Source organism: Novosphingobium sp. GW821-FHT09E05 (genome assembly GCF_059416165.1).
This window is the reverse complement of record NZ_JBWKOQ010000002.1, coordinates 1-54,518: the sequence shown is the minus strand read 5'-3', so window position 1 is coordinate 54,518 and position 54,518 is coordinate 1. Positions and strand designations below refer to the sequence as shown.

Below are 54,518 nucleotides of genomic sequence, written 5' to 3'. Positions count from 1 at the left end.
CGCGTTGGCGAGGTTGGAGGCCGCCGCGTTCATCCGCACCAGCTGGGCGGACATGCCGCGCTGGGCGACATTGAAGAGGTTGAGCGGGCCGCTGGAGTTGCTGCTCAAGGTCAGTCTCCCCGCAGCGCGCGCTTCACGGTGTCGACCCGTGAGCGGATGAATTCGAGCGTGGTCGAATAGCCGACCGCGTTCTCGGAGAAGGCGACCTGCTCGTTCTGCAGTTCCACCGTGTTGCCGTCGAGCGAGGGCATCACCGGCACGCGGTAGAGCGTGGCGGCGTGCGCGGCCTTGTCGGTGCTGGCGCCGGCATCGGCGGCCTTGATCGCGGCACCGAAGTCGATGTCTCGCGCCTTGTATCCGGGGGTCGCGGCATTGGCGATGTTGGAGGCCAGCACGCCCATGCGCTGCGAGCGCAGTTCCAGCGCCTTGCCATGTATTCCGAACAGGTCCTGCGTCATCGAAGTGGGGTGTCCCGAACTGTGTGCCGGGTGTTTCGCAAGAGGCGTGCCAATCGGTTGCAGCCGGGCAGGGAGCGGGCAGCGCTTGCCACCCACTTTCGTCATTCCCGCGCAGGCGGGAACCCATCTGATGACATCAAATTACCCGATGGCGTCGGATGGATCCCCGCCTTCGCGGGGATGACGAGGGTTTGGGATGGGATGGGGAGACATGTGTCCTCGGCGGCCTTGCCGGTCGGGTCCGCCGCCCCGGCCCGCCGCTCCCACCGGCAAGCCTTTGCCGGAAAGCGGCAAATGCCGGCCTCCGCCTGAAACGGCGTGCCAACCGCCGTTCTGTCGTACCGAATGGAGAACCCGCAATGATCGCCCATACCCTGTTCGACCCTGCCAGCGCCGCGATCGTGGTGGGCGGGACCTGCCTCGCCACCGTGCTGCGCTGCGGCGTCTGGGACACGCGCATGGCGCTGGCCGGTGCGGCGCGGCTGGCGCGCGGGCGTTTCGACGCCGCTCGCGCCAAGGCCGAGCTGGCCGTGCCGGTGCAGGAGATGCAGCAGGACGGCGTCATCCGCGCCGAGCCGCACCACTTCGGAGACGCCGAGTTCGACGACCTCACCGACGCGCTGATCGGCACCCGCTCGCTCGGCGCGCTCCACGCCGCCCACGTCGCCCACAAGCGCCGCCGGGTGGACCACAGCCGCCGCGCGGTGCGCACTTTTGAGCAGGCGGCCGAGCTGTCGCCGGTGTTCGGCCTCGCCGGCACGCTGGTCTCGCTCACCCGCCTGCCGGCCGATCCGGGCGCGGCGGGGGACTTCACCGCGGCGATCTCGATGGCGGTGCTGACCACGCTCTACGGCCTGCTGCTGGGCAACCTGCTGTTCGCCCCGCTCGCCCGCATGATCGCGCGCCGCGCCGCCGACGAGGAGCGTGAACGCCAGCGCGTGCTCGACTGGCTGGAGCAGCAGGTCGCGGGCGCCCTGCCGCAGGGTGGACGTCCTCGGTGACGGCCAAGTCCTCGTTCGGCTGGCAGACCTCGCTCGCCGACCTCTCGCTGATCCTGTTCATGCTGAGCGCGGCGGCGCTCCACCGGCAACCGGCAGCGAATCCGGCCGTGCTCCATGCTGCGCCCGCCCCGCGCGCCGCGCCGATGGCGGAGCCGCTCGCGGTCTACGAAGCCGCGCCCGGCGCGCCCTCGCTGGGACAGTGGCTGGAGCTGCAGGCGCTCGACCCGCGCCAGCAGCTCACCATCACCGCCCGCTACGGCGACGCCCCCGGCGCGCGCGACGCTGCCCTGCGCGAGGCGTCGCGGCTGCTGGGCGAGGCGGGCGCGGCGGGCCTGACGGCGCGGCTCGTGATCGAACCGGGCGTCGGCCCGGCGCGCGTGGCGCTGGCCTATGATGACCCCGCCCGAGTGGCACGGGACTTGCTGTAACCGGCCGGTACGCTTCCACCGCGCAAAGGCCCCTGAATGTCCGTCAGCCTGCTTCTTCTTGCCTCCGTCGCGGCGCCTTTCGCCGATCTCGACGCCATAGACCGCCAGGTGGCGAGCTTCACCGGCGCGTCGGCGGGCGAGGTGGGCGGCGCGGCGACGCCGGTCGACCGGCGGCTACGGCTGCAGCCGTGCCGCAGCGGGCTTGCGCTGTCGTGGCGCACGCAGGCGCAGGACAGCGTCGTCGTCCAGTGCGGCGATCCCTCCGGCTGGCGCCTGTTCGTGCCGGTCCGGAGCGGGGGCGCCGGCGCAGGGCAGGGCGGCCCGGTCGCCGTCGCGCGCGGCGATGCCGTGGCGATCGCCGTCATGGGTGAGGGCTTCACCGTCTCGCAGCCGGGCGAGGCGATGGAATCCGGCCCCGTCGGCGGCTGGATCCGCGTCCGCCCCGCCGCGGTGCCCGGCAGGGCCACGCGCGGCGACGTGATGCGCGCCCGCATCGAGCGACCTGGCCTCGTCTCGGTGCCTTTGCCCTGATGTTTCAGGCAGGTTTGCCGCCCAGCATCTGCCGCCTGGCAAAAACCTGCCGCCCAGCCCTTTATTCCGCCGCGCCCCGGCCGTTCTGGATCACAGGACATCTCAAGGAGCGGCAATATGCCACCTATCGAAGTGGGCTCGGCCCCCCGCATCGGCGCCGTCGACACCCGGCTCCCCCGCGTGGCGGAAACGACCCCGGCCAGTGCCACCCCCGCGGTGGCCAAGGCTCAGACGACCAATACGATCTCGGCGGCCCCGGCCGTGGAGACCTCGAAGGCCCTGGACCCCGGCGCCGCCCCGGTCGACACCGACCGCGTCGCGCTGATCCGCAAGGCGGTGGAATCGGGACAGTACCCCGTCCTCCCCGCGAAGATCGCCGACGCCATGATCGCGGCCGGCATGCTGCTGAGGAGCGCACACTAAGATGCCACAGTCCGACCTTCGTGACGCCCTGCGGCAGATGCTTGCCGTTCTCGAGGACGAGCGGCAGGCACTTGCCGGCCTGGACCTCGACGCGATCGTCGGGACCACGCACGACAAGGACCGCCTCTGCGGCACGCTCGATACGCTGGGCGCGATTCATCTCGACGAGGAATGCCGCGGCATGCTCGACGCCGCGCGGCGGCTGAACGAGGTGAACCGCCAGGTCCGCAACATCATCGCCGCCAACGTCACGCGGCGGCTCAATGCGCTGACGGGCAGCCCCCAGCTCTACCGCATCCCCCCGGGCTACGCGATGGCGGGCGGGCGAGGCTGAGGCAGGCTTAAAGGCGGAAGTTCTCCCAAACCCACCCCGTCATCCCCGCGAAGGCGGGGATCCCGCTTGTTCCTTCGAGCGGGGCGCAAGGAAGCGGGACCCCTGCCTTCGCGGGGGCGACGGGTGAGGGTGGGGCAGGCCACCAGCCCTCGATCAGATGCTGCCCTAGTTAACCACACCCAGCGGCCTGGCACGGCTCTTGCTCAAACACTCCCGGCAAATGGTTTGCCGGGAGTTTCGGTTTGAGCGACGGACAAGTCTTCGGGGCCATCACGGGCCGGGCAGCCGCGGGAGGCGCGCAGGTGCGTGCCGCCATCGCGCAGGCGGCCGAGGCCACGGGCGTCGATTTCCAGTACCTCATGGCGCAGGCCAGGCTGGAATCGAGCCTCGACCCCACCGCCCGCGCCGCCACATCCAGCGCCGCCGGGCTCTACCAGTTCACATCGGGAACCTGGCTCAGCACCCTCGACCGCCACGGCGCCGAACACGGCATGGGCTGGGCGAGCGACGCGATCCAGGGCGGCGCGATCGCCGATCCGGCCACCCGCGCACAGGTCATGGGGCTGCGCTACGACCCGCAGGTCGCGGCGCTGATGGCGGGCGAACTCGCCGCCGACAACCGCGCCGACCTCACCTCGCGCCTCGGCCGCGAGCCGGACGCCGCCGAGCTTTACCTCGCCCACTTCCTCGGCTCCGCCGGTGCGGGCAAGTTCCTCTCCGCGCTCGCCGACGATCCCGGCCAGAGCGCCGCCGCGATCCTCCCCAAGGCCGCCGCCGCCAACCGCTCGATCTTCTTTGCCGGCAGCGCCCCGCGCTCGGTCGGGCAGGTCATGGCGCTGATGCGCGGCAAGGTCGACGGCGCGATGGAGGGCGGCTTCGGGCCCGGCGCGGCAATCGAATGGGCGCAGGCCGACCCGACCATCCCCTACGACACGGGCTTCGAGACCGCCAGCTACCAGCCCTCCGGCCCCTTGGCCCGCGAGTTCCACGCCAGCCAGCCCGCGCCCACGGCGTCCATCGCCCCACGCTCGATGGCCGAGACGCTACAGGCCGCCTTCGGCGCCTCGGGTACCGCTGCGTCCGGCCATGTCCGCGAGGCTTATTCCAAGCTCGCGAGGCTGGGCCTGTGAGCCTGTTCTCGCGTATCCGCAATGCTGGCGCCATCGCGCTGCCGACGGGCATCCTCGTGCTGATCGTGCTGATGATCGTGCCGGTGCCGGCCTTCGTTCTCGACGTCGCCTTCGTTCTCAACATCGCGCTTTCGGTGGCGGTGCTGATGGCGGCGATGAACGCGGAGAAGCCGCTCGACTTCTCGGCGTTCCCCTCGGTCCTGCTGTTCGCGACGCTGCTGCGCCTGTCGCTCAACGTCGCCTCGACCCGCGTCGTGCTGGTCCATGGGCACGAGGGCGAGGCCGCCGCCGGCAAGGTGATCGAGGCCTTCGGCGCCTTCCTGATCGGCGGCAACTTCGCGGTCGGCATCTTCGTGTTCCTGATCCTCGTCATCATCAACATGGTGGTGGTCACCAAGGGCGCGGGGCGCGTCTCGGAAGTCTCCGCGCGCTTCACGCTCGACGCGCTGCCGGGCAAGCAGATGGCGATCGACGCCGACCTCGCCGCCGGCCTCATGACCGCCGACGAGGCCAAGGCGCGCCGCCGTGAAGTGGCGACCGAGGCCGACTTTTACGGCTCCATGGACGGCTCCTCCAAGTTCGTGAAGGGCGACGCGATCGCCGCGCTGCTGATCCTGGGCGTCAACATCGTCGCCGGTTTCTGCCTCGGCATGATCAGCCATGGGCTGTCCGCCACCGAGGCCGCGCAGGCCTATATCACGCTGGCCATCGGCGATGCGCTGGTGGCGCAGGTGCCCTCGCTGCTGCTTTCGATCGCCGCTGCCGTCATCGTCACCCGCGTGTCCGACAGCCGCGACCTGGCCGGGCAGATCGGCAACCAGTTCGCCGCCCCCGGCACGTGGTTGCCGGTGGCCGTCGTGCTCGGCGCTATCGGCATGATCCCGGCGATGCCGCAGAGCATCTTCCTGCCCGCCGCAGCCCTTGCCGCGTGGATGTGGCATTCGCTTCGCAAACGCGCCGAGCGCGCCTTGATCGCCCCCGTCGTGGTCGAGGCGCCTGCCGAGCCCCTCGATCCCTCGCGGATCGAGCTGGAGGACGTGTCCGACCACACCCTCGTCACCATCGAGCTGGGTTACGGCCTCGTCCAGCTGGTCGACGAGCGGCGCGGTTCGCCGCTGGTCACGCGCGTCACCGGGGTGCGCAAGCAGCTGAGCCAGTCGTTCGGCTTCATCGTGCCTCAGTTCCGGGTGCGCGACGCGCTCGACATGCCGCCGCACGAGTACCGCATCGTGCTGGGCGGGGTAAATCTCGGCGGCGGCGCGATCCGGGCCGACAAGGTGCTGGCGATCGACGCCGGCGAGGCGAGCCCCCACCATGCGCTGCGCGGCGAGCCGACCTGGGACCCCAGCTTCGGCTGCCCGGCGCTGTGGATCGACCCCGCCGCGCGCGACCACGCCACCGCCGAGGGCTTTCTGACCGTCGATCCCGGCACCGTGATCGCCACCCATTTGAACCAGCTGTTGTCCGCCCGGCCGCAGGACCTGCTCGGCCCCGACCAGGTGCGCGCGCTGATCGAGGCGCTGAAGGAGCACTCCGCCGGTCTTGTCGAGACCGTGCATCCGGCGCCCCTCAGCCTTGCCGCCGTCACCCGGTTGCTGCGGGCGCTGCTCGAGGACCACATTCCGATCGCGCACCTCGTGCCGATCTTCGCCAGCCTGTCGCGCGCGGTGCAGACCACGGTGGACCACGACCGCCTCGTCGAGCTGGTCCGCGCCGACCTCGGCGCGCTGATCGTCGGGCGGATCTGCCCGCCCAGCGCGCGCCTACCGGTGGTGACGCTCGACGCCGGGCTGGAGGGCGCGATCGTGCAGGGCATGCTCGACCCCGCGACCGGTCAGCCGGTGATCGAGCCCGACCTCGCCCGCATGATCGGCGAGCGGGTCGCCATGCTGGGCGAGGAGCGCGGGCCGCATGCGATCCCGCTGACGCTGGTGGTGCAGCCCAGAGCCCGCCGCACGCTGGCCGCGCTGCTGCGGCTGCGCGCTCCATCCTGCCTCGTCCTCTCGATCTCCGAACTGCCCGCGACCCAGCCGATCGAGGTCATCGACGTCATTGGCGCGGCGCCTGCTCCCCCTGAACCCCGCGGCCTGCCCGCGCCCGACAATGCCGAAAGCATGGCTGCATGAACCCGATGTCCGTTCCGACGCCGATCCCTTCCCATCCTTCCGCCGCCGGTGCCGCGATGCGCGCCTACCAGGGCGACGTCGCCGACCGCGTCCGCCGCTTCCTGCCGATGGTCCGCCGCCAGGCCTGGCACGTCCACGGCGGCGGCCGGCCGGGCATCGAGGTCGAGGACCTGATCCAGGCCGGGCTCGTCGCGCTGACCGAGTGCGCGCAGAAGCATTCCGGGCCGACCGAGGACGGGTTCGCCGCCTACGCCAAGATGCGCGTGCGCGGAGCGATGGTGGACATGATCCGCCGCACCGTCCCGCTCTCGCGCGGGGCGAGCGAGCGCCGCCGCCTGCTCGCCGAGAAGGAGACCGCCCTGCGCGGCTCCCTCGGCCGCGAGCCCCGTGCCGACGAACTGGCGCGGGCGATGGGCATCGACGAGAGCGAACTGGCCAGCCTGCGCCATTCCAGCCAGCCGCTGCGGTTCGATTCGCTCGACGAGGCGTACTCCGACCAGAACATGGCCTTCGCCGCCGAGACCCCCGACAGCTTCACCCTGCTCGCCGACGAGGAGACGCGCGGCGCCGTGATCGCCGCGATCACCGACCTGCCCGACCGGCTCAAGCTGATCGTGCAGCTCTACTTCGTCGAGGAACTCAACCTCGCCGAGATCGCCGAGGTGCTGCAGGTCTCGGTCCCGCGCGTCCACCAGCTCAAGGCCCAGGCGATCGACAGGCTGCGCAGCGCCCTGGCGGGCGTCGCCGAGGTGCTGTGAGGCGCCGCAAGGCGACACAGGTTTACACGGTTTACACGGTCCAGGGGGGAAAGTGCCGCTCCGGGGCGCAAATGTGTCGCCTTGCGGGCGAAAAGTGTCGCCTTGTGGGGGGAGAGTGTCGCCTTGTGGCCTGAAGGTGTCGCCTTGTGCGGCGAGACTGTCGCCTTGCACGGGCAAGTGGCCCCTGCGGTCGGTGACAGGGGGGCGCGGGAAGGGGAAGACCGGGTCATGCCGCGAAGCTAACGCAGGGAGCAGGGCGTAGGAAAGCGGCTTGCCCCGATGCGCGCCGTTCGAATGCGCCGGCCGACCTAGTGCCGGGTATCGGTCCGGTCGGGGTCCACCCGCTCCAGCAGCGTCGCGAGCACGGTGGCGGGCGGCGCCGGTTTCCTGACGACGGGCAGGTCGGGATGCGTTTCGGCCAGGGCGGGCGGAAGACCCTCTCTCGTGTGGATGACGAAGGGGATCGCTCTTTCGACCAGGGCCAGAGCGAGCGGCGTAACATCGCGGTCCAGCAGGTTGGCGCCGAGAATGGCCGCCGCGATCACTTCGGCGTCCAGCAAGGCCAGACCCTGCGCGACCGTTGCCACCGGGCCGACCGGGCGGCCCTGGATGTCCTCGACCGCCATGGCGAGATCGAGTGCAAGAACCTCATGGTCCTCCACGATCAAGATGGGCAATCCGTTAAGCATATCGCCTCCCTGCCGAGCGAGAGTACGTTGTCTCCCAGCCGCGGGCGCTCACAAACGAGCCGGCGATGAAGACGGCAATATATTAATTTCGATTAGCTTTACAGTATAATAAACTGGATGAACGTCACCGGTTCCTGTATCGGCTAGATCACTATCGGCCCCTTCCTGGCCGCCGATGGCTGAGAGATGCGAAGCGCTCCCGTCAGAGACCGGAGCACGTATGTCCACCTCTCGCGCATTGCAGACCATGCTGGACAAGCTTCAGTTGTGGTTGCCGCTAAGTCCGGCGGACCAGGCGGCGGTACTTGCTCTTCCTCACACCCTTCGCAACCTTCAGGCCAATGACTACATCGTTCGCGAAGACGAAAAGCCGACGCATGCCTGCCTGCTGCTGTCGGGCTACGCCTACCGGCACAAGGTCGCGGGCAATGGCGGCCGACAGATATTCTCCCTCCACATGAAGGGCGACATCGTCGACCTCCACAACGCGATCCTGCGCCGCGCCGACCACAACGTCCAGGCGCTGACCTCCGTCGACGTGGCGCTCATCCCGGCGCCGGCGATACGCCGCCTGGCTGCCGACTTCCCGCAGGTCGGGCAGGCCATGTGGTACGAGACGCTGGTCGATGCGGCGATCTTTCGCGAATGGACGCTCAATGTCGGCCGCCGCGACGCGCGCGCGCGGACCGCGCACCTGCTCTGCGAATTCGCTGTCCGCCTCGAGGTGGCCGGGCTGGGGGACTCGTCGGGATACAAGCTGCCGATGACCCAGGACCAGCTCGCCGATGCGCTGGCGCTCACGAACGTCCACATCAACCGGATGCTCAAGCTGCTGAGCGAAACCGGATTGATCGAGAGGAACAGGCGCTGGATCCGGATCCTCGATTTCGCGCAGCTGGCGCGTATCGGCGACTTCGACAGCCGTTACCTGCACATCGACCGGGCGGGCATGGACGGATTGTGAAAGCAGCTGCGCGGCGGCGGACCGGCTGCGGGTCCGTCATCCATGGGAAAATGTCGCCGGTCGATTGAAATCCCGCGCCCACCCGATAGTCTGCCATCCCGACAGGGTATCCGCGCCGGGCAGGACGTTCGGGCGCCGGGGCTTTCCGGGAGCACGCATCACATGGTCTTGAACGGCACATCCAGACCCGCCGCCTTCCTCGCCGCCGCATTGCTGGCGGCAGGCGGGGCCGCGCTGGGCTCTCTTCCGGCGATCGCCGCGCCCGGGCCGATCGCCGCGCCCGCCGCGCAGGGCCAGGTGCCGGTGGAGTACCACAAGCTCGCCAACGGGCTGAAGGTGGTGATCTCGCCCGACCACACGGTGCCCACCGCCACCATCGGGGTCTATTACGGCATCGGCTTCCGCGTCGAGCCGAAGGACCGCACCGGCTTCGCGCACCTGTTCGAGCACATGATGTTCCAGGGCTCGAAGAACCTGGGCAAGGCGGAATTCATCGGCCTCGTCAATTCGAACGGCGGGGTGCTCAACGGCTCGACCCGGTTCGACTTCACCAACTACTACGAGGCGGTGCCCAGCAACACGACCGAGACCTTCCTGTGGGCCGAGGCGGACCGCATGAAGGGCCTCGACATCACGCAGGACAACCTGACCAACCAGCAGGGCGTGGTGAAGAACGAGGTCAAGTCGAACGTCCTCAACCAGCCTTACGGCGGCTTCCCGTGGCTCGACCTGCCGCAGGTGGCGAACACCAACTGGTACAACGCGCATAACTTCTACGGCGACCTCAAGGAGATCGACGCGGCGACGCTGGGCGACGTGCAGGCGTTCTTCAAGGACTACTACGTGCCCAACAACGCGGTGCTGGTGGTGGCGGGCGACGTCGATCCGGCGCAGGTGATGGGCTGGGTGGAGAAGTACTTCGGGGCGATCCCGGCCTCGGCCAGCCTCAGGTTCCCGGACGTCTCCGAACCGCGCCAGACCGCAGAGAAGCGGACCGAGAAGACCCACGCGCTGGCCCCGCAGCCCGCGCTCGCCTTCGCCTACCACGTTCCCCCCAAGGACACGCCCGAGGCGGCGGCGATGCGGCTGATCGACCTCATGCTGATCCAGGGCGCCGACAGCCGGCTGGTGAAGGTGCTGGTCAACGACAGGGGCTATACCGGCGACGTGTCGGGCGGGATCAACTGGCCGCTGGGCAACTCCTACAACTACAACGGGCCGATGCTGTGGTCGGCGATGCTGATCCACGGCCCGGAAGTGACCGACGCGCAGGTCCTCGCCGATGTCGATGCGGTGGTGAAGGACCTTCAGGACAGGCCGGTGGGCGCGGCCGAACTCGCCCGTGCCAAGACCAAGGCGCGCTCCTCGCTCTACGACGCGATCGGCGACGGCAACCGCTTCGGCCTCGTCGACCTGCTCGCCAGCTTCGCGCTGTTCGACGACGATCCGGGGCGCATCAACCGGCTGGCGCAGGAGATCGAGGCGGTCACCCCCGCGCTGATCCAGAAGACCGCGAAGGAATACCTGAGGGCGAGCAACCGCACCGTCATCAGCCTCAAGCCCGGCGCGGCGCAGGCTGCTCCGGCCGCAGCGAAGTGAGGGGACAAGCGATGACGTCGATCAAGGCATTCCGCCTCTCCGCCGCCGCACTGGCCTTCGTGGCCGCCGCGCCCGCTCCGACCGTGGCGCGCGAGGCGCCGCCCGCGCCCGCCGCGCCCCGGCCCTTCGCGCTGCCGCCGCTGACCGAGTTCACCCTGCCCAACGGCATGAAGGTGACGATGGCGCAGCACGGCAACGTGCCCAAGGTGTCGATCCTCGCCATGGTGCGCACCGGCAACATCGACGATGGCGCCAACGTCTGGCTCGCGGACCTCACCGGCGGCCTGATGCAGAAGGGCGCAGGGGGCCGCGACGCCTCGCAGCTGGCCGAGGCGGCGGCGGGCATGGGCGGGGGGCTGACGCTCTCCACCGGCGTCGATGCCGCCACCGCCTCGATCGACGTGCTCAGCGAGTTCACGCCCCGGGCCGTCGCCCTCGTCGCCGACCTCGTCCAGCGGCCGGACCTCAACCCCGCCGAACTGGAGAAGGTCCGCGCCGACCTGCTGCGCAACCTGATGATCGCCAAGTCCAGCCCCGGCACCCTCGCGGCCGAGGCGTTCCAGGCGGCGGTCTACCCGGGCCACCCCTATGGCCGCGTGTTTCCGACGCCGCAGCAGCTTTCGGGCTACACGCTGGAGCAGGTGAAAGCCTTCCACGCGGCGAACTACGGCGCGGCGCGCACGCACCTCTATGTCGTGGGCCGGTTCGATCCGGCGGCCGTGCGCGCGGCGGTGGAGAAGGCGTTCGGCGGCTGGCAGGCGGGCGCGGCGGCTACCGAGCTGCCCGCGCCCGCACCCGCCGCCGCCAGGGTCCTGCTGCTCGACCGGCCCGGCGCCCCGCAGTCGACCGTGCTCATCGGCGGCCGCGTCGCACCGCAGAAGTACTACGTCGATTTTCGCGCCGCCAGCACCCTGCTCGGCGGCTACTTCTCCTCGCGCATCACCCGCAACATCCGCGAGGATAAGGGCTACACCTATACGCCCCACGCCTCGCTGTCGCAGCAGGTCCAGGGCTCGACGTGGATCGAGGATGCGGACATCACCGCCGAATCGACGGGCCCCGCGATCACCGAGATCTACAAGGAGATCCGCCGGATGCAGGACACCGTGCCCACGGCGGCCGAGGTGAAGGGCATCCAGAACTACATGAACGGCACGTTCGTGCTCGGCCTGTCCTCGCGCGACGGGCTGGCCGGCTCGCTGGCCAACCTCGACCTGCTTGGGCTCGGGGCGGAATACCTGGGCGGCTACGTCGGCAAGGTGAGCGCGCTTACGGCGGCGGACTTCCAGACGGCCGCGAAGCGCGAGCTGGCGGTGGACAAGCTCAACGTGGTGATCGTCGGGCCGCTGGAAAGCGTGAGGCCGCAGCTGGAGAAGGTGCCGGAGATCGCACCGAAGCTGCCGGCGAAGTAGCCCAACCCAATTTTCGTCATTCCCGCGAACGCGGGAACCCATCTCCTGACATTGCCTGTTGAAGCGGCATCAGATGGGTCCCCGCCTTCGCGGGGATGACGAACGTTTTGGGCAGGGTCGCGACAGGGAGGATTTCAGCCCCCCGCCTTCTCCGCCAGCAGCGCCGGGGTGAGCACCTGCGGCAGCTGCTCCGGCGCGCCGTCCCGCCCGTACCACACGTAGAGCGGCACGCCGGCGGCGCCCTGGGCCGTCAGGTAGCGGGTGATCTCCGGGTCGCGGCGGGTCCAATCGCCGCGCAGGACCACCACGCCGGCCCTGGCGAAGGCGGCGCGGGTATCCTCGCGCTCGATGGCGATGTCCTCGTTGACCTTGCAGGTGAGGCACCAGTCGGCGGTCATCCACACGAACACCGGCTTGCCGCTGCGCCGCGCCCTGGCGAGCGCGTCGGGGGTGAAGGGCCGCGCGTCGATCACCGAGGTCGCGGCCTGTGCCTGCGCCTGCGGCTCGGGCATCGTCAGCACGCCGAGGGCGAGGATCGCCGCCGCCAGCAGCGCGGGCACCAGCGCCCGCCTGCCCCGCCGCTGCGCCCGTCCGGCGAGCGCGAGCAGCGCCAGCACCAGTCCCGCCAGCACCAGCACGTAGGAGAGCGAGGCCGTACCGCCCAGCCGCCAGACCAGCCACGCCAGCGCCAGCGCGGTCAGCGCCATCGGCACCGCCATGATCCGCCGGAACGTCACCATCCACTGGCCCGGACGCGGCAGGCGGGCGCGCAGCGCGGGCACGAAGGCGACCGCGAGGAACGGCAGCGCGATGCCGAAACCGAGCGCGGCGAACAGCGTCAGCGCGGGGAGCACCGGCAGCAGCAGCGCCGCGCCCATCGCGCTCGCCATGAACGGCCCGGTGCAGGGCGTGGCGACGAAGGCGGCGAGCAGCCCGGTGGCGAAGGCGCCCTGCGGCGATCCCGCGCTGGCGAAGCCGGGCACGGCGAACTCGAACAGGCCGAGCAGGTTGGCGGTGATCGACGCCGACAGCGCGAACAAGGTGACCACGACCCAGGGCTCCTGCAGCTGGAACGCCCAGCCGACCTGCTCGCCGCTGGCGCGCAAGACCAGCAGCAGCGCGCCGAGGCCGAGGCAGGCGAGGATCACGCCGGCCGCATAGGCCAGCCCCTCGACCCGCGCATGGGCCTCGCTCTCGCCGGCGCGGGCGAGGCTGATGGCTTTCAGCGACAGGATCGGGAAGACGCAGGGCATCACGTTGAGCAGCAGCCCGCCCGCCACCGCCGCCAGCAGCAGCCAGGGGAGAGCGGGCAGCTGCGGCGCGCCTTCATTGGTCGGCCCGGTCAGGATCGGGACGCCGCCGGTCGGCACCTTGCCCGGTTTGGCGGTGAGTTCGATGCCGTTCCCGGCGCCGTCGAGCCGCAGGACGCCTTCGATGGCATCGGCTCCGCGCGCGGCAAACTTCGCGCGCGGGATCGTTACCAGCAGCAGGTCGCCCTTGCGACTGAACAGCTGCGGCGCGGCATAGTCGACCAGCTTGTCCTGCGTCACGAACAGGTGCGGCATGTCGAGCTTGACCGAGGCGGGCAGAGGGATCGCGAGGCGCAGGTCCTTGTCGCCGAGCGCGAAGGCGGCAGGCGCGTCGAGCGGCGCGGGCAGGGCGCGCGTCCACTCGTCGAAGCGCGGCGCTTCGCCTTGCGCGCCGACGACGATCTCGGTGGCCAGTTCCGCGCGCTCGGGCACGCAGAGCTGTTCGGTGCAGGCGAGCCACTGCGCCTTGACGCGCACCGGCAGGCGGCTGCCGGGCCTGGCGGAGGCAGGTAGCGTGACCGGCACCAGCACAGCGTATTCGCGCTCGTAGACGTGGTTCATCAGCCCCTGCACGACCAGCGTGCGCGGCACCGGATAGCGCGGCGTGCCGACCGAGGCGCCCTCGGGCAGTTCCCAGGCAAGCTGCATGCCGAGCCCCGCGTCGCCGGGATTGACCCAGTAGCCGTGCCACCCGGCGCCGGGCGTCATGCGGATCGCCAGCGTGGCCGTGTTACCGGAGCCCGGCCCCGCGACAAGTTCGGCGGCTATGTGGCTGGGCGCCGCGCTGGCCGGGGCCGCACTTGCGCAAAAGACACCCAGGAGCGCCACGAGATGACATAGAACCGTCACAAGGACGGCGTAGCGGCGCGATTCCATGATGCTCCCGTGCGTTGCCAGTGAGGCTGGACTACCTTGCGCTCGGGCGGCAATCCGGTCATCGAAGCATCTGCTCCCTACGCGCAGACTTTTCAAGGAACCTCCCGCGATGCGCCCTCCCTTCTCGCTGGCTTTCTCCTCGCTCGCCGTCGCCCTCGCGCTCGGTTCGGCCGCGCCCGCCTTCGCGCAAAAGGCCGCTGCGGCCGCGCCCGCCGCCGCGCCGGCGCCGGTTCCGGCCCCGCCGAAGCTGATCGTCGCGATCTCGGTCGACCAGTATTCCGCCGACCTGTTCCAGCAGTACCGCGAGCGCTACACCAAGGGCCTTGCGCGGCTGCTGCAGGGCGCCGTGTTCCCCTCGGGCTTCCAGTCGCACGCCGCGACCGAGACCTGCCCCGGCCACTCGACGCTGCTGACCGGCGTCCATCCCAACCGCACCGGCATCATCGCCAACAACTGGTTCGTCCCCGGCATCGGCCGCGCCGACAAGCAGGTCTACTGCTCCGAGGACGAGACCAATCCGAACAGCACCTCCGAGGATTCGGTGATCAAGCCCGACCACCTCAAGGCGCCGACGCTGGGCGACCTGCTCAAGCAGAAGAACCCCGCCAGCCTCAACGCCGCCGTGTCCTTCAAGGACCGCGCGGTGGTGATGATGGGCGGCCACACCACCGATGCCGCCTACTGGATCAAGGGCAAGGGCTTCACCAGCTACGAAGGCCGCACGCTCTCTCCCGCCGCGCTGGCCGAGAACGCGGCGATGGCGAAGACCGTGGCCGCAGGCGCGGGCGAGTTGCCGGTGCCGGGCTGGTGCGGCCCGGTCGACCGCGCGACGGACGTGGGCGGCTTCACCATCGGAACCTACCGCTTCCCGCTGAAGGCCGGCGACATGAAGGGCTTCTTCGCCAGCCCGCGCGTGGACATCGCCACCACCGACATGGCGGTGCGCCTGCTCGACGAGATGCCGCTGGGCAGGGACGCCGTGCCCGACGTGCTCTCGGTCAGCTATTCGGCCACCGACAAGGTCGGCCACGCCTACGGCAACGAGGGCGTGGAGATGTGCATCCAGATGAACGTGCTCGACCAGACGATCGGCACTCTGCTCGACGCACTCGACGCGCGCGGGCTGGACTATGTGGTCGTCCTTAGCGCCGACCACGGCGGCGCCGACGCGCCGGAGCGCATGAGGCTCCAGGGCGTGCCCGATGCCGCGCGCCTCGACGAATCGCTGACCGACAAGGGCCTCTCGGCCTCGGTTTCCAAGGCTACCAAGATCACCGTCAAGGACGGTCCGCTGCTCTACGGCGCGGGCGGTTCGGGCGACATCTGGCTGAACGCCGGTCTCAAGCCCAAGCAGCGCAAGAAGGTGATCGCCGAGCTGGTCGCCGAGCTTAAGGCCAACCCCCAGATATCGGGCGTCTACACCGCCGACCAGCTCAAGACGGTCAAGGTCCCCAGCGGCAACCCGCAGGACTGGACCGAGATCGAGCGCGTCGCCGCCTCCTTCGATCCCGAGCGTTCGGGCGAAGTGCTGATGATGACCAGGCGCGCCGTCGTGCCGGGCACCAAGGCGGTTCCGGGCTATACCGCGACCCACGGCAGCCCCTGGGACTACGACCGGCGCGTGCCGATGCTGTTCTGGCGCAAGGGTATGGTCCGCATGGAGCAGGCCCAGCCGGTCGAGACGGTGGACATCGCGCCGACCCTCGCCGGGCTGATCGGCCTGAGCGAACCTGCGGGCACCTGGGACGGCAGGTGTCTCGACATCTACGCCGGGGAGTCCGATAGCTGTGCGGGATGAGCGACTCGAATATTGCCAGTACGGCGGCGCCTGACCGCCGAGACCTGATCATCCTGGGCGGCGGCCTCGTCGGCATGACGCTGGCGCTGGCCGCCGCCCGGGCCGGGATCACCAGCCACGTCATCGACCGGGCCGACCCCGCCGATCTCGTCGCCGAGGGCGCCGACGCACGCGCCTCGGCGATCTCGACCGCGAGCTGGAACCTCTTCAGCAACATCGGGCTGGCGGATCGGCTTAAACCGCTCGGCTGCCCGATCGACTCCATCGCCGTCACCGACGCGATGAAGCCCGGCCGCATCGACTTCACCCCCAAGCCAGAGGAAGGCTCGCTCGGCCGCATGTTCGCCAACCGCGACTTGCGCATCGCCCTGTTCGACGCCGCGCGCGACGAACCCGCCATCGCCTGGCACGTCAGGACCGAGGCGGTGCGGCGCGACCGCGGTCCGCACGGCGTCGAGGTGGAGCTGTCGGACGGCCGTATTCTCACCGCTTCGCTGCTGGTCGCCGCCGAGGGCCGCCAGTCGCCCACGCGCGACGAAGCTGGTTTCGCGCTTGCCAAATGGGACTACAAGCACCGCGCGCTGGTCGCCGCGCTGTTCCACGAGAAGTCGCACGACAACACCGCCTGGGAAATCTTCTACCCCGCCGGCCCCTTCGCGCTGCTGCCGCTGCTCGACGACGCCGAGGGCCGCCATCGCAGCGCGCTGGTCTGGACCGTCGCGGAAGAGGACGCCGCCGGCATCCTCGCCATGCCCGATGCGATGTTCGTCAACGAAGTCGCCGGGCGGATGCATGGGGTGCTGGGCCAGATCAGCCTCGCCGCGCCGCGCATGGGCTATCCGCTGCGTTTCCACCACGCCGGCAAGGTGATCGACGAGCGCCTCGCGGTGATCGGCGATGCCGCGCATGGCATGCACCCGATAGCCGGGCAGGGGCTGAACCTTGGTTTGCGCGATGTCGGCGCGCTGGTGGAAGTGCTGACCGAAGGGATGCGCCTTGGCCTCGAGCCGGGCGACGGCCAGCTTCTGGCGCGTTACGAGAAGTGGCGCAGCCTCGATACCTTCATGGTGATGTCGGTGACCGACGGACTGACCCGCCTGTTCGGCATTCCCGGCCGCCTGCCCAGCGCCGCGCGGCGTCTCGGCATGGGCGCGATCCAGCGTGTGCCAGCGCTGAAGCGTTTCTTCATGGACGAGGCGCGGGGCATGTCGGGCAAGCTGCCGGAACTGCTGCAGGCCTGAATTCCTCCCCTAAACGGGGAGGGGGAGGAACCTTTACTCCGCCACCGCTTCCGTAGGCTCGCCCTGCGGTGCCACCGGCGCCAGCGGGCTCGGCTGGTCCACCGCCTGCCCGGCCGAATCCTGCAACCGGTTGGGCTCCAGCATGGCCGTTGTCTCGAGCAGGTCGAGCGCCTTCTGAGCCGCTTCGAAACGGCGGGCGTCGGCGATCCAGGTGTCGGCTGCGTCGGCGCCGGGCAGGCGCTCCACTTCGGCTACCGCGCTGTCGATGCGGCGGGCGGTGAGCATCACGCGGGCGCGGTCGATCCGGGCGGCCGGAGTGGCGACCGTGCCGGAATCGCGGCGCACCGTGAACATGGAGGAGACTTCGTGCCGGGCCCGGTCCCACAGGCTTTCGTTGGATTCGGTCACCGTCAGCTCGGGCGAGAGCGCCTCGAGCCGCGCGGCCAGTCCGTCGATGGTGACGGGATTGGCGGCGAAATCGATGACGGTCTGAACCGCACGCGGCTGGGCGTTCATGAAGCGCAGCCGCAGCTGGTCGGCGACATGGCCGAGCGGCTCGCCCCGATCGACCATGCGCCGCGCGGCGAAGGCGATCAGCAGCCCTTCGGCGCGGCCCGCGTTGCCGGCGGCGGCGTTGGTCTCGAAGTCGATGCGCGAGATGCGGTCCTCGATCATCGCGAGGCGGCCCTCGACCGTGCCGATCGCGGCCATCTGCGCGGCAGGCGCCGGCGGCGGGGTGGGGGCCGTGACCTCCACCGGCGCGGCGGCCTGCGGGCTCAGCACCGCCAGGTAGCCGCGCGCCGAAAACCAGGCCACCAGCGCGGCGCCGAGCAGGAAGGCGATCAGCGCGATGAACAGCGTGGGGCCCCGTGACCGGCTACGGTCGGGGGTGGGTGCGACGGGTGCCGAAATGTCCTGCATCAAGCCCTTATGTGGCAACTATTGTCCCGGACCGGCTTCTTGGCACATCCGCGAGGCCAAGGCCAGCAGCGCCGCGTCGTCGGGGGTGGGCGCGGATTGCAGGTCGGCCCAGCCCGTCCCGGCGCGCGGGGCGACGCGCGGGCCGATGGCGGCGAGGCGTATGCGGGCGCGGTCGATCCCGGCCTCGGCGCAAAGGTGCGCGAAATGCGCGGCGGCCTCGCCGGAGTGGAGCAGGACCAGCGTGTGGCGGGTGAGCAGCGCCGCCAGCGCGGGCGGCAAAGGCAGCGGCTCGCTGGCGTAGACCTCGCGGGTCAGGACCGCGACCCCGCGCGGAACCGTCAGTTCCACCCGCTCGCGCCCGGCGAGGCGGAGCAGGCGGCGGTGGCCCGGCTCCAGCGCATCGAGCATGGCCTGGAGGCCGCCCCGGCCGGTCGCGACGACATCCAGCCCGGCCTCGCGCGCCGCCTCGGCGGTGGTCTCGCCCACCGCGTAGACCGGGAGCCCGCGATAGGCGGCGAGGGCGGGCCCGCCGTGGCGCAGCGCGTTGGCGCTGCCGAGCAGCAGGGCGTCGATGTGGTCCCGAGGAACCGGGTCCCAGGACAGGGGCCGCACTTCGAACAGGGGGAAAGCCTGTGCTGCGAGCCCCATCGCCCGCGCCGCCGCCAAGGTGGCGGCAGCGCCGGGATCCGGGCGCAGGATGATGACGGGCAGGCTCACGATATCCGTGCCGCAAACCCAAACCCGTTCGTGCCGAGCGGAGGATGGGTTCCGAACGTCGGGATCACGCTCGTTCCGCGCCCGCGAAATGCACCGCAATCGCCGGGACCGCGCGCGCCAGCAGGTCGGCGGCGAGGCGCGATGGCCCGCTCGCATCGGAAACCGGAAACCGCGCCGCGCCGGTGACGTGTTCGGCGCCGTCGGGGCTGTAGAGCGCGGCGCGCATGAACAGATGCTCGCCCTCGCTGCGGGTGAGCACCGCGATCGGGCTGTGGCAATTGCCGCCGAGCCCCGCGAGCAAGGCCCGCTCGGCCAGGACCTGCGCGCGGCTATCGGCGTGATCGACTTTCGCCAGCAGCGCGCGCGTGCGTTCGTCGCCCGCACGGCATTCGACCATGATCGCCGCCTGCGCGGGGGCGGGGAGCCAGTCCTCGGCGTCGAGCGGGTGGCCGGTGCCGGTCTCGCCCAGCCGGATCAGCCCGGCGGCGGCGAGGAAGGTCGCGTCCGCTTCGCCCGCCGCCAGCTTGGCGAGGCGGGTGGCGACGTTGCCCCGGAAGGTCACCACGCGGCAGTCGGGCCGGGCGTGGAGCAGCTGCGCGGCGCGGCGCGGCGCGCTGGTGCCGACCACGGCGCCCTGCGGCAGCGCGGCGATCGAGGCGGCGCCGACCAGCACATCGCGCACGTCCTCGCGCGGGAGGATGGCGCCGATCGCGAAGGCTTCGGGGCGCAGCGTCTCGACGTCCTTGGCGGAGTGGACCGCGAAGTCGATCTCGCCCGAAGCGAGCCAGGCGTCGAGTTCCTTGGTCCACAGCGCCTTGCCGCCGATCTCGGCGAGCGCGCGGTCCTGGATGCGATCGCCGCTGGCGGTGACGGCAACGATCTCTATATGCGCGGGATCGAGCCCGTGGGCCTCGGCGATGCGGGCCTGTGCTTCATGGGCCTGCGCCATCGCGAGGGGCGAGCGGCGGGTGCCCAACCTAAAGCGGTCGTTCTGGTGTTTATCGTAGGTCATCGGCGGCTTGTGCTACCCGGCAATGTCGTTCAGGGGAAGATCGGCCCAAAAATATGAAAACACGCATAGTCCTCGGCATCGAATCCTCCTGCGACGAGACCGCCGCCGCGCTGGTCACCGGCGAGCGGGTGATCCTCGCCCAGCGCATCGCCTCGCAGGACGACGCGCACCGCCCCTATGGCGGCGTCGTGCCCGAGATCGCGGCGCGCGCCCATGCCGAGCGGCTGGCCCCCCTGATCGCGGCGACGCTGGCCGATGCCGGGATGACGCTCGACCAGGTCGACGCCATTGCCGCCACCGCTGGCCCCGGCCTGATCGGCGGCGTGATGGTCGGCCTCGTCACCGCCAAGGCGCTGGCGATGGCCGCCGACAAGCCGCTGATCGCGGTCAATCACCTCGAAGGCCACGCGCTTTCGCCGCGCCTGGCCGACGCCAGCCTCGACTATCCGTACCTGCTGCTGCTGGTCTCGGGCGGGCACTGCCAGATCCTGCTGGTCGAGGGTGTCGGCGCGTTCCGCCGCCTTGCCACCACCATCGACGACGCGCTGGGCGAGGCGTTCGACAAGTCCGCCAAAGTGCTCGGCCTCGGCTATCCCGGCGGCCCCGCGCTCGAACGGCTGGCGCTGGAGGGCGACGCGAAGAAAGTGCGCCTGCCGCGCCCGCTCAAGGGGTCGGACGAGCCGCATTTCTCCTTCGCCGGGCTCAAGAGCGCGGTCCTGCGCGCCAAGCAGTCGGGCGAACATACCGACGCCGACATCGCCGCCTCGTTCCAGCAGGCCGCGATCGACTGCCTGGTCGACCGGCTGCACGGGGCCTTCACCAAGGCCGGGCCGGTCAACGCGCTGGTCGTCGCGGGCGGCGTGGCGGCGAACAAGGCGATCCGCGGCGCGCTCGAAGCATTGGCCGCGAAGCAGGGCCTGCCGTTCATCGCACCGCCATTGGCGCTGTGTACCGACAATGCCGCGATGATCGCCTGGGCCGGGATGGAGCGGCTGGAGCGCGGGCAGTCGGACCCGCTCGACGTGGCGGCCCGCCCGCGCTGGCCGCTCGATCCCGAGGCCGAGGTCGTTCGCGGAGCGGGAGTGAAGGCATGAGTGGGGCAAAAGTCGGGGTGATCGGCGCGGGGGCATGGGGCACCGCGCTGGCGCAGGCGCTTGCAGGAGACGGCAGCGATGTCCTGCTCTGGGCGCGCGAGAGCGAACTGGTCGAGGAGATCAACCGCGATCGCCGCAACGGCCTCTACCTGCCCAGCGCCGCACTGGCGCCGACGATCCGTGCCACCAGCGACCTGGGCGAACTGGCCGCGCTGCCGGTGCTGCTGGTCGTGGTGCCCGCGCAGTTCCTCAGCGGCGTCATTTCCGGTCTGCCCGAAGGCACGCGCGACCTGGTGCTCTGCGCCAAGGGCATCGAGGCGGGCACCGGGCGCCTGATGGCCGACGTCGCCGCGCAGGCCTGCCCGCCCGAGCGGCTGGCGGTGCTGTCCGGCCCGACGTTCGCGCACGAAGTCGCCGCCGGGCTGCCCACCGCCGTCACGCTCGCCTGCGGGGGCGGGCGGCAGCAGTGGGAGCGCCTGTCGCCGCTGCTCGCCCGGCCGATGCTGCGGCCCTATTATTCCGACGATGTGGTCGGCGCCGAGATCGGCGGCGCGGTCAAGAACGTGCTCGCCATCGCCTGCGGCGTGGTCGAGGGGCTGAACCTCGGCCAGAACGCCCGCGCCGCGCTCATCGCGCGCGGTTATGCCGAGATGCTGCGCTTCGGCCTCGCCCGCGGAGCCCGTGCGGAGACGCTGGCGGGCCTGTGCGGGCTCGGCGACCTCGTGCTCACCTGTTCTTCCACTTCCAGCCGCAACTTCTCGCTCGGCCTCGCGCTCGGGCAGGGGCTGACCGCCGCCGAGGCGCTGGTCGGCAAGAACAGCGTCGCCGAGGGCGCGGCGACTGCCCCGGTGCTGGCCGACCTCGCCCGCCGCGACGGCATCCAGATGCCGATCGTCGAGGCTGTCGCGCGGCTGCTGGCGGGCGATGCCCCGGCCTCCGCCGTGGTCAGCGACCTTCTCGCCCGGCCTTTGCGCGCCGAACAGGAGCCCGCTGTTTGAGCGACGCCGTCACGCCGAGAGACCAGGCCACCCGCGAGGAGCGCCAGCACGACGATATCGCCGCCCTTGCCAAGGGTGGGCGCACCAACCTGTTCGGCTTCTTCCTGCGCCTCGCCGCGCGCATCCCGTTCCTGTTCATCGCTGGGCGCGCCGCCGCCTATGGCCCGGCCGCGCTCGGCCGTTTCGCCTCGGCGCTGGTGCTGATCGAGCTGACCTCGATGCTCTGCACGATGGGCGAGAAGCGCGGCCTCGCGCAGCGCCTGTCGGAGACCGAGGGGCAGGTCCACCCCGCCAACGTCATCGCCGACGGCATGGTCCTCGCCGTCATCACCAGCTTCTCGGCGGCGGCGTTCTTCTGGTTCGTGCCGGTGCTGCTGTTCCCCGGCGGCCACTACACCTGGATCGACCGGCTGATGGTGCTCGCCCTCCCGGCGATGACGATGACCGAGATCTGGCTCGCCGCGCTGGCCTACCGCCTGCGGGTGACGCCGACGGTCTGGTCGCGCGCCATCGTCGAGCCGTGGACGATCTCGATCATGGCAGGCGCGATGATCTGGCTGGCGCCCGAAAGCGGCCTGTCGATCGCCTACATCGCCTCGATCTACGCCGCCGCCCTGACCGCGTTCATCCCCTTCTTCCGCGAATACGGCGTGCCGCGCGGCTGGCGTCCGCGCCCCAGGGGCATGCGCAAGCTGGCGTGGCACTCGCTGCCGATCGCGCTGGCCGACGCCATAGAATGGGGCACCCGGCGCGTCGATATCTTCCTGCTCGGCTTCCTCGCCCCCCCGGCGGCGGTGGGCATCTACTACGCCGCGCAGCAGGTCGCGAGCCTGCCGCAGAAGCTCAAGACCAGCTTCGAGCCCGTGCTCGGCCCCGTCATCACCCGTAACCTCAAGGAAGGCGACTACGGCGCGATCGCGCGGCAGGTATGCCAGGTCGGCTTCTGGATCACCGCCTCGCAGGCCGGCATCGCGCTGGCGCTCGGCATCCCGGGGGCAGGCGTGATGGGCCTCGTGGGCCGCGAGTTCGTCGCCGGGACCGGGGCGCTGGCGTTCCTGCTTGCCGCCGAAGTCGTCGCCGCCACCGCCGTGGTGAGCGAGGCGGCGCTGGTCTACGTCGCCCGCGTCCAGAACCTCGTGGTCTCCGTGGCGACGATCGTGCTCCAGGCGGCGCTGACGCTGGGCGGCATCCTGCTGATGCAGCGGCTGGGCTACAACTCGCTGTTCCAGGCCGCCGCCGCCGCGATCGCGCTGATGGTCTCGCTGGGGCTCGCCTCGATCGTCAAGTCGATCATGCTCTCGCGCATCCTCGGCCAGCCGATCAACAACTGGCGCTGGGCGCTGGTCTGGGCCGCCGCGCCGGCGGTTGTGATCGGTTTCCTCACCCACCGCTTCCTGCCCGAATGGGCCGCGCTCTCGCTCGGGATCCCGGCGATCCTGGGGTCCTACTTCCTGGTGATCTGGAAGAAGGCGTTCGGCCCCGAGGACCGCCGCTTGTTCCAGAAGGCCAAACCCGCGTAAAACCCGGCCGGCGCGGGCTGACAGGCGGCCGGCAAGTCTCTAGGCTGGCTTCATGAATCCCCGCCGCGCCTCCATGATTGTCGCCGGAGCGGCGCTGTGCGTCGTGATGTCGTTTGCCGTCACGCGCGCGCGGGGCAGCGTCTTCATCGCCGACCTGCGCGGCAAGGCGCTGGCCGCGCGCGATGTCGCTGGAGGCAACGGCGTGACCCTCGCCTTCCGCGACCGCTATGGCTGGCTGACCCGTCACCCCGTGCTGTCGGGCGGCAAGGGGCTCGATCCCGCCACCCGCACCCGTGTCGCCGCCGCCGTCTCCGACGTGCCCGGCATCGGCGGGGTGAGCTGGGCGGGGGAAAGCGATGCGCAGGCGTCCTCGGCGCATTGCCAGGACGACGTCGAGCGCATCCTCGAGACCCGCACCATCCGCTTCGGCGAGGCCAGCACCCGGCTCGACCCCAGCAGCGACCGCCTGCTCGACGAGGTGGCCCGCGCCCTGCGGCCCTGCGTGGGCAGCCTCATCGCCGTCACCGGGCATACCGACGCGGGCGGCATTCCCACGGTCAACGTCGCGCTCTCGCTGGCGCGGGCCGAAGCGGTGCGTTCGGCGCTGGTGGCGCGCGGAATCCCCTCGGATGGCCTGCGCGCCGCCGGGCTCGGCGCGGCGAAGCCGGTCGAAGGGCTCGACCCGCGCGACCCCGCCAACCGCCGCATCGAGTTCTCGGTGATCTTCTCGGCGCCCGTCAAGCCCACGCCGATCGATACGCCGGGGCCGGAATGAGCATGCTGGAGACTAGGAAAGGACCCCGCCTTGCCGCTATGGCTTGAGATGGCCGTCTCGGTGCTGCTGACCTACGGGGTCGGCTTCGGCATCGGCTGGCTCCTGTGGAACCGGAAAGGGTGAATTCGTGCTCCAAATGATCGAGGCCAACTGGCTGATCTTCATCGCCGCGCTGCTGGTCGGCATCGCCGTCGCGTACTGGGTCTTCGTCCACGGCTCGAAGCCGGCGCGGCGCGAGGCGCGGCCCGACGTGCTCGACGAAGGCGCCGCGCCCGCGCAGCGCAACCAGGCGCTGATCGATTCGGCGCCGGCCGCGAAATTCGAGGCGCCCGTCCACCTCGACCCGCCGCCGATGGCAGGGGTCATGGCGGGCATCGGCGAAGTGATCGCCGTCGCCGCGCAGGAGGAAGCCGACGAGGCGCAGGCGCACAAGGCGGCGCCGGAGATCGCGCCCGAGGTTTCCGATGCGCCGGAGCCGCCGCAGACCATCGCCGCCGAGCCGGACCTCACGCCCGCGCCTCCCGCCCCGCCGATCGCCGAGACGCCGGACGGCGAGGTCGCGGCGGACGACCTGCGCAAGATCAAGGGCCTCGGCCCCAAGATGCTGACGGTGCTCCATGCGCTGGGCATCACCCGCTACGCCCAGATCGCTGCCTGGACCGATGCCGACCTCGACCAGCTCGACGCCCGTCTCGGCGCCTTCGCCGGCCGCCCCCGCCGCGACAACTGGGTCGAGCAGGCGAAGCTGCTGTCGAGCGGCGATACCGGCGCCTACGAGACGAAGTTCGGCAAGCTCTGACCGTGCCGTGAAACAGCGGGGTCCCCGCCTTCGCGGGGACGACGGTGAATTTGGATCGCGGCAGAACTGTCGAAACCAAACATCGTCGTCCCCGCGAAGGCGGGGACCACGCTCCTTCCTTCCTTCCTTCCTTCCTTCCGCTCCTACCGGCTCGCCATCTCCACGACGGCGCGCGCGATGGAGACCAGTTCGGCCTCGCGGTTGACGCCGGCCTTCTGGAAGATGGTGCGCAGCTGACTGGCCACTGTCTGGGCGCTGACGCCGCGCATCCTGGCAATCTCCCGCCGTGAGTGACCCTGGGCGAGGAGGGCGACGATCTCCCCCTCCGCGCGGGTCAGGCGCAGCGCGGCGGCGAGGCGTCGGCCCTGTTCTCCCGAAAAGCCGAGCGGGGTCTTGAGAGTGACGATCACGCTGGGCGCGAAGCCGAAGTTCCAGTCCTGCCGGGGCAGCGCGCAGATTTCGACCAGCAGGGGCCCGCGCGGCGATTGCAGCCAGGTTTCCGAGGGCATCGCCTCCCGGCTGGCGAGCGCCATGCCGATGCGCAGCTGCAGCGCGCGGTCGAGGTCCGTCCGGGCCATGCGCAGCATGCCGGAGCGCACCTGCATCGTCTCCGGTCCCAGCAGGTCCTGCGCCGCCCCGGTCACCGCGCAGACCCGCCCGGCCGCGTCGAGCAGCACCGCGGCCGTGCGCAGCGCATCGAGCGATCCGCGCAGGAGGTCCGCGCCCTGGTGCTCGATCGCCTGCTGCAACCGGATCGCCGCCATGACCTGCGGAGCCGCATCGCGCAGGGCGCGGCGCTGCTCTTCCGTGGTACGCCCGTCGCTGGCGGAATGGAGCGCGGCGAGGCCGAAGAACGCTCCGGGCCGGTCCGACAGCTTCAGCTGCGCGCCATGCTCCGCGTCCCAGCGGCGGACATGCTCGATGTAGATGTCGTTGGTCGCAGCGGCGCGGACTTCGTCGTAGTGCTTTTCCCAGGCCAGCTGGTAAGGCGCGCCCGATGCGGCGACGCGATAGTTCACCTCGGGCCGGTGGCCCCCGATCGCCACGAAGTCGTCCACGTAGCCGTCGTCGAGGTCGGTCACCCAGTTGAACAGCGTGTGGCCGTCGCCGATGGCGATGAGCTGCGCGCGCGACGATCCGGTGGCGCTCGCGAGTGCCTTGAGTGCGCCGTCCCAGCCGGCCTGCTCGAACGGGGCGCGGGCAAACAGCGCCCCCAGTTCATCGACTCGAATGGACCTGTCCCCCGACTGCGACCCGAGTCCTCAATTTGAACCGCGCGCCACCGTTGCGCAAGCGGCTGAAAAACGGCGGTCTCCATTCAGGACATACCACGATCATGGTATGTAATGCGGCGCGGTTTGAAGCATCACATCGTTGCGACCCGAAGGATCGGCTTGACGCCTTTCTGGAGAACTTGCCCGGAACCTGTCCGCAGGCTTCCGGGCATTTTTTGGTCAGGCGCAAAGCCGACGGAGACGTAAGTCATGCGGCGCGCGGTGTGATGCGCTCCAAGTCGCCTTCGATAGCGCGCCGGGCGCCTCGCAGCTCGTATTGGTCCTGGAGGCGCAGGAAAAAGCCTTCCGACATCCGGAAATAACGACAGAGCCGCAGGTCCAGTTCGCCGTCGATTCGCGCTGAACCGTCGATCAGGGCTTCCAACCGTTGAGGTGGCACGGAAATGGTGGCTGCCAGAGCGACCGCATCGACGCCAAGCGGCTCCATGAATTCCGACCACAGCAGTTCCCCCGCATGCGGGTTGTGCAGCCAGTCTTCGTCAGTGGTAGTCGACGATTTCGACATCGTGTGCGTGTCCGTCCTTCCATACAAACCATATGCGCCATTGCCTGTTGATGGCAACGGAATGTTGGCCGGCACGGTTTCCCGTAAGCGTGTGCAGCCGGTTTCCCGGCGGGCTTTTCATATCGTCAAGCGTTTCAGCGGCATCAAGCAACGCGAGCTTCGCAAGAGCGCGGTGCTGTACATCGGGTGGCAGTTTCGAACTGCGGCGCCCAAGCCAATCTGTTCGGACAACTTGTCCCTGAAACTACCGATCATCCCAACTTCACCTGCGCCGCCATGGCGATGGAATGAAGTTAGATTTTGGTAATCGGCAGCTCTACGGACGCAATGTGGACAGGCAGCGGGCCATTCTACTTCCCGAACTTCCTTTGCGTCTTCCCGTACCGCATCTTCCTCGTCCCCGGCTTGCCTTCGTTCGAGCGGCCGACCTTGGGCGCCTTGTGCTCGGCCTCGGGCAGGCCGAGTTCGGTCGCTTCCAGCCGCCGGATCTCGTCGCGCAGCCGGCCGGCTTCCTCGAACTCGAGGTCGGCGGCGGCGTTGCGCATGCGCTTTTCGAGGTCTTCGATGTAGCCGCGCAGGTTGTGGCCGACGAGGTTGTTGTGGGCGTCGTCGCCGATGTCGATGATGACGCCGTCGCGGCTGGCGGTGTCGGCGACGATGTCGGCGATGCGGCGCTTGATCGACTGCGGGGTGATGCCGTTGTCGAGGTTGAACTGCTCCTGCCGGGTGCGGCGGCGGTCGGTCTCGGCGATCGCGCGCTCCATCGAGCCGGTCATGCGGTCGGCGTAAAGGATCACCCGCCCGTCGACGTTGCGCGCGGCGCGGCCGATGGTCTGGATCAGCGAGGTTTCCGAGCGCAGGAAGCCTTCCTTGTCGGCGTCGAGGATGGCCACCAATCCGCACTCGGGAATGTCGAGCCCCTCGCGCAGCAGGTTGATGCCGATCAGCACGTCGTAGACGCCCATGCGCAGGTCGCGGATCAGCTCGATGCGCTCGAGCGTCTCGACGTCCGAGTGCATGTAGCGCACGCGCACGCCGGCCTCGTGCATGAACTCGGTCAGGTCCTCGGCCATGCGCTTGGTGAGGGTGGTGACGAGCGTACGATAACCCTGGGCGGCGACCGCCTTGCACTCGACGATGCAGTCCTGCACCTGGTCCTCGACCGGGCGGATCTCCACCGGCGGGTCGATCAGGCCGGTCGGGCGGATGACCTGCTCGGCGAAGACGCCGCCGGTCTGTTCCATCTCCCAGTTGCCCGGCGTGGCCGAGACCGCGAACGTCTGCGGGCGCATCGCGTCCCACTCGTTGAAGCGCAGCGGGCGATTGTCGATGCAGCTGGGCAGGCGGAAGCCGTATTCGGCGAGCGTGATCTTGCGGCGGTGATCGCCCTTCGACATCGCGCCGATCTGCGGCACCGTCTGGTGGCTCTCGTCGACGAACAGCAGGGCATTGTCGGGCAGGTATTCGAAGAGCGTCGGCGGCGGCTCGCCGGGGATGCGTCCGGTGAGGAAGCGGCTGTAGTTCTCGATGCCGTTGCACGATCCGGTGGCGGCGATCATCTCGAGGTCGAAGTTGGTGCGCTGTTCGAGCCGCTGCGCCTCCAGCAGCTTGCCCTCGATCTCCAGTTCCTTCAGCCGCTCGGTCAGCTCGAAGCGGATGGCCTCGCTCGCCTGCCGCATGGTCGGGCCGGGGGTGACGTAGTGCGAGTTGGCGTAGACGCGGATCTTCTCCAGGCTCGCGCCCTTCTTGCCAGTCAGCGGGTCGAACTCGGAGATCGATTCGATCTCGTCGCCGAAGAAGCTGATGCGCCAGGCGATGTCCTCGAGGTGCGAGGGGAACAGCTCAAGGCTGTCTCCCCGCACGCGGAAGTTGCCGCGCGCGAAGGCGACGTCGTTGCGCTTGTACTGCAGCGCCACGAGCTTGCGGATGATCTCGGTCTGGTCCTGGCTCTTGCCGACTTCCAGGTCGAAGATCATCGCCGAATAGGTCTCGACCGAGCCGATGCCGTAGAGGCACGAGACCGAGGCGACGATAATGACGTCGTCGCGCTCCAGCAGCGCGCGGGTGGCCGAATGGCGCATCCGGTCGATCGCCTCGTTCACCGAGCTTTCCTTCTCGATGTAGGTGTCCGACCGGGGCACGTAGGCCTCGGGCTGGTAGTAGTCGTAGTAGGAGACGAAATACTCGACCGCGTTGTCCGGGAAGAAGTCGCGGAACTCGGCGTAGAGCTGGGCGGCGAGGATCTTGTTGGGGGCGAGCACGAGCGCGGGGCGCTGCAGCTGCTCGATCACCTTGGCCATCGTGAAGGTCTTGCCCGAGCCGGTGACGCCCAGCAGCACCTGCGTCTTTTCCCCGTCCAGCGCGGCGCTGGTCAGCTCGGCGATGGCGGTGGGCTGGTCGCCGGCGGGCTCGTAGTCGGAGGCGATGCGGAAGGGCCGGCCGGGCATCGACTTGTCGGGGCGCTGCGGCTTGTGGGGAACGAAGTTGTCCGAAGTGTCGGGTTCTTCGAGGCCGCGACGGATGATGATCTCTGCCATGCAGGAACATATGGGGTATGTGCGCGGCCGCGGCAACAGGGCGTGGGCGTAAAGCGTTGACCTGCGGGCGGCACGGTGCCAGCCCTTCGGCCATGGCTACGAACGAGAAGGTTGGCGCGATGACGGGCAGGATCAGGATCACGGCCATGGTTGGCATCGCGGCTCTGGCGCTGGCGGGCTGCGGTTCGAAGGATGACGCCGGGGCCGGCGCGCCCAAGTCGACCGCAGAGGTCAAGCGGGAAGCGGCGAAGCTCATCCGGCCCGAGCCCGGCGAATACCGGCAGGTCATGGAGATCACCAAGCTCGAAGTGCCCGGCATGACTGCCCAGGCGGCCGAGCAGATGAAGGCGGCGATGAAGGCCGTGCAGGAAGGGACGTTCTGCCTCAGCAAGACCGACGCCGACCGCGGCTTCAAGGACATGTTCAACGACGTCGGCAAGGGCAACCAGTGCGCCTATTCGAAATTCGACGTTGATGGCGGCACGCTCGATGCCCAGATGGAATGCCAGTCCCAGCAGCAGGGCAAGGCGACGATGAAGATGAACGGCACCGTGGCGCAGGACGGCTCTGACATCACCGTGGCCATGGACACCACCGGAGGCCCGCCGCCGATGGGGACGATGAAGATGACGATGCACATGACCACCAAGCGCCTTGGCGAGTGCAAGGGCTCCTGACGAAAGCGAAGCGCGAAGGCCGATGGACCCGCTGAACGACGATCAGGAACGGCTTCCAGGTCCCTCGCAGGAGGCGCTGGCATCTCTGCGCGATGCGATCGCGCGGCGCGCGGCCTTTGCGCGCGAACCGCATCCGGAAGGGGTGAGCAAGCCCCCGCTCGAACTGATGTGGGCGGAATTGCGCTCGCTCTACCGCCGGGCGCACCGGGGGCAGGTGGTGCGCCCGGCGGCGCGGCCCATGCCGGTGATGCTGCTGCCGGGCTTCGGCTCGCACCCGCGCCGGATGCAGCCGATGGCCGACGCGCTCGCGGCGGCCGGGCACCATGTCCAAGACTGGGGGCTGGGTTTCAACTTCGGGCCGAACGAGCGCAACTTCTCCTACCTGATGCGCCGCGTCGCGGTGATCGCGCGCGAGAACTGGTCGCCGGTCGCGCTCGTCGGCTGGAGTCTCGGCGGTCTGTTCGCGCGAGAGATCGCGCGGCGCGAACCCGCGATGGTGGCGAAAGTCATTACCATGGGCACGCCCTTCTCGGGCGACCCGCGCGCCAACAATGCATGGAAGGCGTACCAGATGGTGACCGGTCACTCGGTCGACGCGCCGCCGATCGACTGCGATTTCTCGGTCAAGCCGGGGGTGCCGACCGTGGCGCTGTGGAGCCCGCGCGACGGTATCATCCAGCCCCGCGCCGCCGCCGGCTGGCCGCATGAGCGCGACCGCGCGGTGTCGATCCGCTGCAGCCACCTCGACTTTTCGAGCGCGCCCAAGGTGGTGGCCGAAGTGCTGCGCCAGCTCGATATCCGGGAATGACGGCGGGCGGTCCGCCGCCATTGGGCCGCGGCCGTGCGATCAGTCCCGCAGCGATTCGATTTCGCGTGCCAGGTCGCTGCCGCGCTTTTCGTCGGTGGCGATGCGTTCGAGCACGATGATGCGCTTGCGCATGGCCTCGACCTCGCGCTCCAGTTCGTGTTCGCGCGCGGTGTGGTCGTAGCCTTCGGCATTCGCGGTCCGACGGTCCCCGAGCGCGCGGTAGCGCTGGGCTTTCAGCCAGGTCACGCATCCGATCGCGAAGAGCACGACGACGGCAGTCCAGAAGCTCATTGCGTAGTCACCTCCGATACGCGGCCCGTGTCGCGCAAAGCCTCGATCTGGAGGGCTATGTCGTGACCGCTGCCGCCATCCGTAATGATCCTTTCGAGCACGCGCACGCGATTTTCCAGTTCGCCGTTGTGGCTTGCGTACTGCGCCGCCTTCTCGGCGGTGGCGCCGAGAGTGATCTCCAGCTTGCGCTCGAGGAAGGCGAGGCGGCGCTGGTACATCTGCGACACGATCGCGAAGGCCGCGAGCATGGCCAGCAGGATCGCCGTCAGGCCCATGAAGTCTCCGAAGTCCATCAGGGGGTGATCTCTCTCGAGGCATCGCGCAGATTCTCGATCTGCGCGGCCGTGGCGTATCCGGTATCGGTGACGATGGTTTCCAGCGTGGCGGTGCGCCCCTCCAGCGCCTCGACCCGCCTGCGCAGCGCCGCGTTCTCCTCGGCAAGGCGCACCGCCGCGGCGAGGTCGGGGCGTTCGGTCTTGCCGCTCCACTCGTCTTCCAGCGCGTAGCCGTGGCGCGCCCGGATCCAGTTGTTGACCAGCCAGCCGCCCGTGGAGATGGCGATGATGGCAATCACGAATTCGGGGCCGGCCCAGTTCATCGTCCGCTCCTCAGTTGACCGCCGCGTCGGGTCCGGACACGCGCGCCGGCTCGGCCTGGCGCGCATCGCGCAGGGCTTCGATCTGGAAGGCGATGTCCTGGGCCCCGCCGGCTTCGGTGACGATCCGTTCGAGCACGCGCATGCGCTTTTCGAGGTCGGCGTTCTGCGCGGCAAGGCCGATCTCGCGCGGGGTGGGGACGGCGCTCACCTGCCCGGCGGCGATCTCCATCTTCCGCTCGAGGAAGGCGAGCCGCTGCTTGTAGGTGCCCGCGAGGATCGAGACGACCGCCACCACGGTGCCCATCACGGCGGCAAGCCCGGCGAAGGCGTCCCAGTTCATGAGTGGGCGGTCACGGGCTTGCGGGCCTCGACGTCCCGCTGGTCGCGCAGGGCCTCGATCTGCAGGGCGGTGTCGTAGCCGCCGTCGGTGATGATGCGTTCCAGCACGCGCACCCGCTCCTCCAGCTCGCGCGAGTGCGAGGCGTATTGCGCGGCCTTTTCGGCGGTCGCCTCGATCTGCAGTTCGGCGAGCTTGCGCTGGTGCTTGGTCCAGATCGCGAACCCGCCCATGATGAACGGTGCGAGCGGGATTAGCAGCGCCAGATTTCCCGTGTCCATGTCTTGTCCCTGTTTCCCGGATGCGCGTTCAGCGCAGAGAGTCGATCTCGGCTGCGAGGCGCGAGTTGCTGTTCAAGTAGTGCGCTTCCATGTCGGCGATCCGGCGGTCCATGTCGGAAATGTCGGTGCGCAGGCGGGGCGAAGACGACGACAGGGCGCTGGGCGAGGAGAGGCCCTTCCTTGCGCGGCGGCGTTCCAGACGGCGCAGCAGCCGCATTTCCTCCTCCTCGCTGTAGAGCCCCATCGGGCGCTTGTCCGCGAGGACGGCGACGGCAATGTAGATCGGCAGCACGATGGGCGATCCGAACACCAGCAGCAGCACTGCCGCGAGGCGGACCCACAGGGCGTCCACGCCCGTGTAGTCGGCGATGCCCGAACATACGCCGGCAAGCTTGGCGTTCGGCTTGTCGAGATAGAAATGTCCGCGTGACACTGGTTTTCCCTTTCCCTGGATGACGCGCTTTACTCTTGGGGCGAAGTCTTGGCGGCCTGGTCGTCCATGGCGCGCTTCATCTCGGCCAGTTCGGCATCGATCGTGTCGCCATCCGCGAGCGCGGCGATTTCCTCGGCGAGCGTCGGCTGGCGGTGGTCGGAGAGGCTCATCGCCTCGGCGCGGCCTTCCGCGTAGTCCACGCGCCGCTCGAGCTGGTCGAACCGGGCCATCGCCTCGTCGACACGCTCGCTCGACAGCAAGGTGCGCAGTTTGACGCGATTCTCGGCGCTCTGCAACCGTGCAGCGATGGACGACTGGCGGCTGCGGGCTTCGCGCAGGCGCGTCTGCAGCTTCTCGATGTCGGCCTCGTAGGCGCGCAGGGCATCGTCGAGCACCATGATCTCGGCGGCGAGCTGCTCGCCCATGTCGGCGGCCTTCTTGCGCTCCATCAGCGCGGCGCGGGCGAGGTCCTCGCGGCCCTTGCTGAGCGCGAGCTGCGCCTTGTCGGCCCAGTCCGCCTGCAGCTTGTCGAGCTTGGCGACGTGGCGGCGCAGTTCCTTCTGGTCCGCGATCGTGCGGGCGCTGCTGGTGCGCACCTCGACCAGCGTCTCCTCCATCTCGAGAATGATGAGACGGATCATCTTCGCCGGGTCCTCGGCCTTGTCGAGAAGGTCGTTGAAGTTGGCGGCGACGATGTCGCGGGTGCGGGAGAAGATGCCCATGGCGGTGGTTCCTCGTGCGAAATACTTGGGCGAGGGACGGGCCGCAAAGCCGGCGTCCTGGAAGGTGTCGTAGCGGTAGGCACGGGCCTGGCCCGCATGCGGGTTCTGGAGCACTTCGATTTCCGCGTCGAGCCTGCTCATGCCAGCGGCGCTCCGCAGGCGTGGCTCTTCACCGGCGCAGCATAGGCCTTCGCCGGGCCGAACTGGTCGGCCATCACGTAGAGGTTGAACGCGCCCATCGCCAGGAGGCTGGCGATGATCGCCCAGTCCAGCCTGGTGCGCGCCAAGGTGGACCGCACAGGGACGGAGCGGGCCGGTGCGGGGCGCTGGTGGGGTGCGGTGCTGGCGGTGCTCGACGGCATGGCGTGTGTCCTTGGTGTGAACGTACTTGACGAGGCTATCGCAACGACCGTGCCAAACCGCGCCAAGGGCGGAAATGCGCGATTTTCACAGCTCCGTCGGTTCCGCCGCCAAAATTAATTGCCAATGAACGGGAAATTTCGCTAAATATTGGGAATGGAGCGCGACCATCAGTTCATCGGCCAGTCCACCGCCTTCCTCGATGCGGTCGAGCGCGCCAGTCAGGCCGCCGCCGTGCGCCGCCCGGTGCTGGTCATCGGTGAGCGCGGGACCGGCAAGGAGTTGATCGCCCAGCGCCTCCACCACCTGTCCCCGCGCTGGGGCGAGCCGCTGGTCACGCTCAACTGCGCCGCGCTGCCCGAGACGCTGATCGAGGCGGAACTGTTCGGCCACGAGGCGGGCGCCTTCACCGGCGCCACCCGCGCCCGCGCCGGCCGCTTCGAGGAGGCGGACCGCGGGACGCTGTTCCTCGACGAACTCGGCAACCTGTCGATGGGCGCTCAGGAGCGCCTGCTGCGCGCGGTCGAGTACGGCGAGGTCGTGCGCATCGGCTCCTCGCGTCCGCTGACGGTCGACGTGCGCATCGTCGCCGCCACCAACGCCGACCTGCCGCGCATGGCCGAAGAGGGCCTGTTCCGCGCCGACCTGCTCGACCGCCTGAGCTTCGAGGTCATCACCCTGCCGCCGCTGCGCGCCCGCGAAGGCGACGTCGTCGAACTCGCCGACTATTACGGCCGCCGCATGGCGAGCGAGCTGGAATGGGACCGCTGGCCGGGGTTCTCGGACGCCGCGATGGCGGTGCTGGAGGCCTACGAGTGGCCCGGCAACGTGCGCGAACTGCGCAACGTGGTCGAGCGCGCCGTCTACCGCTGGGGCGACGAGAACGGGCCCATCGGTGAGGTGGTGTTCGACCCCTTCGCGAGCCCCTGGGTCACCCGCGCGGCCGCCGAGCCTGCGGAGCGCCCGTCACCGCATCCTGCTGTCCAGCCCGAAGCACCGGACACCCCGACCTCCCTGCGCGCCGCCGTCGAAGCCCACGAACGGGGCTTGCTGCTGGCGACGCTGGAACAGCTGCGCTGGAACCAGCGCAAGGTGGCCAGCGCGCTGGGCCTGACCTATGACCAGTTGCGGCACTGCCTGAAGAAGCACGGGCTGCATCAGGGACGTGGGTGAATGCAGCATAATCCCCTCAACCACCCCCTTGCCTTTTTCCAGAATCGCGCCTATCTGGCCCTCATCCCGACATGGTGAAACAAGGTTGGGCTGGCGCCGGGAAGGGGCCGGCGCGAAACCGCGTTGTCATACATGCGCTGATCTGGAGTTCCATTTGGTCGATATCGCACGCCTTACCGAAGTGATCGAACCGGAGGTCAAGGCCCTGGGCTTCGATCTCGTGCGCGTGCGCGTCTTCGGCAAGAGCGAGGTCGGCGACGACGAGATCGCGCTGCAGATCATGGCCGAGAACCCGGCCACCGGCCAGCTCGTGCTCGACGACTGCGCGGCGCTCTCGCACCGCATTTCCGACCGGATGGACGTGCTGGAAGCCGCCGGCGAGACGCTGATCGAGGAGGCCTACCGGCTCGAGGTCAGCTCGCCGGGCATCGACCGTCCGCTGACGCGCCCCAAGGATTACGCCAGGTGGGGCGGCCACGAGGTCAAGATCAACCTCGTCGAGCCCATCGAAGGCAACCGCAAGGGCCTCCACGGCGACCTCGTCGGTATCGAAGGCGAAGCGGGCGCCGAAGTGGTCACGGTCGCGGACAAGAAGTCCGGCACCGTCAGCTTCCCGCTGGACAACATTCTCTCGGCTCGGCTCATCCTCACGGACAAGCTGATCGCAGCAAGCCGCCCGCTGGACACCAGCGGTGCAGACGACATTCTTGAGGAACAGGAAGACTAAGCCATGGCCAGTGCGATTTCCGCCAACCGCGCCGAGCTGATCGCGATCGCGAACTCCGTTGCTTCCGAGAAGATGATCGACAAGTCGATCGTCATCGAGGCGATGGAAGAAGCGATCCAGAAGTCGGCCCGCAACCGTTACGGCGCCGAGAACGACATCCGCGCGAAGCTCGATCCGCGCACCGGCGACCTGCGCCTGTGGCGCGTCGTCGAGGTCGTCGAGGAAGTCGAGGACTACTTCAAGCAGGTCGACCTCAAGCAGGCCGAGAAGCTCCAGAAGGGCGCGGCCCTGGGCGACTTCATCGTCGACCCGCTGCCCCCGGTGGACCTCGGCCGCATCGACGCGCAGTCGGCCAAGCAGGTGATCTTCCAGAAGGTCCGCGATGCCGAGCGTGACCGCCAGTACGAGGAATTCAAGGACCGCGCCGGCGAAGTCATCACCGGCGTGATCAAGTCGGTCGAGTTCGGCCACGTGATCGTCAACCTCGGCCGCGCCGAGGGCGTGATCCGCCGCGACCAGCAGATCCCGCGCGAGGCCGCCCGCGTCGGCGAGCGCGTGCGCGCCATCGTGCTGCGCGTCGAGCGCCAGAACCGTGGGCCCCAGATCTTCCTCAGCCGCGCGCACCCGGACTTCATGAAGAAGCTGTTCGCGCAGGAAGTGCCCGAAATCTACGACGGCGTCATCGAGATCAAGGCGGCCGCCCGTGACCCGGGCTCGCGCGCCAAGATCGGCGTCATCAGCAACGATCACTCGATTGACCCGGTCGGCGCCTGCGTCGGCATGAAGGGCAGCCGCGTCCAGGCCGTCGTGCAGGAACTGCAGGGCGAGAAGATCGACATCATTCCCTGGAGCGAGGACACCGCGACCTTCGTCGTCAACGCGCTCCAGCCCGCGACCGTCAGCCGTGTCGTCATCGACGAGGAAGAGAGCCGCATCGAAGTCGTCGTGCCCGACGACCAGCTGTCGCTGGCGATCGGCCGCCGCGGCCAGAACGTGCGTCTCGCCTCGCAGCTGACCGGCTCGCAGATCGACATCATGACCGAGGCGGAATCCTCGGAGAAGCGCCAGAAGGAATTCACCGAGCGCTCGAAGATGTTCGAGGAAGAACTCGACGTCGACGAGACCCTCTCGCAGCTGCTGGTGGCCGAAGGCTTCAGCGAGCTGGAGGAAGTGGCCTATATCGACATCGCCGAACTGGCCGCGATCGAAGGCTTCGACGAGGAACTCGGCGAGGAACTGCAGAGCCGTGCCCACGAGGCGCTGGAGCGCCGCGAGGACGCGAACCGCGAGGCGCGCCGCGCGCTGGGCGTCGAGGATGCGCTGGCCGAGCTGCCGCACCTCAACGAGGCGATGCTGGTCACGCTGGGCAAGGGCGGCATCAAGACGCTCGACGACCTGGCCGATCTCGCCACCGACGAGCTGATCGCCAAGAAGCGCACCGAGCAGCGTCGCCGCGACGGCACCGTCAACCGCCGCGCCGCGCGCGACGAGGACAAGGGCGGCGTGCTCGGCGAGTACGGCCTGAACGAAGAACAGGGCAACGAAATCATCATGGCCGCGCGCGCCCACTGGTTCGAAGACGAGCCGGTAGCAGAGGAGGCCGCCGATGCGGATTCCTCGCAATGATCGCGTAAGCTCCGACATCGATGGCACGAAGGCGGAGAGGACCTGCATCCTCTCCGGCGGGAAAGCTGCGCGGGACGCATTCGTCCGTCTGGCGATTTCGCCGGACGGCCTCGTGCTCCCGGACGTCCACGCGCGTGCCCCCGGGCGCGGCGCGTGGATCGGCGTTTCTCGCGCAGACCTTGAAAAAGCGATCGCGAAGGGCAAACTTAAGGGAGCACTGGCGCGCGCCTATAAAGGAGCGGCGCTCAGCATTCCCGAAGACCTCGCCGACCGGATCGAGGCCGGGCTCACCCGCTCGATGCTCGACCGGCTGGGTCTTGAACTGAAAGCGGGCAAGCTGCTCATGGGGTCGGACCGGATCGCGCAGAACGCGCGGGAAGGTAAGGTCGAATGGCTGGCCCACGCCGCCGACGCGAGCGAAGACGGCTCGCGCAAGCTCGACCAGGCCTGGCGGGTGGGGTGCGACGAAGAAGGATCGGGTCTGCGGGGCATTCGCTTGCCTCTGGACCGAGAGACGCTGTCTGTGGCATTGGGCCGCGACAACGTCGTTCACCTGGCGCTGAACGACCGTGGATCGGCTCAACGAGTCGAATCGCAGCTACAGCGCCTCCTGCATTTCCAAGGGCAGGTCCCGTGTCGGGATTCCGGCGCGACCGACATGGATGATGGCAACGGAGCGGCACGCGATGCCGCGTCCGTGACGACGAATTGACCGAAGGGCGAAGACGAGAATTATGAGCGAGACCGACAACAAACCGACCCTGGGCCGCAAGCCGCTTGGGCTTAAGCGCTCGGTGGAAGCGGGTGAGGTCAAGCAGACCTTCAGCCACGGCCGCACCAACAAGGTGGTGGTCGAGGTGAAGCGCCGCAAGCTGATCGGCAAGCCCGGTGAAACCGTCGAGGCGGCTCCCGCCCCGGCCGCTGCCGCGCCTGCGCCCGCCCCGGCCGCGCCCGCTCCGCAGCGCCCCGCGCCGCCGCCGGTCGCCAAGCGTCCCGCGCCGTCGAACGAGACGCCGCAGGAGCGCGTCGCGCGCCTCCAGCGCGAGGCCGAGGAAGATCGCCTGTCCGCTCAGGAAGACGCCAACCGCCGCGACCAGGAAGCCCGCCTGCGCGCGATCGAGGACGAGAAGCGCCGCGTCGAGGAAAGCCGCCGCGAGGCCGAAGCCGCCGCTGCGCCCGAAGCACCGGTCGAAGCGCCCGCCGCTCCGTCGGCGCCTGAGCCTGCCGTTGCCGAGAGCGCCGCACCCGTAGCAGAGGCGGCTCCGGTCGCTGCTGCTCCGGAAGCGGCGCCGATCGCCGAAGTGGCTGCAGAAGCGCCCGCGGCAAAGGCCGCCGAACCTGCCCCGGTGGCTGCGGCACCCGCCGCTCCGACGCCGGTTCCGGCTCCGCGCACCTTCACGCCGGTTCCGGCCGCACGCCGCTTCACCCCGGTGGCGCGCCCTGAACCCCGGAAGCCCGAACCCGCTCCCGTCGCCTCGGCCACCGAGACGGCGGCCACCCCTGCAACTGGCGCCAGCGCCGGTACCGGCGGCGGCGCCAAGCGTCCCGATGCCGCCAAGAAGGGCACCGTTGCCCCGCGTCCGGCTCCGCAGCAGGGCGGCGAGCGCGGCAAGGGCGTCGGCGGCGATCGCCGCCAGTCCGGCAAGCTGACCGTCACCCGCGCGCTCAACGACGACGAGGGCGCCCGCGCCCGCTCGCTCGCCGCGCTCAAGCGTGCGCGCGAAAAGGAGCGCCGCGGCAGCTACGGCGGCCGCCAGCAACAGCGCGAGAAGCAGGTCCGCGACGTGATCGTGCCTGACGCGATCACCGTCCAGGAACTCGCCAACCGCATGGCCGAGAAGGGCGCCGACCTCGTCAAGTCGCTGTTCAAGCTGGGCATGATGGTCACCGTCAACCAGACGATCGACCACGACACGGCGGAGTTGCTGGTCGAGGAATTCGGCCACAACATCCAGCGCGTCTCGGAAAGCGATGTCGACATCGACACGACGACCGACGTCGATGCCGAAGAGACGCTCAAGCCGCGTGCGCCGGTGGTCACCATCATGGGCCATGTCGACCACGGCAAGACCAGTCTGCTCGACGCGCTTCGCGGCACCGACGTGGTGCGCGGCGAGGCCGGCGGCATCACCCAGCACATGGGCGCCTACCAGATCAAGACCAAGGGCGGCGACCTCGTCACCTTCCTCGACACCCCGGGCCACGCCGCGTTCACGCAGATGCGCATGCGCGGCGCCAACGTCACGGACATCGTGGTGCTGGTGGTGGCGGCCGACGACGGCATCATGCCGCAGACGGTCGAGGCCATCAATCACACCAAGGCCGCCGGCGTGCCCATGATCGTCGCGATCAACAAGATCGACAAGCCCGAGGCCAATGCCCAGAAGGTGCGTGAGCGCCTGCTCGAGCACTCGATCGTGGTCGAGGAAATGTCCGGTGACGTGCAGGACGTCGAGGTTTCGGCCAAGACCGGCCTCGGCCTCGACAACCTGATCGAGAAGATCCTGCTCCAAGCCGAGCTGATGGAACTCAAGGCCAACCCCGATCGCGAGGCGGAAGCCACCGTGATCGAGGCCAAGCTCGACAAGGGCAAGGGGCCGCTGGCGACCGTGCTGGTCAACCGTGGCACTCTCAAGGTCGGCGACATCCTCGTCGTCGGCACCGAGAGCGGCCGCGTGCGCGCCATGCTCGACGACAAGGGCCGCCAGATCAAGCAGGCCCCGCCTTCGATGCCGGTGGAAGTCCTCGGTCTCGGCGGCGTGCCGATGGCGGGCGACATGCTCACCGTCGTCGACAGCGAGGCGCGTGCCCGCGAGGTCTCGTCCTACCGTCAGGAACAGGCGACCGCCAAGCGCACCGCGACGGCTCCGGCGAACATCGAGACGATGTTCTCGGCGCTTGCCGCCAAGCAGCAGGTCATCGAGTATCCGGTCGTGATCAAGGGCGACGTGCAGGGTTCGGTCGAGGCGATCAACGCCGCACTGAACAACCTGTCGAACGACGAGATCAAGGTCCGCATCCTCAGCTCCGGCGTCGGCGCGATCACCGAGTCCGACGTGACCCTGGCAGCCGCCAGCGGCGCGCCGATCGTGGGCTTCAACGTCCGCCCGAACGCCAAGGCGCGCGAGCAGTTGCAGAAGACCAAGACGCCGATGATGTACTACGACGTCATCTACGAGCTGACGGCGGAAGTCGCCAAGCAGATGGCCGGCATCTGGGGTCCGGAGCGGATCGAAACCGTGGTCGGCCGCGCCGAGGTCAAGCAGGTCTTCCCGGCCGGCAAGAAGGACAAGGCGGCGGGTCTGCTCGTCACCGACGGTTACATCCGCAAGGGCATCAATGCCCGTCTTACGCGCAACGACGTCATCGTCTCGAAGACGCTCATCCAGTCGCTGCGCCGCTTCAAGGACGACGTGGACGAAGTCCGCGCCGGTCTGGAGTGCGGTGTGGTCCTGGCCGACACCAACGACATCAAGCCGGGCGACATGCTCGAAGTGTTCGAGGTCACGGAGCGCGAGCGCACCGTCGGCTGAGGCTCACCGGCCTGAAACAGACCTGCGGCCATCGCCGGGGAAACCTGGCGGTGGCCTTTGTCTTTGTGGGTTCGAGTGTCAGGAATTTAACCGCGGGAATCCATCCGCGCCCGCCTATCCCTTTCCGGTCGCTACCTGCGATGGAAAGGGAGGTGATAACGAATGATGATACAGACAGCAGTGATTCTGGTGATCGGCGCGGCGACCCTGGTGGTCGGCCTCGTCACCTTGATGATCAAGCTCATCGAGCTTGGCCGCAAGTAGCCCGTAAGGGGGCTGGCGCTGCAACGCCAGTCCCCGATATGAGAAGAGCCCGGACGCTGCAACGCCCGGGCTCGGAAGGTGGAACGGATACCACACAACAGTGATACGATGAATTTACACCACTCGACGGAATTTTCAAGATGACCCGCTACTGCGCCTTCTTCGCTTCGATCAACGTCGGCGGCAATCGCCTGACGATGGCGGACCTGCGCTATGCCTTCGAGCGCGAGGAGCTGGAGAACGTCGAGACGGTGGTTGCCAGCGGCAACGTGCTGTTCGATTACGACGATCGCCCGACCGAAGGGCTGGAGGACCTGCTCGCGCACATGATGCTCGAGCGGTTCGATCTCAAGACCTTCGCGGCCGTGCGCAATGCGGGCGAAGTGCGTGTCGCGGTGGAGGACAACCCCTTCACCGGGATGGGGCTGGACCATCAGGTCCACACCCTGTTCCTCGAACGGCAGGCGGAGCAGGCGCCATTCGACAAGCTGGTCGCCGACCATGCCGCCCGTGGGCCGGAGAAGATCGCGATGGGGCCGCGTTCGGTCTATATCGATTACGTGGGCGGCGTGGGCGAGTCCAAGCTGACCAATGCCTTCATCGAGCGCCGGCTGGGCTGCCGGGGCACGGCGCGCAACGTGCGGTCGCTGGCGCGGATTCTCGCCAAGATGTGAAAAGGGCGGCCGCTGGTAAAGCGGGCCGCCCTTGTCCTGCGGGGGAATGCCCGGCTTAGCGGAACATGCCCGCGGTCACCGCCGAAACGATCCCGCTGGTGATGCCGACCAGCAGCAGGTCGTTGCCCGAACGGACATAGTGATAGCCGCGCGGCGGCGCCTTCACATTGCGGTACTTGCGGTAGTCGACCTGCTGGTAGTTGCGCGCGTGGTTGCGGTCGAACCGGTCGCCCTTGCGGAAGGTCTTGTAGGTCGTGGTCTTCTTGGTCACCACTGTCCTGGTCTGGCCATGGCCGTTCTGGTGCGAGGGCTGGGCCATGGCGGGCACGGCGACGAGGGCTGGGGCAAGCAGGGCTGCTGCTGCGAGGGCGGCGGTGAAGGTCTTCATGGGCGACTCCTTTTTATCGTGCGTTTCGATCGGGATAACGCCGGCAGAGGGGGCTGGTGGCGTAATCAATTGTTGCAAATTGTCGCAGTTCACCCACATGGACCCAGCATCATGGCACAGCAGATCACCCCAGAGCAGCACTCCGTCCGCCTCCTGAAGGTGGGCGAGCAGGTGCGCCACGTCATTTCCGAAATCCTCACCCGCCAGCAGGTGCGCGACGCCACCCTGAGCGCACATACGGTCTCCGTGACCGAAGTGCGGATGACGCCGGACCTGCGCGTGGCGAACGTCTACGTGAAGCCCTTGCTGGGCGAGGACGAGGAGATCGTGCTCAAGGCGCTGCGCACGCACACCGCCTATTTCCAGCGCGAGGTGGCGCAGCGGCTGCGACTGAAGTTCGCCGCCAAGGTCCAGTTCCGCGCCGACGAGAGCTTCGACGAGGCAAGCCGCATCGACGCGCTGCTCAACGACCCGCGCGTGAAGCGCGACCTCGAGGGCAAGGCTTCCGACGAAGACTGATCGCGGCGCGCACCGCCGGGACGATCAGCAGAAGGCCGTCTTCCGATTCCCGCACGCTCGGCTACCCTCGACCGCGGGACAAGCGGGAGATCTGCATTGCGCGACATCGTCTTCCTCCATGGCGGCGGGCAGGGGAGCTGGGTCTGGGAGCAGACCATTGGCGCCATCGCCCGTCAGTCCGGCAGCGGCGCGCGCTGTCTGGCGCTCGACGCGCCCGGCTGCGGGGCCAAGCGCGGGGTCGATACCTCCGGATACACCTTCGCCGACACCACCCTCGAACTGGTGGCCGACATTAAGGCGGCGGGCCTTTCCGATGTCATGCTCGTCGGCCATTCGCAGGCCGGAATGACCATCCCGCACATGGCCGAGCTTGCGCCGGCGGGGCTTATCGGCAAGCTCGTCTACGTGACCTGCTCCGCGCCGCTGGCGGGCCTGACCACGCTCGACCAGATGGGGCGGGGACCGCGTGGATCCAGTCCCGAGGAAGTCGGATTCCCGCCCGTGCCCGACGCGGAGCGCTATGCGGTGATGTTCTGCAATGACATGGGCGAGGCCGAGACCGCCGCTTTCCTCGCCGGCCTGGGCCGGGATGGCTGGCCCGCGAGCGCCTATGGCTGGAGCGACTGGCGCTACGATCACCTGCGCGCCATCCCGTCGAGCTACGTCGTCGCCCTGCGCGACATGGCCCTGCCGGTCGAATGGCAGGAGCGCTTCGCCGATCGTCTCCATGCCCGGCGGATCAAGCGCATCGACGCCGGACACCAGGTCATGAACACGCGGCCCGAAGGCCTCGCGGAAATCCTGCTCGCGGAGGCGCGCGGCTGAGAGCGACGTTCAGCCGTTCCCGAAGGTCAGCCGGGCCGCGCCCCAGTTGCCGGCGGCGGCATCCTCCGCGCCGATCCAGAACTGGTAGCGGCCCGCCTCGCCCCAGCACCATTCCAGCATGTCGTCGTAGCCCAGTTGCAGCAGCAGCACGTCGCCGCTGTGCTCGTCGCGCCCGGGGCGCGGGCCGGCGGGGAGGCCGAACACCTGGTGCTGGTCGAGCGGCGGCAGGCGGTAGTCGCGATTGATCCGCTCCAGCACTGGGGCGGGCAGGGCTGCCAGCGCTTCGGGCGGGCCCGACACCATGGCGCGCATCGACAGCGTCGCCAGCTGTGCCAGCGAGCCCGGGACGTGATGGCGCACCAGTTCGCCGAAGCGTTCGTGGACTTCGGAAAGCAGGTCGGCGACGACATCCAGCTCGTCCGCCGAGAGTTGCGTCCAGGGGTCGCGACCGGCGATGAACCCTTCCAGCGCCTCGACCATGCCGGGCAGCGCGGCGCACTGCGCCTGCGTTTCCTCGAGTTCCTCGGCAAGGTACTCCGCCGCCTGCCGGGCATGGTCGAGCGCCTGCGGCTCCGCGGCGGGATCGCCCTCGAGCTGCGCCAGCGCGGCCTGCTTCCGCGCCAGCGCCGCGCTCTGCATGGCGATCGGGCGCGAGCAGGCGGCGAGCGCCTCGTGGAGCCGGTCGGCGAGGTGGATCACCGAATGCCACCACAGGGTCTCCACCGGCGCGCCGACGCCGGCCGCGTAGAAGGGATGGTCGCGCAGGGGGACGCGGCGCTGGAGCTGCGCCGCCATGGCTTCCTCGATCGCCGCCTCGTGCAATGGGTCGCGGTGGTCGCGCAGGTATTCCGGGAGGTTGAGCGGGGCGAGGTCGACGGGCCAGAACGGAAAGAACCAGCGGCTCAGGCGGCCGGGAGTGGCCGGGAAAGGCGCGCCTCCCTCGTCGAAGGCAGGCGGCAGGTCTTCGGGCGGGTCGGTGAAATCCTCGGCAGCCGGCACGGCGACGACGGCGCCCGTCCCGAGGAAGAAGGCCAGCGAGCCGGTGGCGGGCAGGTCTGCTTCCGGCGCGGCGCGCGAGAGGGCGGCGAGGTCGATCTGGGCCGCGAAGGGCAGGGGCACGTCGTCGGCGCCGCGCGGCCAGGGGGCATTGCCGAGCCGGGGCAGGCCGCCGAGCCAGCTGGTGTCCCCAAACCAGTCGCGCTCCGGCGCGCGGGCCTTGCGTATCAGGACGATCGGCGGCGGGAGCAGAGATGCGCCGGCGTCTGCCGCCGGCTCGGGTGAAGCGTCGCCGTCCGAAAGCGCCCGGCGGCGCAGGTTGACGAGCCTGGGATCGGGTGCGGGGTCGGTAACGGGGGATTCCGGCGCCCACGCGGGCATCGGCTCGATGCGTCGCTCCATGCCGGTCCGGCGTGGGTTCGCTGCGGTGCGCCCGAATGCCAGCGCACTCAGCCCCCCCAGGGCAAGACCCATCCCCAGCAGCGCGAGCGCCGCCGTGTCTCGGCCCGGGATCGCGGCGATCCGGGAGGCCAGCGCATCGAGCGGCGCAAGCGGCCCGCCGAGTGGCGCCAGGGCGACATAGGCGGCGACGATCGCGGGCAATGCGAAGCCTGCCAGCGCGGCGATCAGTCTTTTCATGTCCAGTCCCGCCGCATCTTCCCGCCCATCCGCTTTCCCTTTCAAAGCGCCCCTTTGCAGGGCCTGGGCCTTGCCCGGCAATGGTAAGCCCAATCTCGCCGGGGAGAAGCCCACCGGCGCCCGTGCGCACCGGCTCATGCGGTGTTATCCCCAGCGCGGATGGCCAAGCTCTATTTCTACTATGCCAGCATGAACGCGGGCAAATCGACGACGCTGCTGCAGGCGGACTTCAACTACCGCGAGCGCGGCATGCGCACGATGCTGTGGACCGCCGCGCTCGACGACCGCAGCGATGCAGGCCACGCCATCGAGAGCCGCATCGGCCTCCACGCCGGCGCCAACCGCTTCGGACCGGAGACGAACCTGTTCGAGCAGGTCTGCACCGTTCATGCGGTCGAGCCGCTGTCCTGCGTGATGGTGGACGAGGCACAGTTCCTGACCCCGGCGCAGGTCTGGCAATGCGCCGATCTCGCGGACAAGGCGGACATTCCGGTGCTCTGCTACGGCCTGCGCACCGACTTTCGAGGCGAGCTGTTTCCCGGTGCGGCGGTGCTGCTGGGCATCGCCGACAGCCTCGTCGAACTGAAGGCGGTGTGCCACTGCGGGCGCAAGGCCTCGATGAACCTGCGCGTCGACGAGGCGGGCCGCGCGGTGAGCGAGGGCGCGCAGACCGAGATCGGTGGGAACGACCGTTACGTCGCGCTGTGCCGCCGTCACTTCAGCGAGGCGCTCGGGCGGTAGGATAGCCACGCTTCAATTTTACCCGGATGTATTGACAATTTAACCCGGGTAAATAAAGAGATCCGCCTATGCCTGTCACCCTATTCTACAAAAACGAAGTGATCGCGCGAGGTGTCCCCGGCGACTTCGCCGGTGCGCTGCGCGAGCTTGGCCCCGTGGTGCGCAGCAGCGACCTGCTCGCCTTCGACGACGACACCGGGCGGCAGGTGGATCTCGACCTCGCCGAGCCCGCCGCGCCGCGTCCGCGCGGGCGTCCGGCGCTGGGGGTCGAGGCGCGCGAGGTCACGCTGCTGCCCCGGCACTGGGAGTGGCTGGCCGCGCAGCCGGGCGGCGCCTCGGTGACCTTGCGCAAGCTGGCCGAGGCCGCGATGCGCGCCGGGCGCAGCGAGCGCGAGTGCCTCGACGCCGCGTGCCGCTTCCTGACCGTCATGGCGGGCGACCGGCCGGGCTACGAGGAGGCGACCCGCGCGCTCTATGCGGGCGACCGCGAGAATTTCGACGCCCTGTGCGTGCTCTGGCCTCACGCAGTCGCGGACTATGCCCGGCGACTGGCCTGGCCCAAGGAGTCCCACTGATGCCCCACGGCTGGATCATTCTCGACAAGCCGCTCGGGCTCGGCTCGACGCAGGCGGTGGCGGCGGTCAAGCGCAACCTGCGCGAGGCGGGCTTCGGCAAGAAGGTCAAGGTCGGCCACGGCGGCACCCTCGACCCGCTGGCCACAGGGGTCTTGCCCATCGCGGTGGGCGAGGCGACCAAGCTGGCCGGGCGGATGCTCGACGCCACCAAGACCTACCTGTTCACCGTGCGCTTCGGCGAGGAGACCGACACGCTCGACCTCGAGGGCAAGCTCATCGCCACCAGCGACGTGCGCCCCACCATGGCCGAGGTCGAGGCGGTGCTGGAGCGCTTCACCGGCCCGATTGCGCAGGTGCCGCCGGCCTACTCGGCGCTCAAGGTCGATGGCGAGCGCGCCTATGATCTGGCGCGGGCAGGGGTGGCAGTGGAGCTGAAGTCTCGCGACGTGACGATCTACCAGTTGCGGCTCGAGGCTTTCGACCCGGAGGAAGGCGCGACGCTCCTCGCCAAAGTCTCCAAGGGCACCTATATCCGCAGCCTCGCGCGGGACATCGCGCAGGCCCTCGGATCCTGCGGCACCGTCACCATGCTGCGCCGCGCGCAGGCCGGTCCGTTCGACCTGTCCCGGGCGATTTCGCTGGACAAATTGAACGAAGTGGGTAAGGGCGCGCCTCTTGAACTGATACTCTTGCCGCTGGAGGCGGGGCTGGACGACATCCCGGCCATCGACCTCGACCCGGAGCAGGCAAGGGCGGTCCGACAGGGCCGCGTTCTGACCGGAATGCCCCTTGAAGACGGGCTGTACTGTGCGCGGGAGGGAATGATCCCTGTCGCGCTGGTGGAGCTTTCGGACGGCAGCGTCCGCGTTTCCAGGGGTTTCAATCTATCGGATGTCGCGGAGTGAATTGAATGTCGGTTACCCCTGAGAAGAAGCTGGATATCATCACGGACAACGCCCGCGCCACTGGCGATACGGGCAGCCCGGAAGTCCAGGTCGCGATCCTTACCGAGCGCATCAAGAACCTGACCGAGCACTTCAAGGCTCACCACAAGGACAACCACTCGCGTCGCGGTCTGCTGGCCATGGTCAACAAGCGCCGCTCGCTGCTGGACTACCTGAAGAAGAAGGATGTGGCGCGGTACAACTCGCTCATCCAGAAGCTCGGTCTGCGTAAGTAAGATCGAACGACGGCCCGCTTCGGCGGGCCGTTTTGCATTTGACGCATACGGCGTGGTATCTGGCGTCGTCCCGGACTTGATCGGGGACAGCTGGCAAGGCCACACCAACTACCGGCTGGGCGCCTCCAAATTGAGGTCGTGCCTAACGACAGCCACCGGTCCCCGATCAAGTCGGGGACGACATGACTTTCGAGTATCTCCGCAATTCGGCGGGGGGCTCTGGGGCCTAGAAAAAGCCCCGCACCGGACCGGGACGGTACCCCGGCAGTAAGCCCCGCCGTTGCAATAGGGCCGGTGGGTCGAGGAAAATCTTATGTTCGACGTCAAAACCGTAAGCATGGAGTGGGGCGGCAAGACCCTCACCCTGGAAACCGGCCGCATCGCTCGCCAGGCGAATGGTGCAGTCCTCGCCACCTACGGCGAAACCGTGGTCCTGTGCGCCGTGACCGCCGCCAAGTCGGTGAAGGAAGGCCAGGACTTCTTCCCGCTGACCGTCCACTACCAGGAAAAGTTTTCGTCCGCCGGCCGCATCCCCGGTGGCTTCTTCAAGCGCGAGCGCGGCGCGACCGAAAAGGAAACGCTGACCAGCCGCCTGATCGACCGTCCGATCCGCCCGCTGTTCCCCGAAGGTTTCTACAACGAAATCAACGTCATCGCCCAGGTCCTGAGCTATGACGGCGACACCGAGGCCGACGTCCTGGCGATGATCGCCGCTTCGGCCGCGCTGACCATCTCGGGCGTGCCCTTCATGGGCCCGATCGCCGCCGCGCGCGTCGGTTACGTCGATGGCGAATACACGCTGAACCCCAAGCAGGACGTCGCTCTCAAGGAAGGCAGCCTCGATCTCGTCGTCGCCGCCACCGGCGACGCCGTGATGATGGTGGAATCGGAAGCCAAGGAACTGACCGAAGAGGTCATGCTGGGCGCCGTCGTCTACGCGCACGACGAGATCAAGAAGGTCGTGAACCTCATCATCGACCTAGCCGAAAAGGCCGCCAAGGAGCCTTGGGAAGTCGATCTTTCGGACAGCACCGCCGATATCAAGGCGAAGCTCAAGAAGGTCGTCGGCAAGGACGTCGCCGCAGCCTACAAGCTGACCGACAAGTCGGCCCGTTCCAACGCCCTGAACGCCGCGCGCGCCAAGGCCAAGGAAGCGTTCTCGGACGAGACCCCGCAGACCCAGATGGTCGCCATCAAGTCCATGAAGAAGGTCGAGGCGGACATCGTTCGCGGCGCCATCCTCAAGGACGGCAAGCGCATCGACGGCCGCAAGCTCGATCAGGTCCGCCCGATCGAAGCGATCGTCGGTTTCCTGCCGCGCACCCACGGTTCGTCGCTGTTCACCCGCGGCGAGACCCAGGCGATCTGCACCACCACCCTTGGTACCAAGGAATCGGAGCAGATGATCGACGGCCTCGAAGGCCTGTCGTACTCGTCGTTCATGCTGCACTACAACTTCCCGCCCTACTCGGTCGGTGAAGTCGGCCGCTTCGGCGCGCCGGGCCGCCGCGAAGTCGGCCACGGCAAGCTGGCATGGCGCGCGCTGCACCCGGTGCTGCCCGCCAAGGAAGACTTCCCCTACACGATCCGCGTTCTCTCGGACATCACCGAGTCGAACGGTTCGTCCTCGATGGCCACCGTCTGCGGCGGTTCGCTCTCGATGATGGACGCCGGCGTGCCGCTGGTCCGCCCGGTCTCGGGCATCGCCATGGGCCTGATCCTGGAAGGCAAGGACTTCGCCGTCCTGTCGGACATCCTGGGCGACGAGGATCACCTCGGCGACATGGACTTCAAGGTCGCGGGCACCGAAGTCGGCATCACCACGATGCAGATGGACATCAAGATCGCCGGCATCACGCGCGAGATCATGGGCAAGGCGCTCGAGCAGGCCAAGGCCGGCCGCGCGCACATCCTGGGTGAAATGACCAAGGCCCTCGGTTCCTCGCGCAGCGAACTGTCGGCGCACGCTCCCCGCATCGAGACGATCCAGATCGACAAGTCGAAGATCCGTGACGTCATCGGCACCGGCGGCAAGGTCATCCGCGAGATCGTCGCCGAGACCGGCGCCAAGGTCGACATCGACGACGAGGGCGTGATCAAGATCTCGTCGTCCGACACCGCGCAGATCGAGGCCGCCAAGAAGTGGATCCTCGGCATCGTCGAGGAAGCGGAAGTCGGCAAGGTCTACCAGGGCAAGGTCGTCAACATCGTCGACTTCGGCGCCTTCGTGAACTTCATGGGTGGCAAGGACGGTCTCGTCCACGTCTCCGAAATGAAGAACGAGCGCGTGGAAAAGCCGACCGACGTCGTCAAGGAAGGCCAGGCCGTCTACGTCAAGGTCCTCGAGATCGACCCGCGCGGCAAGGTTCGCCTGTCGATGCGCGTCGTCGACCAGGAGACCGGTGAAGCTCTCGAAGACACCCGTCCCCGTGAGCCCCGCGAAGGCGGCGATCGCGGTCCGCGCAGCGGTGGCGGCGATCGCGGCGGTGACCGTCGTGGCCCGCGCCGCGAAGGCGGCGGTGGCCGTGACCGCGGTCCCCGCGGCGGCGGCGACCGGGCTCCGCGCGGCGGCGGCGAAGGCGGCAACCCCGACCACCTCCCGGCCTTCCTCAAGGAAGACTGATAGGTCCACCGGGCCGCTCAAGGCTTGGAAAAAGGGTCGCACCGCAAGGTGCGGCCTTTTTTCGTTCCTCCCCGGAACAGGACGAACCGCACCGTTCCCGCTTGCATTCCCCGCCCTAGGTCGAAACACTGAGGGCATGGAAAATCGGATGAAGCGACTGGCACTGGCGGGAGGCGCGCTGATGGCGCTGGCGGTGTGGCCCACTGCGGCCGGCGCGAGCGGCGACTACGGCTGCACGCCGAGCTGGACGCTGGCGACCTCGTCCTTCGAATGCGCCGGCAGCGCCGTGATCGGCCCGCGCAACGACACCCGCGTCAACCTCGGCTTCCTGCTGCGCGACCGCGCCGGGCTCTCCGTGCCGGGCAAGCTCGCCTATCCTGAGCACGACTGGGGCAGCGGCGATTTAGGCCACGTCTTCCTCGGCTGGGACGAACTCCAGTCCGCCTTCTGGCCCGGCACCCAGATGGGCGCCGACGAGGCGGCGCAGGATTACGCCGGCTCGCGCTGCCAGACCCTCGCCAGCGGAGGCGCGGCCTTCCGCGCCGCGCTCGCCGCGAGCAAGGGCGTGAAAATGGAGGAGCGCGAAACCCTCGCCGCCGCGCGCGATCTCGTGAAATCCGCCTGCGATGGCGATAAGTCACCGGCGGCGTGGCCCGCCGTGAGCAGCGCGCCGGGTCGCGAATACCTCGCCTACCTGCAAGGTGCACGCGCCTTCTACGCCGACGACTTCGCTTCCGCTGGCAAGCTGTTCGAGGGCCTGTCCCGCTCGAAGGACCCGTGGCTGGCGGAGACCGCGCGCTACATGGTCGCGCGCAACGAACTTGCCGCCGCCCAAGCGGGGGCTTTCGACGAGTGGGGCGGCTACGCGGGCGGCGACAAGGTCGACCGCCCCTCCGCCGCCCGCGCGCGGACAGCGCTGGAGGACTATCTTTCCGCCTACCCCAAGGGCCGCTACGCCCCCTCCGCCTCAGGCCTGACGCGCCGCGCGGCGTGGCTGCTGGGCGAGGGGCCGGTGCTGGCGCGCCGCTATTCCGGCCTGCTGGCCGCGCAGTCTCCGCTGGATCCGCAGGCGCCCGCGCTGCTGGAGGAGGTCGAGAGCAAGGTGCTGTTCGGCACCGGCCTCGGCGCGAATCCCGACGCGCCGTTGCTGCTCGCGACCTGGGACCTCGTGCGCATGCGCCGCTACGGGGGGGACGATAGGCCCGCGCTGGTATCGACGATCCCCCCGGTGCTGACCGGGCAGGACCTCGCCGCGCAGAAGCCGGCCTTTGCCAAGGCGCCGGACCTCTATGCCTTCCTCCAGGCCAGCTTTGCTTACCATGTCGCACAGGATTACCGCGCCGTGCTGGCGCTGGTCCCCGACGGCACGCGGGCGAAAAGCCTGACCCCGCTCGTCTTCAGCGGCCAGATGCTGCGCGGGCTGGCGCTGGAGAAGCTGGGCGACCGCAACACGCCCGGCTTCTGGCAGCAACTGGCCGGCGGAGCGCGCGATCTCTACCAGCGCCCGGCGGTGGAGCTGGCGCTGGCGATGCACTGGGAGCGCAGCGGCGACCTACCCCTCGTCTTCGCGCCCTCGAGTCCCGTCACCGAGCCCGAAATCCGCACCTTGCTGCTGGCGCATACGGCAGGCGCGGACCTGCTGCGCCGCCAGGCTACGGCCCCGAGCGCGCGCCGCATCGAGCGCGACGTCGCGCTGTTCACCCTGCTGACCAAGGGCCTGAGCCGGGGCCGCTACGCCGAGGTGGCCACGGACCTCGCGCTGGTCCCCGCCGATGCGTCGACTTCCGGCTGGGTCGGCGACGGCTGGCAGGGCGCGTGGATGAGCCCCGATCCCGACTCGCGTCCGCCCGCTGGCCTGTTCGTGCGGGGCAAGTGGCAGGAACACTACGCCTGCCCGATGCTAGCCAAGACCGTCGCGACGCTCGCCGCCGCCCCCGGCGACGTTAAGGGACGGCTGTGCTTGGCCGAGTTCTGGCGGCTCAACGGCTTCGACGACTATCTCGCCGCCGGCAGCCGCCCCGCCGCCGACGAATTGGGCGGGACGAAGGAGCAGTTCCCCGGCAGGACCATGCCGCGCGCCGCCCTCTATGCCGCCGTCCTCGCCGACCGCGCTGCCGCGCCGGATGACACCGCCTACGCGCTCTACCGCTCGGTTATGTGCTACGCGCCCAGCCGCATCAACTCCTGCGGCGGCGCCGAGGCGAGCGAGGCGCAGCGCCGCGCGTGGTTCCAGCGCCTCAAGCGCGACTACCCGCAGAGCAGATGGGCCGGCGAACTCAAGTATTACTGGTGAACCGCCGCAGCGCGCTGGCGGGCGCGCTGTCGAGCCTCGCGCTGGCGGCCTGCGGAGACAGGGGCGGCGCCGTCGTCGATCCGCGCGCGTATCAGGCGTTCTTCCTCTGGCCCGGCGTTACGGCGCCCCCGTGGCTGGCGCAGGCGCGCGAGGTCTACGTGCTGGCGGGGGAGGTGCGCCACCGGCCCGGCAGTCCCTTCGTGCCGCTGCGCGCGGTGCCGCGCGTGTCCGGCCCGGCGCTGTGGCTGGTGGTGCGCGCCGAGCGGCTCGACTGGAGCGAGGCCATTTATCGAGAGGTCCTGCGCACGCTCGCGCGGTGGGCGGCGACAGGCAACCGCGTCGCCGGGCTGCAGGTCGATTTCGACTCGGCGACGCGCGGACTGGCTCGCTACGGGGTATTTCTTGCGGACCTTCGGCGGCGGCTGCCGCGCCGCTGGAAGCTGTCGATCACCGGGCTGATGGACTGGAGCGCGGGGGGTGATCCCGCGGCGCTTGGGGGGCTGGCGGGGACCGTCGACGAGATCGTGGTGCAGACCTACCAGGGACGGCGCACGATACCGGGCTACGGGGATTATCTGGCGAGCCTCGGCAAGCTCGGGATGCCTTACAAGGTGGGGCTGGTGGAGGGCGGCGAATGGCGCGAACCGCCGGGTCTGGCGAGCGATCCCGCGTTCCGGGGTTATATGGTGTTCCTGCTGGGCCTATAGCCGGATTACAGCGCCACCTTATCTCCAACGCCGTCGTCCCCGCGTAGGCGGGGACCCCGCTGGTCCTTTCTAGGGCGCCAAAGACGCGGGGCCCCCGCCTGCGCCGGCGCGACGGGCGATAGGTAAAGGGCTTTTGTCAAAGGCCGGGCTGCCCAGCGGTCCCCGCCCGCGCCGGGACGACGGGCTCAGGGCGCGGTCGTGCGCCTTGCGCTGACGATCTTGATCGGCGGCTCGAGGATCTGGCCGCGCATCACCCCTTCGCCCTTGGTAGGCGAGAGCGGGGCGTTCCACAGCGCCATCACCACGTCCATCCCGGCGACGACATGGCCGAAGGCGGCGAAGCCGGCGCGGGTGTCGGGGTTGTCCGAGCTGGGCTGGGCGTCGAGCGAGGTGAGGTCGCCGATCATGATCGTGAAATCGGCCGTGGCGCTGCCCGGCGCGAAGCGCGCCATCGAGATCGTGCCGGCCGTGTGGCTGAGGCCCGTGACACTGGTGGGCTCGTGGGCGATCGGGGGCAGGACCTTGACGCCCTGCAGGCCGCCCTGAAGCAGCCCGGCGGGGGCGTCGCCCCAGTCGAGGTGCATGGCGCGGTAGAAGGTCGCGCCGTCGAGCCGCTTGCCGTCGACGTATTTCAGGAAATTGGCGGTGGTGATCGGGGCATGGGTGCGGTCGAGCGCCAGCGTGATCGTGCCCTTGGGCGTCGTCAGCACTACATAGGCATAGTCCACCGGAACCGGCGCTGCGGGAGCCGGCACACCCTCCTGAGCGACGGCGGGGGGCAGCGTGAGGGCGAGCGGCGCGATGAACGCCAGCGCCGCCTCCAGGGCCATCCGTCCCGCCGCCCGCATCGGATCAGCGGACCCGCGGACCGCCGAAGGGCAGCGGCGGGGGCGCGCGGCGGGCGCCGCGCGGCAGCTGCGCCTGGTAGGCGCGGCCGCAATGCTCGACGCAGTAGGGGAACCCGGGGTTCACCTTCTCGCCGCAGAAGTGGAAGTCCGGCTCGCCCGGGTGGCCCATCGGCCAGCGGCAGACGCGGTCGCTGAGGTCGAGCAGGCTGGTCTTGCCGGCGATCTCGGCGCTGGGCTTGGCGGGAACCAGGCGGCGCGGCGGCGCGGGCGGGATCGGCTGCTGCTGATCGCCGGGGCCTTGGCGCAGGAAGCCGCCGGGGCCGACGGAGACCACGCGCGGGCGGTCGGAGACCGGCGCGGGGGCAGGGGCGTCCGCATCGGCTGCCGCGGGCGCGGGGCTGCGCGGCGCGGGTGCGGCAGGGGCTGGCG

At 69.3% G+C, this 54,518-nt stretch carries 58 protein-coding genes (1 of these 58 running past the window's edge); 35 read left to right on the top strand and 23 right to left on the bottom strand.

The features are described from left to right. A protein-coding gene (gene flgC, locus AC07M9_RS11955) for a flagellar basal body rod protein FlgC (RefSeq protein WP_494883974.1) crosses the window boundary here: on the bottom strand, positions 1-108 show its 5' portion. 309 nt of this gene lie to the left of the window's left edge; 108 of the gene's 417 nt are visible here — the first part of the coding sequence; its start codon is at positions 106-108; its stop codon lies beyond the left edge, outside the window. Between the two features lie 2 nt (positions 109-110). Beyond that, entirely contained in the window at positions 111-458 is a 348-nt protein-coding gene (gene flgB / locus AC07M9_RS11950) for a flagellar basal body rod protein FlgB (protein ID WP_007684867.1), read from the bottom strand. Between the two features lie 359 nt (positions 459-817). Between flgB and AC07M9_RS11945 the strand changes: the two genes are divergently transcribed. The 8 genes from AC07M9_RS11945 (at position 818) to AC07M9_RS11910 (ending at position 7,189) form a co-directional block, all read left to right on the top strand. Continuing rightward, positions 818-1,459 (top strand): MotA/TolQ/ExbB proton channel family protein, encoded by a 642-nt coding sequence (locus AC07M9_RS11945; protein ID WP_494883973.1) that lies wholly within the window; start codon positions 818-820, stop codon positions 1,457-1,459. Beyond that, the gene (locus tag AC07M9_RS11940) at positions 1,456-1,887 is read left to right on the top strand and encodes a hypothetical protein (protein ID WP_494883972.1); all 432 of its coding nucleotides are present in this window, start codon (positions 1,456-1,458) and stop codon (positions 1,885-1,887) included. The genes AC07M9_RS11945 and AC07M9_RS11940 overlap by 4 nt, the downstream gene beginning before the upstream one ends. A gap of 36 nt (positions 1,888-1,923) precedes the next feature. Beyond that, positions 1,924-2,418 carry a flagella basal body P-ring formation protein FlgA gene (locus AC07M9_RS11935; protein WP_494883971.1) on the top strand — a complete coding sequence of 165 codons (495 nt, stop codon included), beginning with the start codon at positions 1,924-1,926 and terminating at the stop codon, positions 2,416-2,418. Positions 2,419-2,535: 117 nt separating this feature from the next. Next, positions 2,536-2,841 carry a flagellar biosynthesis anti-sigma factor FlgM gene (flgM, locus tag AC07M9_RS11930; protein WP_494883970.1) on the top strand — a complete coding sequence of 102 codons (306 nt, stop codon included), beginning with the start codon at positions 2,536-2,538 and terminating at the stop codon, positions 2,839-2,841. Between the two features lies 1 nt (position 2,842). Further along, the gene (locus AC07M9_RS11925; RefSeq protein WP_494883969.1) at positions 2,843-3,175 is read left to right on the top strand and encodes a flagellar protein FlgN; all 333 of its coding nucleotides are present in this window, start codon (positions 2,843-2,845) and stop codon (positions 3,173-3,175) included. Between the two features lie 242 nt (positions 3,176-3,417). Then, complete coding sequence (locus AC07M9_RS11920; RefSeq protein ID WP_494883968.1) at positions 3,418-4,305, top strand: lytic transglycosylase domain-containing protein; 888 nt, start codon at positions 3,418-3,420, stop codon at positions 4,303-4,305. Positions 4,306-4,376: 71 nt separating this feature from the next. Then, positions 4,377-6,431, top strand: coding sequence for a flagellar biosynthesis protein FlhA (locus AC07M9_RS11915; RefSeq protein ID WP_494884514.1), 2,055 nt, complete (start codon positions 4,377-4,379; stop codon positions 6,429-6,431). 5 nt (positions 6,432-6,436) lie between these two features. Beyond that, the gene (locus AC07M9_RS11910; protein ID WP_494884512.1) at positions 6,437-7,189 is read left to right on the top strand and encodes a sigma-70 family RNA polymerase sigma factor; all 753 of its coding nucleotides are present in this window, start codon (positions 6,437-6,439) and stop codon (positions 7,187-7,189) included. 308 nt (positions 7,190-7,497) lie between these two features. On the opposite strand, the gene AC07M9_RS11905 is transcribed toward AC07M9_RS11910, so the two are convergent. Further along, positions 7,498-7,866: a response regulator gene (locus tag AC07M9_RS11905; RefSeq protein ID WP_494883967.1), complete on the bottom strand. Its 369-nt coding sequence runs from the start codon at positions 7,864-7,866 to the stop codon at positions 7,498-7,500. A gap of 232 nt (positions 7,867-8,098) precedes the next feature. Between AC07M9_RS11905 and AC07M9_RS11900 the strand changes: the two genes are divergently transcribed. From AC07M9_RS11900 to AC07M9_RS11890, 3 genes are all read left to right on the top strand, one after another. Beyond that, a complete protein-coding gene (locus AC07M9_RS11900; protein ID WP_494883966.1) occupies positions 8,099-8,842 on the top strand; it encodes a Crp/Fnr family transcriptional regulator in 744 nt (247 codons plus the stop codon). 162 nt (positions 8,843-9,004) lie between these two features. Beyond that, positions 9,005-10,441 (top strand): M16 family metallopeptidase, encoded by a 1,437-nt coding sequence (locus AC07M9_RS11895; protein ID WP_494883965.1) that lies wholly within the window; start codon positions 9,005-9,007, stop codon positions 10,439-10,441. 11 nt (positions 10,442-10,452) lie between these two features. Beyond that, the gene (locus AC07M9_RS11890; RefSeq protein ID WP_494883964.1) at positions 10,453-11,853 is read left to right on the top strand and encodes a M16 family metallopeptidase; all 1,401 of its coding nucleotides are present in this window, start codon (positions 10,453-10,455) and stop codon (positions 11,851-11,853) included. 134 nt (positions 11,854-11,987) lie between these two features. Here the strand turns inward: AC07M9_RS11890 and AC07M9_RS11885 are convergent, their stop codons facing one another. Beyond that, positions 11,988-14,039: a protein-disulfide reductase DsbD family protein gene (locus AC07M9_RS11885; RefSeq protein ID WP_494883963.1), complete on the bottom strand. Its 2,052-nt coding sequence runs from the start codon at positions 14,037-14,039 to the stop codon at positions 11,988-11,990. A gap of 109 nt (positions 14,040-14,148) precedes the next feature. On the opposite strand from AC07M9_RS11885, the gene AC07M9_RS11880 reads away from it, so the two are divergent. Both AC07M9_RS11880 and AC07M9_RS11875 read left to right on the top strand, forming a co-directional pair. Further along, positions 14,149-15,837, top strand: a complete 1,689-nt coding sequence (locus AC07M9_RS11880; protein ID WP_494883962.1) for an alkaline phosphatase family protein — start codon at positions 14,149-14,151, stop codon at positions 15,835-15,837. Continuing rightward, a complete protein-coding gene (locus tag AC07M9_RS11875) occupies positions 15,834-17,078 on the top strand; it encodes an FAD-dependent monooxygenase (RefSeq protein WP_494883961.1) in 1,245 nt (414 codons plus the stop codon). The genes AC07M9_RS11880 and AC07M9_RS11875 overlap by 4 nt, the downstream gene beginning before the upstream one ends. Positions 17,079-17,111: 33 nt before the next feature. Here AC07M9_RS11875 and AC07M9_RS11870 read toward each other — a convergent pair whose 3' ends face one another. The 3 genes from AC07M9_RS11870 to hemC form a co-directional block, all read right to left on the bottom strand. After that, entirely contained in the window at positions 17,112-17,999 is an 888-nt protein-coding gene (locus AC07M9_RS11870; RefSeq protein WP_494883960.1) for a hypothetical protein, read from the bottom strand. An 18-nt stretch (positions 18,000-18,017) separates the two neighbouring features. Continuing rightward, complete coding sequence (locus AC07M9_RS11865) at positions 18,018-18,716, bottom strand: uroporphyrinogen-III synthase (protein WP_494883959.1); 699 nt, start codon at positions 18,714-18,716, stop codon at positions 18,018-18,020. A gap of 64 nt (positions 18,717-18,780) precedes the next feature. Then, positions 18,781-19,728: a hydroxymethylbilane synthase gene (gene hemC, locus AC07M9_RS11860; protein ID WP_494883958.1), complete on the bottom strand. Its 948-nt coding sequence runs from the start codon at positions 19,726-19,728 to the stop codon at positions 18,781-18,783. A 53-nt stretch (positions 19,729-19,781) separates the two neighbouring features. Here hemC and tsaD point away from each other — a divergent pair, with 53 nt between their 5' ends. The 5 genes from tsaD to AC07M9_RS11835 all read left to right on the top strand — a co-directional run bounded on the left by tsaD (position 19,782) and on the right by AC07M9_RS11835 (position 24,914). After that, positions 19,782-20,822 (top strand): tRNA (adenosine(37)-N6)-threonylcarbamoyltransferase complex transferase subunit TsaD, encoded by a 1,041-nt coding sequence (gene tsaD / locus AC07M9_RS11855; protein ID WP_494883957.1) that lies wholly within the window; start codon positions 19,782-19,784, stop codon positions 20,820-20,822. Continuing rightward, complete coding sequence (locus AC07M9_RS11850; RefSeq protein WP_494883956.1) at positions 20,819-21,820, top strand: NAD(P)H-dependent glycerol-3-phosphate dehydrogenase; 1,002 nt, start codon at positions 20,819-20,821, stop codon at positions 21,818-21,820. The genes tsaD and AC07M9_RS11850 overlap by 4 nt, the downstream gene beginning before the upstream one ends. Beyond that, entirely contained in the window at positions 21,817-23,340 is a 1,524-nt protein-coding gene (locus AC07M9_RS11845) for a lipopolysaccharide biosynthesis protein (protein WP_494883955.1), read from the top strand. The genes AC07M9_RS11850 and AC07M9_RS11845 overlap by 4 nt, the downstream gene beginning before the upstream one ends. Before the next feature lie 52 nt (positions 23,341-23,392). Continuing rightward, positions 23,393-24,115 (top strand): OmpA family protein, encoded by a 723-nt coding sequence (locus tag AC07M9_RS11840; RefSeq protein WP_494883954.1) that lies wholly within the window; start codon positions 23,393-23,395, stop codon positions 24,113-24,115. 136 nt (positions 24,116-24,251) lie between these two features. Next, positions 24,252-24,914, top strand: coding sequence for a helix-hairpin-helix domain-containing protein (locus AC07M9_RS11835; RefSeq protein WP_494884511.1), 663 nt, complete (start codon positions 24,252-24,254; stop codon positions 24,912-24,914). Between the two features lie 143 nt (positions 24,915-25,057). On the opposite strand, the gene AC07M9_RS11830 is transcribed toward AC07M9_RS11835, so the two are convergent. From AC07M9_RS11830 to uvrB, 4 genes are all read right to left on the bottom strand, one after another. Beyond that, positions 25,058-25,996, bottom strand: coding sequence for a helix-turn-helix transcriptional regulator (locus AC07M9_RS11830; protein ID WP_494883953.1), 939 nt, complete (start codon positions 25,994-25,996; stop codon positions 25,058-25,060). A gap of 400 nt (positions 25,997-26,396) precedes the next feature. Next, a complete protein-coding gene (locus AC07M9_RS11825) occupies positions 26,397-26,714 on the bottom strand; it encodes a HigA family addiction module antitoxin (RefSeq protein ID WP_494883952.1) in 318 nt (105 codons plus the stop codon). After that, positions 26,689-26,865 carry a type II toxin-antitoxin system RelE/ParE family toxin gene (locus AC07M9_RS11820; protein WP_494883951.1) on the bottom strand — a complete coding sequence of 59 codons (177 nt, stop codon included), beginning with the start codon at positions 26,863-26,865 and terminating at the stop codon, positions 26,689-26,691. Before AC07M9_RS11820 ends, AC07M9_RS11825 begins: the two co-directional genes overlap by 26 nt. 199 nt (positions 26,866-27,064) lie before the next feature. Further along, on the bottom strand, positions 27,065-29,251 hold the full coding sequence (uvrB, locus tag AC07M9_RS11815) for an excinuclease ABC subunit UvrB (RefSeq protein WP_494883950.1): 2,187 nt from the start codon (positions 29,249-29,251) through the stop codon (positions 27,065-27,067). Positions 29,252-29,370: 119 nt separating this feature from the next. Here uvrB and AC07M9_RS11810 point away from each other — a divergent pair, with 119 nt between their 5' ends. After that, positions 29,371-29,928: a DUF3617 domain-containing protein gene (locus AC07M9_RS11810; protein ID WP_494883949.1), complete on the top strand. Its 558-nt coding sequence runs from the start codon at positions 29,371-29,373 to the stop codon at positions 29,926-29,928. Between the two features lie 22 nt (positions 29,929-29,950). Further along, positions 29,951-30,736: an esterase/lipase family protein gene (locus tag AC07M9_RS11805; protein ID WP_494883948.1), complete on the top strand. Its 786-nt coding sequence runs from the start codon at positions 29,951-29,953 to the stop codon at positions 30,734-30,736. A 39-nt stretch (positions 30,737-30,775) separates the two neighbouring features. Here the strand turns inward: AC07M9_RS11805 and AC07M9_RS11800 are convergent, their stop codons facing one another. The 8 genes from AC07M9_RS11800 to AC07M9_RS11765 are packed head-to-tail and all read right to left on the bottom strand — an operon-like array spanning position 30,776 to position 33,760. After that, positions 30,776-31,027, bottom strand: a complete 252-nt coding sequence (locus tag AC07M9_RS11800; RefSeq protein WP_494883947.1) for a hypothetical protein — start codon at positions 31,025-31,027, stop codon at positions 30,776-30,778. Then, entirely contained in the window at positions 31,024-31,320 is a 297-nt protein-coding gene (locus tag AC07M9_RS11795) for a hypothetical protein (protein WP_494883946.1), read from the bottom strand. Before AC07M9_RS11795 ends, AC07M9_RS11800 begins: the two co-directional genes overlap by 4 nt. Beyond that, positions 31,320-31,625, bottom strand: a complete 306-nt coding sequence (locus AC07M9_RS11790) for a hypothetical protein (RefSeq protein ID WP_494883945.1) — start codon at positions 31,623-31,625, stop codon at positions 31,320-31,322. Before AC07M9_RS11790 ends, AC07M9_RS11795 begins: the two co-directional genes overlap by 1 nt. 10 nt (positions 31,626-31,635) lie before the next feature. Next, positions 31,636-31,965 (bottom strand): hypothetical protein, encoded by a 330-nt coding sequence (locus tag AC07M9_RS11785; protein ID WP_494883944.1) that lies wholly within the window; start codon positions 31,963-31,965, stop codon positions 31,636-31,638. Further along, the gene (locus tag AC07M9_RS11780; protein ID WP_494883943.1) at positions 31,962-32,243 is read right to left on the bottom strand and encodes a hypothetical protein; all 282 of its coding nucleotides are present in this window, start codon (positions 32,241-32,243) and stop codon (positions 31,962-31,964) included. Before AC07M9_RS11780 ends, AC07M9_RS11785 begins: the two co-directional genes overlap by 4 nt. A 28-nt stretch (positions 32,244-32,271) precedes the next feature. Next, positions 32,272-32,676, bottom strand: a complete 405-nt coding sequence (locus tag AC07M9_RS11775; protein ID WP_494883942.1) for a PspC domain-containing protein — start codon at positions 32,674-32,676, stop codon at positions 32,272-32,274. 29 nt (positions 32,677-32,705) lie between these two features. Continuing rightward, positions 32,706-33,539: a phage shock protein PspA gene (gene pspA, locus AC07M9_RS11770; RefSeq protein ID WP_494883941.1), complete on the bottom strand. Its 834-nt coding sequence runs from the start codon at positions 33,537-33,539 to the stop codon at positions 32,706-32,708. Then, positions 33,536-33,760: a hypothetical protein gene (locus AC07M9_RS11765; RefSeq protein WP_494883940.1), complete on the bottom strand. Its 225-nt coding sequence runs from the start codon at positions 33,758-33,760 to the stop codon at positions 33,536-33,538. Before AC07M9_RS11765 ends, pspA begins: the two co-directional genes overlap by 4 nt. A gap of 154 nt (positions 33,761-33,914) precedes the next feature. On the opposite strand from AC07M9_RS11765, the gene pspF reads away from it, so the two are divergent. The 6 genes from pspF to AC07M9_RS11735 all read left to right on the top strand — a co-directional run bounded on the left by pspF (position 33,915) and on the right by AC07M9_RS11735 (position 41,755). Beyond that, positions 33,915-34,931, top strand: coding sequence for a phage shock protein operon transcriptional activator (gene pspF / locus AC07M9_RS11760; protein ID WP_494883939.1), 1,017 nt, complete (start codon positions 33,915-33,917; stop codon positions 34,929-34,931). A gap of 154 nt (positions 34,932-35,085) precedes the next feature. Beyond that, a complete protein-coding gene (gene rimP / locus AC07M9_RS11755) occupies positions 35,086-35,658 on the top strand; it encodes a ribosome maturation protein RimP (RefSeq protein WP_494883938.1) in 573 nt (190 codons plus the stop codon). A gap of 3 nt (positions 35,659-35,661) precedes the next feature. Then, entirely contained in the window at positions 35,662-37,284 is a 1,623-nt protein-coding gene (gene nusA, locus AC07M9_RS11750) for a transcription termination factor NusA (RefSeq protein WP_494883937.1), read from the top strand. Then, positions 37,265-37,996 (top strand): DUF448 domain-containing protein, encoded by a 732-nt coding sequence (locus AC07M9_RS11745; protein ID WP_494883936.1) that lies wholly within the window; start codon positions 37,265-37,267, stop codon positions 37,994-37,996. Before nusA ends, AC07M9_RS11745 begins: the two co-directional genes overlap by 20 nt. A 22-nt stretch (positions 37,997-38,018) precedes the next feature. After that, positions 38,019-40,817, top strand: a complete 2,799-nt coding sequence (gene infB / locus AC07M9_RS11740) for a translation initiation factor IF-2 (RefSeq protein WP_494883935.1) — start codon at positions 38,019-38,021, stop codon at positions 40,815-40,817. A 404-nt stretch (positions 40,818-41,221) separates the two neighbouring features. Next, complete coding sequence (locus AC07M9_RS11735; protein ID WP_494883934.1) at positions 41,222-41,755, top strand: DUF1697 domain-containing protein; 534 nt, start codon at positions 41,222-41,224, stop codon at positions 41,753-41,755. A gap of 55 nt (positions 41,756-41,810) precedes the next feature. Here AC07M9_RS11735 and AC07M9_RS11730 read toward each other — a convergent pair whose 3' ends face one another. Next, positions 41,811-42,143, bottom strand: a complete 333-nt coding sequence (locus tag AC07M9_RS11730; RefSeq protein ID WP_494883933.1) for an RcnB family protein — start codon at positions 42,141-42,143, stop codon at positions 41,811-41,813. A 111-nt stretch (positions 42,144-42,254) separates the two neighbouring features. Between AC07M9_RS11730 and rbfA the strand changes: the two genes are divergently transcribed. Further along, on the top strand, positions 42,255-42,662 hold the full coding sequence (gene rbfA / locus AC07M9_RS11725) for a 30S ribosome-binding factor RbfA (RefSeq protein WP_494883932.1): 408 nt from the start codon (positions 42,255-42,257) through the stop codon (positions 42,660-42,662). Positions 42,663-42,758: 96 nt separating this feature from the next. Then, the gene (locus AC07M9_RS11720) at positions 42,759-43,487 is read left to right on the top strand and encodes an alpha/beta fold hydrolase (protein ID WP_494883931.1); all 729 of its coding nucleotides are present in this window, start codon (positions 42,759-42,761) and stop codon (positions 43,485-43,487) included. Positions 43,488-43,496: 9 nt separating this feature from the next. Here AC07M9_RS11720 and AC07M9_RS11715 read toward each other — a convergent pair whose 3' ends face one another. Beyond that, positions 43,497-45,122 carry a DUF1963 domain-containing protein gene (locus tag AC07M9_RS11715; protein ID WP_494883930.1) on the bottom strand — a complete coding sequence of 542 codons (1,626 nt, stop codon included), beginning with the start codon at positions 45,120-45,122 and terminating at the stop codon, positions 43,497-43,499. Between the two features lie 159 nt (positions 45,123-45,281). Between AC07M9_RS11715 and AC07M9_RS11710 the strand changes: the two genes are divergently transcribed. The 7 genes from AC07M9_RS11710 to AC07M9_RS11680 all read left to right on the top strand — a co-directional run bounded on the left by AC07M9_RS11710 (position 45,282) and on the right by AC07M9_RS11680 (position 53,241). After that, positions 45,282-45,863: a thymidine kinase gene (locus AC07M9_RS11710; RefSeq protein ID WP_494883929.1), complete on the top strand. Its 582-nt coding sequence runs from the start codon at positions 45,282-45,284 to the stop codon at positions 45,861-45,863. 68 nt (positions 45,864-45,931) lie between these two features. Beyond that, a complete protein-coding gene (locus AC07M9_RS11705) occupies positions 45,932-46,438 on the top strand; it encodes a DUF2239 family protein (RefSeq protein ID WP_494883928.1) in 507 nt (168 codons plus the stop codon). After that, a complete protein-coding gene (truB, locus tag AC07M9_RS11700; RefSeq protein ID WP_494883927.1) occupies positions 46,438-47,343 on the top strand; it encodes a tRNA pseudouridine(55) synthase TruB in 906 nt (301 codons plus the stop codon). Before AC07M9_RS11705 ends, truB begins: the two co-directional genes overlap by 1 nt. Positions 47,344-47,348: 5 nt before the next feature. Continuing rightward, on the top strand, positions 47,349-47,618 hold the full coding sequence (gene rpsO / locus AC07M9_RS11695; protein ID WP_007686026.1) for a 30S ribosomal protein S15: 270 nt from the start codon (positions 47,349-47,351) through the stop codon (positions 47,616-47,618). A gap of 313 nt (positions 47,619-47,931) precedes the next feature. After that, the gene (gene pnp, locus AC07M9_RS11690) at positions 47,932-50,241 is read left to right on the top strand and encodes a polyribonucleotide nucleotidyltransferase (protein WP_494883926.1); all 2,310 of its coding nucleotides are present in this window, start codon (positions 47,932-47,934) and stop codon (positions 50,239-50,241) included. A gap of 148 nt (positions 50,242-50,389) precedes the next feature. Beyond that, positions 50,390-52,534, top strand: coding sequence for a PA5441 family protein (locus tag AC07M9_RS11685; RefSeq protein WP_494883925.1), 2,145 nt, complete (start codon positions 50,390-50,392; stop codon positions 52,532-52,534). Continuing rightward, positions 52,531-53,241: a DUF3142 domain-containing protein gene (locus tag AC07M9_RS11680; RefSeq protein WP_494883924.1), complete on the top strand. Its 711-nt coding sequence runs from the start codon at positions 52,531-52,533 to the stop codon at positions 53,239-53,241. The genes AC07M9_RS11685 and AC07M9_RS11680 overlap by 4 nt, the downstream gene beginning before the upstream one ends. A gap of 185 nt (positions 53,242-53,426) precedes the next feature. On the opposite strand, the gene AC07M9_RS11675 is transcribed toward AC07M9_RS11680, so the two are convergent. Both AC07M9_RS11675 and AC07M9_RS11670 read right to left on the bottom strand, forming a co-directional pair. Continuing rightward, the gene (locus tag AC07M9_RS11675) at positions 53,427-54,071 is read right to left on the bottom strand and encodes a peptidylprolyl isomerase (RefSeq protein ID WP_494883923.1); all 645 of its coding nucleotides are present in this window, start codon (positions 54,069-54,071) and stop codon (positions 53,427-53,429) included. A 22-nt stretch (positions 54,072-54,093) separates the two neighbouring features. Next, a partial coding sequence (locus AC07M9_RS11670) for a GcrA family cell cycle regulator (RefSeq protein ID WP_494883922.1) occupies positions 54,094-54,518 on the bottom strand: 425 nt, incomplete at its 5' end.

Coding starts and splice junctions, on each gene's coding strand:
- AC07M9_RS11875 (WP_494883961.1), top strand. CDS start 15,834: ATGAGCGACTCGAATATTGCCAGTACGGCGGCGCCTGACCGCCGAGAC.
- AC07M9_RS11880 (WP_494883962.1), top strand. CDS start 14,149: ATGCGCCCTCCCTTCTCGCTGGCTTTCTCCTCGCTCGCCGTCGCCCTC.
- AC07M9_RS11895 (WP_494883965.1), top strand. CDS start 9,005: ATGGTCTTGAACGGCACATCCAGACCCGCCGCCTTCCTCGCCGCCGCA.
- AC07M9_RS11675 (WP_494883923.1), bottom strand. CDS start 54,071: ATGGCCCTGGAGGCGGCGCTGGCGTTCATCGCGCCGCTCGCCCTCACG.
- AC07M9_RS11870 (WP_494883960.1), bottom strand. CDS start 17,999: ATGCAGGACATTTCGGCACCCGTCGCACCCACCCCCGACCGTAGCCGG.
- AC07M9_RS11840 (WP_494883954.1), top strand. CDS start 23,393: ATGAATCCCCGCCGCGCCTCCATGATTGTCGCCGGAGCGGCGCTGTGC.
- AC07M9_RS11805 (WP_494883948.1), top strand. CDS start 29,951: ATGGACCCGCTGAACGACGATCAGGAACGGCTTCCAGGTCCCTCGCAG.
- AC07M9_RS11885 (WP_494883963.1), bottom strand. CDS start 14,039: ATGGAATCGCGCCGCTACGCCGTCCTTGTGACGGTTCTATGTCATCTC.
- AC07M9_RS11850 (WP_494883956.1), top strand. CDS start 20,819: ATGAGTGGGGCAAAAGTCGGGGTGATCGGCGCGGGGGCATGGGGCACC.
- AC07M9_RS11925 (WP_494883969.1), top strand. CDS start 2,843: ATGCCACAGTCCGACCTTCGTGACGCCCTGCGGCAGATGCTTGCCGTT.
- rpsO (WP_007686026.1), top strand. CDS start 47,349: ATGTCGGTTACCCCTGAGAAGAAGCTGGATATCATCACGGACAACGCC.
- AC07M9_RS11735 (WP_494883934.1), top strand. CDS start 41,222: ATGACCCGCTACTGCGCCTTCTTCGCTTCGATCAACGTCGGCGGCAAT.
- AC07M9_RS11685 (WP_494883925.1), top strand. CDS start 50,390: ATGAAGCGACTGGCACTGGCGGGAGGCGCGCTGATGGCGCTGGCGGTG.
- uvrB (WP_494883950.1), bottom strand. CDS start 29,251: ATGGCAGAGATCATCATCCGTCGCGGCCTCGAAGAACCCGACACTTCG.
- flgB (WP_007684867.1), bottom strand. CDS start 458: ATGACGCAGGACCTGTTCGGAATACATGGCAAGGCGCTGGAACTGCGC.
- AC07M9_RS11710 (WP_494883929.1), top strand. CDS start 45,282: ATGGCCAAGCTCTATTTCTACTATGCCAGCATGAACGCGGGCAAATCG.
- AC07M9_RS11910 (WP_494884512.1), top strand. CDS start 6,437: ATGTCCGTTCCGACGCCGATCCCTTCCCATCCTTCCGCCGCCGGTGCC.
- AC07M9_RS11785 (WP_494883944.1), bottom strand. CDS start 31,965: ATGAACTGGGACGCCTTCGCCGGGCTTGCCGCCGTGATGGGCACCGTG.
- pspA (WP_494883941.1), bottom strand. CDS start 33,539: ATGAGCAGGCTCGACGCGGAAATCGAAGTGCTCCAGAACCCGCATGCG.
- AC07M9_RS11810 (WP_494883949.1), top strand. CDS start 29,371: ATGACGGGCAGGATCAGGATCACGGCCATGGTTGGCATCGCGGCTCTG.
- pspF (WP_494883939.1), top strand. CDS start 33,915: ATGGAGCGCGACCATCAGTTCATCGGCCAGTCCACCGCCTTCCTCGAT.
- AC07M9_RS11780 (WP_494883943.1), bottom strand. CDS start 32,243: ATGGACACGGGAAATCTGGCGCTGCTAATCCCGCTCGCACCGTTCATC.
- AC07M9_RS11800 (WP_494883947.1), bottom strand. CDS start 31,027: ATGAGCTTCTGGACTGCCGTCGTCGTGCTCTTCGCGATCGGATGCGTG.
- nusA (WP_494883937.1), top strand. CDS start 35,662: ATGGCCAGTGCGATTTCCGCCAACCGCGCCGAGCTGATCGCGATCGCG.
- AC07M9_RS11745 (WP_494883936.1), top strand. CDS start 37,265: ATGCGGATTCCTCGCAATGATCGCGTAAGCTCCGACATCGATGGCACG.
- infB (WP_494883935.1), top strand. CDS start 38,019: ATGAGCGAGACCGACAACAAACCGACCCTGGGCCGCAAGCCGCTTGGG.
- hemC (WP_494883958.1), bottom strand. CDS start 19,728: ATGACCTACGATAAACACCAGAACGACCGCTTTAGGTTGGGCACCCGC.
- flgM (WP_494883970.1), top strand. CDS start 2,536: ATGCCACCTATCGAAGTGGGCTCGGCCCCCCGCATCGGCGCCGTCGAC.
- pnp (WP_494883926.1), top strand. CDS start 47,932: ATGTTCGACGTCAAAACCGTAAGCATGGAGTGGGGCGGCAAGACCCTC.
- AC07M9_RS11730 (WP_494883933.1), bottom strand. CDS start 42,143: ATGAAGACCTTCACCGCCGCCCTCGCAGCAGCAGCCCTGCTTGCCCCA.
- AC07M9_RS11795 (WP_494883946.1), bottom strand. CDS start 31,320: ATGGACTTCGGAGACTTCATGGGCCTGACGGCGATCCTGCTGGCCATG.
- AC07M9_RS11705 (WP_494883928.1), top strand. CDS start 45,932: ATGCCTGTCACCCTATTCTACAAAAACGAAGTGATCGCGCGAGGTGTC.
- AC07M9_RS11900 (WP_494883966.1), top strand. CDS start 8,099: ATGTCCACCTCTCGCGCATTGCAGACCATGCTGGACAAGCTTCAGTTG.
- AC07M9_RS11715 (WP_494883930.1), bottom strand. CDS start 45,122: ATGAAAAGACTGATCGCCGCGCTGGCAGGCTTCGCATTGCCCGCGATC.
- rbfA (WP_494883932.1), top strand. CDS start 42,255: ATGGCACAGCAGATCACCCCAGAGCAGCACTCCGTCCGCCTCCTGAAG.
- AC07M9_RS11945 (WP_494883973.1), top strand. CDS start 818: ATGATCGCCCATACCCTGTTCGACCCTGCCAGCGCCGCGATCGTGGTG.
- AC07M9_RS11825 (WP_494883952.1), bottom strand. CDS start 26,714: ATGTCGAAATCGTCGACTACCACTGACGAAGACTGGCTGCACAACCCG.
- AC07M9_RS11835 (WP_494884511.1), top strand. CDS start 24,252: ATGATCGAGGCCAACTGGCTGATCTTCATCGCCGCGCTGCTGGTCGGC.
- AC07M9_RS11790 (WP_494883945.1), bottom strand. CDS start 31,625: ATGAACTGGGCCGGCCCCGAATTCGTGATTGCCATCATCGCCATCTCC.
- AC07M9_RS11915 (WP_494884514.1), top strand. CDS start 4,377: ATGATCGTGCCGGTGCCGGCCTTCGTTCTCGACGTCGCCTTCGTTCTC.
- AC07M9_RS11935 (WP_494883971.1), top strand. CDS start 1,924: ATGTCCGTCAGCCTGCTTCTTCTTGCCTCCGTCGCGGCGCCTTTCGCC.
- tsaD (WP_494883957.1), top strand. CDS start 19,782: ATGAAAACACGCATAGTCCTCGGCATCGAATCCTCCTGCGACGAGACC.
- truB (WP_494883927.1), top strand. CDS start 46,438: ATGCCCCACGGCTGGATCATTCTCGACAAGCCGCTCGGGCTCGGCTCG.
- AC07M9_RS11765 (WP_494883940.1), bottom strand. CDS start 33,760: ATGCCGTCGAGCACCGCCAGCACCGCACCCCACCAGCGCCCCGCACCG.
- AC07M9_RS11890 (WP_494883964.1), top strand. CDS start 10,453: ATGACGTCGATCAAGGCATTCCGCCTCTCCGCCGCCGCACTGGCCTTC.